Consider the following 56231-nt stretch of genomic DNA (forward strand, 5'->3'; position numbering starts at 1 on the left):
AAGGCCGAGATCCTGAAGGAATACGGCCTCCACGAGACCGACACCGGCTCCCCGGAAGCCCAGGTTGCACTGCTGACCTACCGCATCAGCAACCTGACCGAGCACCTGAAGGACCACAAGCAGGATCACCACTCCCGCCGTGGCCTGCTGCTGCTGGTCGGCCGTCGCCGCGGCCTGTTGAAGTACCTGGCTTCCACCAACATCGACCGCTACCGTGACCTGATTTCCCGCCTGGGTCTGCGTCGCTAATTACCAGCGTCGATTGTCGCATTAGGCGTTGAGCACCGGCCGTGCTCAGCGCCTTTTTGCGATCTCTTTAGCCTCTTCTGCCTCCCCGCCGGCAGCCTCTGCGGCGGTGCCGTGCGCTTTCGGGCGCGACTTTAACGGGCGCGGTTGTATCGGTCCGGCGTTTGTGCTGGTAGTATTAAGCACCGTTGTGTGAATTCAACGTTGTACGACTACCGGCGACATCGACGATTGCCGGATGATGAGGAGAATTAACTTTAATGAGCGCTAACAACGCTGTTGAGTATGTGAACGACGATGACTTCGGTATCACCGAAGCTATCGCCACGCTGGATAACGGGGACTTCGGTACCCGCACCATCCGCTTCGAGACCGGGCAGCTGGCCCGCCAGGCCGACGGCTCGGTGACCACCTACCTGGACGACGACACCATGCTGCTGGCCACCACCACGGCCTCCAACCAGCCGCGGGAGGGATTCGACTTCTTCCCTCTGACCGTGGACGTGGAAGAGCGCATGTACGCCGCGGGCAAGATCCCCGGCTCGTTCTTCCGCCGCGAGGGCCGCCCGTCCACCGAGGCCATCCTGGCCTGCCGCCTGATTGACCGCCCGTTGCGCCCGACCTTTGTCAAGGGACTGCGCAACGAGGTTCAGGTCGTTATCACTGTGATGTCCCAGGCGCCGGATGAGTACTACGACGTCGTGGCCATCAACGGTGCTTCCGCCGCCACCCAGCTATCCGGCCTGCCGGTCTCGGGCGCCGTTGGCGGCGTCCGCATGGCGTTCATCGCCGATCAGAAGCACCCGGAGGGCCAGTGGGTGGCCTTCCCGAACTCCGAGCAGCACGACCGCGCGCTGTTCGAGATGGTCGTGGCCGGACGCATTGTCCAGCGCAAGAAGGGCCGCAAGACCGTCGAAGACGTGGCCATCATGATGGTCGAGGCCGGCGCCGGCGTCAACGTCGCCGAGCGCGTGGCCGAAGGTGCCCCGGCGCCGCAAGAGTCCGCCGTGGCCGAGGGCCTGGAGGCGGCTAAACCGTTCATCAAGACCCTGTGCGAGGCCCAGGCCGGACTGGCCGAGCGCGTGGCCAAGGAAACTCAGGAGTTCCCGCTCTTCCCGGCCTACTCCGACGAGGTCTTCGAAGCCGTGGAGAAGAAGGCCAGCAAGAAGCTGGAGAAGCTGCTGACCATCGCCGGTAAGCAGGAGCGCGACGAGGCTACCAACGAGCACATGGAGCAGGTCGAGGCCGAGTTTATCGAGCGCTTCGAGGACGAGGAGGATGCCTCCAAGCAGATCCGCAGCGCTTACAACGCGGTGATGAAGGAGATCGTCCGCCACAAGATCCTGACCGAGGGCTTCCGCATCGACGGCCGCAGCGTGACCGACATCCGCGACCTAGGCGTCGAGGTCGAGCTAGTCCCGCGCGCCCACGGTTCCTCCCTGTTCGAGCGCGGCGAGACCCAGATCATGGGCGTGACCACCCTGGACATGCTGAAGATGGAGCAGCACATCGACTCCCTGACTCCGGTCGAGTCGAAGCGCTACATGCACCACTACAACTTCCCGCCGTACTCCACCGGCGAGACCGGCCGCGTCGGTTCCCCGAAACGCCGCGAGATCGGCCACGGCGCGCTGGCCGAGCGCGCCCTGCTGCCGGTCATCCCGTCCCGCGAGGACTTCCCGTACGCCATCCGCCAGGTCTCTGAGGCGCTGGGCTCGAACGGCTCGACCTCGATGGGGTCGGTCTGCGCCTCGACGCTGTCGCTGTACAACGCCGGCGTCCCGCTGAAGGCCCCGGTGGCCGGCATCGCCATGGGCCTGGTCTCCGGCGAGGTCGACGGCAAGGAGAAGTTCGTCGCCCTGACCGACATCCTGGGCGCGGAAGACGCCTTCGGCGACATGGACTTCAAAGTCGCCGGTACCTCCGAGTACATCACCGCCCTGCAGCTGGATACCAAGCTGGACGGCATCCCGTCCGCCGTGCTGGTGGACGCCCTGGAGCAAGCTCGCGATGCCCGCTCCGCCATCCTGGCCACCATGGCCGAGGTCATCGAAGGCCCGGACGAGATGTCCCCGCTGGCGCCGAAGATCACCTCCGTGCAGGTGCCGGTCAACAAGATCGGTGAGCTCATCGGCCCGAAGGGCAAGACCATCAACTCCATCACGGAGGAGACTGGCGCCGACATCACCATCGAGGACGACGGCACCGTCTACGTCTCCGCCGAGTTCGGCGAGGCTGCCGACGCCGCCCTGGACAAGGTCAACTCGATTGCCAACCCGCAGCTGCCGAAGGTCGGGGAGCGCTTCCTGGGCACGGTCGTCAAGACCGTCGCTTTCGGCGCCTTCGTTTCCCTGACCCCGGGCCGCGACGGGCTCATCCACATCTCCAAGCTGGGTGGCGACGAGCGCATCGAAAAGGTCGAGGACGTGGTCAACGTGGGCGACAAGATCCAGGTCGAAATCGCCGACATCGACAACCGGGGCAAGATCTCCCTGGTCCCGGTCGACGAGGACTAATACTCCAGCGACGTAGCGATCGATAGTTAAGGGGCCGGAAGGCCCCTTTTCTTGTATCGTTAGGTGTATGGACACACCACGACGGCGCGCTGGCGATAAGCAGCGCCACGCAGCCGCTGAGCTGGTCAGCCAAGCCTTCAGCGAAGGCAAGATCAGCTTAGCTGAATTCGACGATCGCTCCCAGCGCGTCTGGGAGGCTACCTACCTCGACCAGCTCACCGAGCTGGTCGGCGATTTGGGGCTAAGCCACGACCTGGACAAGGTTGATTCGCCCGCGCCGGTGCGCAACGCCAACTATCCCGTGGTGGTTCCCAACCGCGAGGGCTCGAAGTTCTCGATCGGCATCATGGGTGGGGCGGAGCGCTTCGGCGGCTGGCACTGCGAGCCCAGTCACTTCGCCTTGAGCATCATGGGCGGCAGCGAGCTGGACTTCTCCGAGGCCACCCTCGGCGCGAACCGCGTGGTCATCAACGCCTGGGACCTCATGGGCGGCTCGGAAATCCGCGTCCCGGAAAACTACAACATCCGCCTGGAGGGCTTCGGGATCATGGGTGGGGCGACCGTGAAGAACGGCCCGGGCGTGACCGTCCCGCTCTCGGAGGTCCCAGATGACGCGCCGACCATCGTGCTGGTCAACTACGCGCTCATGGGAGGCAGCGACATCATCCGCGTGCCGGCGGTGCGCCGCCGCAAGGACTAATCCCGGAAGTTGCCCGCCTACTTATAAGACGTCCGCCTACTTAGCCGGCGAAGTCGATGACCACGCGCGGCGGGCCATCCATGTACGTCACAGAGTAGGGGACTTTTTCTTTCAGGCCCACCACGAACTGGGACTGGGCCTCGAAAGCGCTGGTGAACTGGACCTCTTCGATGACGCCGGCGCCCGGGAAGCTGCCGGTGTCTAAGTATTGTTCCTCCAGCTCCGGCGTGGACGGCCACGGGGTGGGCTCGATCCCTAGGCCCAAGAAGGCGTTGCCGGCTACCTCGACGGGATGGCCGGAGGCCTGCTGGGTGGGCGCGTCGGTGTAGCTGGCGAACCAGCTGGCGGGGCCCTCACCTCTAAATTCGATGACCATACGGGTAAAACCGTCGTGTTCTGCGGTGCGCACGCGCACCGGGACCAGCTCGCCGGCGCCCTGGGCCATGTGTTGCTCATCGTCCAGGGACGGGGTGCCCAGCATCTTCACCCCGTCGGAAGCATCGGCGGCAGGGGCGGTCGCGCCCTTGCGGACCGTGGAGGATTCGGCCGCCGCGGTGTCGTTATTGGGGGCGCTCGAGGTAGAGGTCACGGTGCTGGGGGAGGAGGCCCCGTCAGCGTTGTCGGAGCTATCGGAATTCGCGCAGCCGGTGAGGACGAGGCCGGCCACCGTGAGGGGAGCGAGGGTAGAGATCCACTGGCGCATAGGGAGTCATCTCCTTGGGTAGGTAAGGGTTATCCCCAGTTTAGCTGAAACGCGTGTGGCGGTTGTTAATTGTGAAAAGCGGTGCTTAGTTCTTGAGCTCCACGATCTGGATCAGGTTGCCGCAGGTGTCGTCGAAGACCGCGATCCGGGACGGGTCCACGTCGGTCGGCTCCATTGTGAACTCGACGCCGCGGTCTTTAAGCTCCGCGTAGTCCCGGTCCAGGGAGTCGGTGAGGAACTGCGTCAGCGGAATCCCTGCCGACCGCAGTGCCTCGGTGAACTCGCCGGCGGCGGGGCGCCCCTTGGGCTCGAGCATGATCTCCATGCCGGCGCCGGGCAGCACCGAGCCGTCCTCGGCCAGCTGCGGCGGGTTGGTGATGGTCAGCCAGCGGAAATCGCCGTGCGTGACGTCGTCCTTGACCTGGAAGCCGAGCGTGCCAACGTAGAAATCGTGGGCGTGGGCCACATCATTGACCAGAATGGAACCGATATACATGCGGATGGGCGCCAGTTTAGTGCCCCAAAGCCGTGCGGCCGGGCGGTAGAATGGCCGGGGTAACAGAACGCGGGCTTTTGGCCCGCAGCCGTGTTTCAGCCGTTTCCACCGCTAAAGCCTTAAAAGGTTGGCGGTGGGCCCGCGCCGTCCCGCCCCGCGCGGGGCGGGGGGCGGCGGCTGGCGCGGGAAGAAAAGACCGCAAGGGAAAGAAGGTAGCGCGATGAATATTCAAGTCGGTGTGCTGGGTGCAAAGGGACGCGTGGGTGAGGCCGTCGTGGAGGCGGTGCAGGCTGCCGAGGACCTGGACCTAGCGGCGACCATCGACCACGGGGACTCCCTGGAGCTGCTCAAGACCAACGGCGTCCAGGTCGTCGTGGACTTCACCACGCCGGATTCCGTCATGGGCAACCTGGAGTACTGCGTGTCCAACGGTATCCACTGCGTGGTGGGCACCACGGGCTTTGACAAGGACCGCCTGGCTCAGGTCAAGCAGTGGACGCAGGCCTCCGGCGCGGGGCACGTGCTGATCGCGCCGAACTTCGCTATTTCCGCCGTGCTGACCATGGTGCTCTCCCGCCAGGTCGCCCAGTACTTCGAGACCGCCGAGGTCGTGGAGTACCACCACCCGACGAAGCTGGACGCGCCGTCCGGAACCGCCGTGCACACCGCGGAGGGCATTGCCGCCGCCCGCCAGGAGGCCGGCATGAGGCCCATGCCCGACGCCACGGAAAAGGCCTTGGACGGCGCCCGCGGCGCCAACGTGGACGGCGTTCCGGTCCACGCGGTGCGCACCCGCGGCATGGTGGCCCACGAGGAGGTGATCTTTGGCGCCCAGGGCCAGAGCCTGACCATCCGCCAGGACTCCTACGACCGCACCTCCTTTGTGCCGGGCGTGCTGGTCGGCGTCCGCAACATTGCCGACCGCCCGGGCCTGGTTGTCGGGCTGGAATCCTACCTGGGACTCTAGATCATGGCTGAGGTCAGTAACCTGCAGGTTGAGCTGATTGCGGCGACGGCGTTTCACACCCCCACCGGGGTAGAGTGGGAACCGGATGACACGGCTACCGACACCGAGGCGCTGGTCGAGTTCGCCGGCCGGGCCTGCTACGAGTCCTTCGACAAGCCGAACCCGCGCACCGCCACCAACGCCGCCTACCTGCGGCACATCCTGGAGGTCGGCCACGCCGGCCTGTTCGAGCATGCCACGGCGACGCTCTACATCCGCGGCATCTCCCGCTCGGCCACCCACGAACTGGTGCGGCACCGGCACTTCTCCTTCTCCCAGCTCTCGCAGCGCTTCGTGCACCCCGAGCGGGCCTCCGTCGTGCTGCCGGAGCCCATCGCCCGGGACGAGCAACTGACCCGGCTGCTGCTGTCCGCGGTGGATGAGAGCCGTTTCGTCTACGAGGAGCTGCTCCACGCGTTGGAGGAGAAGCTGGAGGACGAGCCCAATGCGCTGTTGCGCAAGAAGCAGGCCCGCCAGGCCGCGCGGGCCATCCTGCCGAACGCGACCGAATCCCGAATCGTGGTCACGGGCAACTACCGCACCTGGCGGCAGTTCATCGCCGCGCGGGCGACGGAGCACGCGGACACGGAGCTGCGTGCGGTGGCCGTGGCCTGCCTGCGGCTTTTGTCTCAGCAGGCGCCCGTGCTTTTTGATGACTTTCACATCACCACGTTGTCCGACGGCACGGAGATGGCCGCCAGTCCCTACGCCGGCTAGAACACCGCCATGCCGGGGGCGGATGCCCGCAGCTCATCAATAAGCGGGTATCCTTGACGCCTATGAGCACAGGTATGACTGCACAGACCGGCATCGAGACCTTCGGCCGCGTCGGGGTCGCCATGGTCACACCATTTGACCAGGACGGCGCCTTGGACTTGGGCCGAGCTCGAGAGCTTGCTGCGCACCTCGTGGACAACGGCATTGATTCCCTCATCATCGGGGGCACTACGGGTGAGTCTCCCACCACCTCCGTGGCGGAGAAGACTGAAATAGTAAAGGCCGTCAAGGACGAGGTGGGCGACAGGGCACGAATTTGCGCTGGTGCGGGAACCAATAATACGGTGTCTTCCGTAGAGCTTGCCCGCACCATGGCGAATGCGGGGGCGGACAGCCTCTTGGTCGTGACCCCGTATTACTCGAAGCCTTCGCAGGCGGGAGTCCTGGCGCACTTTACCGAAGTAGCTGGCGCCACCGATCTGCCGATCTGCGTCTACGACATTCCTGGTCGCTCCGGTATCCCGATTCACGCGGATACGTTACGCCGGTTGGCTGAACTGCCCACCGTCGCGGCCGTGAAGGACGCGAAGGGTGACCTGCCACTCGGCGCCCAACTAATGCAAGAGACTGGACTGGCGTGGTACTCCGGCGATGATCCGCTCAACCTCCCGTGGCTTGCCATGGGGGCCAGCGGTTTCATCTCGGTCATCGGCCACGCTGCCCCGCGGGCTCTTGCGGAGCTTTATACTTCTTTCTCAGAAGGAAACCTTGCACGTGCAAGGGAGATAAACGTAAATATTTTGGCCCCGCTCGTTCACGCCCAAGCGCGTCTGGGCGGCGCCACCTTAGCCAAGGCGGCCCTGCGACTGCAGGGTATCGACGTCGGCGATCCACGGCTGCCTATTCTGGCACCCACCGAGGATGAGCTGACCGAACTCCGCCGCGATATGCAACAAGCTGGAGTCCTATAAGTATGACTGAATCTCGAAACCGCGCCCGGAAAGTGACCCGCAAGGCGGGCCCGCCGACGGGCCAAGAAGCGGCCTCCAACGAGGCGGCATCGCCGGTATTCCAGGCCCCGCAGAACACTGGAAACGACACTTCCGGCAACAATGGCAATTTTGATAACAAGAACGATCAGAACAACGGCGGCGACCAGGGCAACGACAACCACGGTGGGAACGGAAACAACAACGGCGGCAACCGCCGTTCTAACCGCTCCCGTGGTTCCCGCGGCGGCCGCGGCCGTGGCCGGGGCGGCAACAACGGCGGCAATGGCAAAAACAACGGCAACGGTAAGGGCGGCAAGAACAACCGCAACAACAACCGGGGTCGCCGTAACGTGCCCAAGTCTATGCAGGGCGCGGATCTGACCAAGCGCCTGCCCGAGCCGCCGAAGCAGGCCAAGGGCTCGCTGCGCATCTACGCGCTGGGCGGCATCTCCGAGATCGGCCGCAACATGACCGTCTTCGAGTACGACGGCCGCCTGCTGATCATTGACTGCGGCGTGCTCTTCCCGTCCTCGGGCGAGCCGGGCGTGGACCTCATCCTGCCGGACTTCGGCCCGATCGAAAACCGCCTGGACAAGGTGGAGGCCCTCGTGGTCACTCACGCGCACGAGGACCACATCGGCGCTATCCCGTGGCTGCTGAAGCTGCGCCCGGATATCCCGATCGTCGCCTCCCGCTTCACCATCGCGCTGATCGCGGCCAAGTGCAAGGAGCACCGCCAGAAGCCGAAGTTCGTTGAGGTCAACGAGAAGTCGGACGTTTCCTACGGCCCGTTCCGCGCGCGTTTCTGGGCTGTCAACCACTCCGTGCCGGATGCCCTGGGCATCATGTTGGGCACCCCGGCCGGCAACATCATCCACACCGGCGACATCAAGATGGACCAGACCCCGCTGGATGGCCGCCCGACCGATCTGCCGGCCCTGTCCCGCTACGGTGACGAGGGCGTGGACCTGATGCTGTGTGACTCGACCAACGCGAACATCCCGGGTGTTTCCGCCTCGGAGGGCGACATCCCGGCCACCTTCAAGCGCCTAGTTTCCAACGCTCGCCAGCGCGTCATCATCGCTTCGTTCGCGTCCAACGTCTACCGCGTGCAGGCGGCTATCGATGCCGCCGTGGCCGCCGGCCGCAAGGTCGCCTTCAACGGCCGCTCCATGATGCGCAACATGGAGATCGCGGAGAAGATGGGCTTCCTAAAGGTCCCGCGCGGCACCATCGTGCCGATTGACGAGGCCGCCAAGATGGCCCCGCACAAGACGGTCCTGATTACCACCGGTACCCAGGGCGAGCCGATGGCCGCGCTGTCGCGCATGGCCCGCCGGGAGCACCGCCAGATCACCGTCCGCGACGGCGATCTCATCGTCTTTTCCTCCTCGCTCATCCCGGGCAACGAGGAAGCCGTCTTCGGCATCATCAACATGCTGTCGCAGATTGGCGCCGAGGTCGTGACCAACAAGGAGGCCAAGGTGCACGCCTCTGGCCACGGTTACGGCGGCGAGCTGCTCTTCCTCTACAACGCCGCGCGCCCGAAGAACGCCATGCCGGTCCACGGCGAGTGGCGCCACCTGCGCGCCAACAAGGAGCTGGCCATTTCGACCGGCGTCGACCGCGACCGGGTCGTGCTGGCGCAGAACGGCGTCGTCGTCGACCTGCACAACGGCCGCGCCCAGGTCGTGGGCCAGATCCAGGTTGGCAACCTCTACGTCGACGGCGTGAACATGGGCGAGGTCGACGCGGACACGCTGGCAGATCGCACCAACCTCGGCTCCGGCGGCGTGGTCTCGATTACCTGTGTTATCGACAACCGCACTTCCCGCCTGATGGAGCACCCGACGGTCGCGACCACCGGCTTCAGCGACGACGATCGCTCCGTGGTCCCGGAGGTGGCCGAGTTGGTCGAGAACACAATGAACGACCTGGCCGCCGAGGGCGAAAACGACACCTACCGCATGGTTCAAAAGGTTCGCCGCAAGGTCTCCAAGCTCATGGATTCCAAGTACAAGCGTGAGCCGGTCATCCTGCCGACCATCGTGCCCACCTCGGGCGACGGTTCGCTGATTGATGACGACGAGGTCCACAGCGCCCGCGAATCCCTGTAGCGCCTAAACCGCTACGTATGCTCCCCAGCTCCCTTCTCAGACGTGAAGGGATATGCTGGGGAGCATGTCTTTTTCCGGTACTGAAAGAAACCGACTAGCCGATCTTCTCATTGACCTAGGCCCGGACGCCGCCACGCTGTGCGAGGGCTGGACTACCCACGACATGGCCGCGCACCTCTGGCTGCGCGAGCACCGCCCGGACGCGGCCGCCGGTATGTTCATCCCGGCGCTCAGCGGCCACCTGGACAAGGTGACCAAGCAGGTCAAGGAGCGCGACTACGTGGAGCTGGTCAACGCCTGGCTCGCGGGCCCGCCGAAGTGGAGCCCGTTCTTCCCCCTCGACTCGCAGGCGAACTTCGCGGAGCACTTCATCCACCACGAGGACGTGCGCCGTGCCAACGGCCAGACCGAGCCGCGAGACTTCTCTGCCGCGGTGGATGACCAGTTCACTGCTACGCTTCGCCGCTTCGCCCCGCTCATGCTGAAGAAGTCGCGCCTGCCCGTCATCCTGCACCCGGCTGGCGGCCAACGGATTGTGGCCGCGGACCAGCGGGGGGTGGCCGAGCGCGGCGACGCCGTGGTGGCTATCTCCGGGCAGCCGGCCGAGCTGCTGCTGTGGGTCTACGGCCGCGACGCCGCCCAGGTGGAAATTTCGGGTGCCGAGTCCGCGATTGTAAAATCTAGCCTGTAGGCTTGACCGCAACTTTTGTTCGTGAAATGTGTGTTGCGCCTGTGATTAGTGGGGTATAGGCGGCTAGAGTTACAAGCATGTCTGTCAAGAATGCCTCGTCTCGCCGTAGTAGCTCCCCTGGCCGCAACAAACCTTCGCCGGCCAAGCGGGCGCGTCCGGCGGGCCGTGGCAAGGCCCCCGAGACTTTAGCGGTATCCAGCGCTGCCGAGAGCGAGCACCCTCGCACCGGCAGCGCTTTCCGTGCGGTCGGGCACGGGGTGGGGGCGATGTTTTCGGCCACCGCCCGCGGCGTGGGCCGGGGACTGGCAAGCCTGAAGCCCAGCGACGAAGACTTGCTGGACGAGGGCAACGCCGGTAACGATCATAGCGACGGCGCTGCGGCGCCGGTGGAGCAGAACTCTAAGCGGCCGCGCCGCGCCAAGAGAAAGAGGTCAGAAATTACGCCTGAGGACACCCCGTCGAAAAGGTCGAAATTGGAAGAAGAGATTGACGAACACGACGCGCTGGATAACGAAGAGTCCACCGCGGAGGCCGGCATATCCATCGGCAACCCGGACGCTGTTGGCCTGATCCTGCTGGGCCTGGCCGCGGTGATCGGCGCCTCCGTGTGGCTGGACATCGCCGGCCCCATCGGTGCCGGCATTGCCACCGTGGTCCACCTCGTCATCGGCGCGGGCGCGCTCGTGCTGCCCGTCGCCCTGGTCGCCCTGGCTCTGGTGCTCATGCTGCGCATCGGCGGGCCCTCGGGCGGCATCCCGCCCCGGATCATCCTCGGCACTACCCTCATCGTGGTCTCCATGCTGGGGCTAATCCACATCTTCGCCGGCGACCCCACCGAGTGGGGCGACCGTATGAGCGCCGGCGGCGCCGTGGGCGCCTGGACCGGCGGGCTGCTGGCCCTGGGCTTTTCGGGCTACGTGGCCGTGCCCCTGCTCTTTTTGGTCATCGTCTACGGCGCGCTGAAGGTCACCGGCATTACCGTGCGCGAGGCGTGGGATCTGCTAGTTGACACGATCTCCGGCCGGCGCGGCAAGGACGCCGCGGAGGAGGATGCTGACGACGACGCCTACGGCCAGGTCAGCGATCACATCGACGACATCGCCGCTGGCCGTAACACCGGGCGCCGTTCCACCGCCCGCCGGGCGACCGGGCGCCTGTTGCCCAACAAGCCGAAGCGGGCTCCGCAGACGGGCCCGGGCGCAGGTTCCGTCGCTGCCGCGGGCGCCGATGGTGCTGCGGGCGCGGCAGGTGCCCCCGCGTCCCCGGCTTCTGCCTGGAGCGCCGCGCAGGCGGAGACTACTGCTTTGAACAATCCGGGCCGCGCGGCCGGGGCCAATTCCGATCAGCGCGACGAGCTGGCGGATACCAGCGAGATCCCGGTCGTGCGCGACGCCACCCCGGAACCGGAAGACTTGTTTACAGCCTCCCAGGATGCCGGGGCAGCGGAGCCCACGCGAACCGTGGACGCGGGCGCGCCGTCGACGCTGGGCGCGGCTGGCGCTCAGTCGAAGCCCAGTGACGCGGTCTCGGCTTCGCGGGAGGCCATGCGCCAGGCGATTATCGCCCGCTCCGGTCAGGATCCGGCCAGCGGGAAGGCCGCCGACGAGGAAGAGCCGACGGCAGCACCCGCCGCGGCGTCCGCTCCCGCGACCCCGGCGCCGACCGAGGACGGCGACTACGACCTGCCGACGACGGATCTGCTGACCGCGGGCACTCCGGCGAAGGAGCGCACCGAGGTCAACGATCACATCATCGCGGCCATCACGGACGTCTTCGAGGAGTTCAAGGTTAACGCCCAGGTGACCGGCTTTAGCCGCGGGCCGACAGTGACCCGCTACGAGATCGAGTTGGGCCCGGGCGTGAAGGTCTCGAAGGTAACCAACCTGCAATCCAACCTGGCCTACGCCGTGGCCACCGACAACCTGCGCCTGCTGACCCCGATCCCCGGCAAGTCCGCCGTGGGCATCGAGGTGCCGAACCCGGACCGCGAGATGGTGCGCCTGCGGGAGGTGCTCGACGCCCCGGCGACCCGCGCGCAGACCGACCCGATGCTCATCGGCCTGGGCAAGGACATTGAGGGCGACTTCGTCTCGGCCTCGGTCAAGAAGATGCCCCACCTGCTGGTGGCCGGTGCTACCGGTTCCGGTAAGTCGGCGTTCGTGAACTCTATGCTGGTCTCCCTGCTCACGCGTGCGACGCCGGAGCAGGTGCGCCTCATCCTGGTCGACCCGAAGATGGTCGAGCTGACGCCGTACGAGGGCATCCCGCACCTCATCACCCCGATCATCACGCAACCGAAGAAGGCTGCGGCGGCCCTGCAGTGGCTAGTCGAGGAGATGGAGCAGCGCTACCTGGACATGAAGTCCGCGCGCGTGCGCAAGATCGAGGATTTCAACGCCAAGGTGCGCTCCGGCGAGTACCAGGCCCTGGCCGGCTCTCAGCGCGACGTTCGTCCGTACCCGTACATCGTCTGCGTGGTCGACGAGCTGGCGGACCTGATGATGACTGCGCCGAAGGAGATCGAGGACTCCATCGTCCGCATCACCCAGAAGGCCCGCGCGGCCGGCATCCACCTGGTCCTGGCCACCCAGCGCCCGTCCGTCGACGTGGTCACGGGGCTCATCAAGACCAACGTGCCGTCCCGCCTGGCGTTCGCTACCTCCTCGCTGACCGACTCCCGCGTCATCCTGGACCAGGGCGGGGCGGAAAAGCTCATCGGCATGGGCGACGCCCTGTTCATCCCGCAGGGCGCCGGCAAGCCGCAGCGCCTGCAGGGCGCGTTCGTCACGGACGAGGAAGTCCAGTCCGTGGTCGATGCCGCCAAGCAACAGGCCCAGCCGAACTACACCGAGGGCGTTACCGAGGAGAAGCAGGATAGCAAGAAGAAGGAAATCGACGACGATATCGGAAAGGATATGGACGACCTCCTGGAGGCCGTCGAACTCGTCGTTACTTCCCAGCTGGGCTCCACCTCCATGCTGCAACGCAAGCTGCGCATCGGCTTCGCCAAGGCCGGCCGCCTGATGGATCTTATGGAATCCCGCGGCGTCGTGGGCCCCTCGGAGGGCTCGAAGGCCCGCGAGGTGCTCACCAAGCCGGAGGAGCTCGAGACCATGCTGTGGTACATCAAGGGCGCTGACCCGGCTGACGCTCCCAAGGAGGTGCAGGAGGAGATGGCACAACAGGAAGCTGCCGGTGCCGCCGGTGAGGCGGAAACCAACCCGGATGGGGCACCTGCCGGTGGGGAAGATACCCGCACCGTACAGGCAACCTATAACCCGTCGTCGGGGGCGTTTTAGGCCCCGGCGGGCCGACTCGTGTAGGATTAAGCGAGTCTTGGAGGGGAGTACCCCATCCTTCGGCGCTGATCGTCAACACGGCAGCGGCAGCACACACTGCCCGCTCCCGGTCGCGCCGGCCCGGGTGCCCGGGCGGGGGAGACCTCCGGTCAATTTTTGCTGCAACGACCGGAGGGATAAGTGCCATGAGTGTACCCGTATGGATTTGGCTGCTAACTGGCGCAGTCATTCTCGGATTTTTCGTCTTTGATTTCTATTCGCACGTGCGTACCCCGCACGAGCCCACACTGAAAGAATCCGGTCTGTGGACCGGCTTCTACGTCGCTTTGGCGCTGCTGTTCGGCGTGGTCATCTGGGTCCTGTGGGACCACGAGCACGCCGTGCAGTACTACACCGGTTACGTGACGGAGAAGGCCCTGTCAGTCGACAACCTCTTCGTCTTCGCCCTGATCATGGGCGCGTTCAAGATCCCGCGGAAGTACCAGCAGAAGGTGCTGCTCATCGGCATCGTGCTGGCACTCCTCTTCCGCCTGGTCTTCATTCTGCTGGGCGCCGCGGTCATCGCCGCGTGGTCGGACGTGTTTTACCTGTTCGCGATCTTCCTGCTCTACACCGCCATCAAGCTGATTGTGGACGAGGTTCGCGACGCCCCGGAGACCGATCCGAACGACATGGCGGTCATCAAGATGATCCGCAAGGCCATCCACGTCACCCCGCGCTACCACGGCGACAAGCTCATCCACCGCGAGGAATCCGGCCCCAAGAAGGGCAAGCTGGCGCTGACCCCGCTGTTCGTGGCGCTGGTGGCCATCGGCCTGATTGACATCATGTTCGCCTTCGACTCCATCCCGGCCATCTACGGCATCACCTCGGAAGCGTTTTTGGTTTTTACAACCAACGCCTTCTCCCTGATGGGCCTGCGCCAGATGTATTTCCTGCTCGACGGCCTGTTGGATCGCCTGGTATACCTGCCGTACGGCCTGGGCATCATCCTGGGCTTCATCGGCGTCAAGCTGCTGCTGCACGCCCTGCACGAGAACAACCTGCCGTTCATCAACGGCGGCGACGACGTCCCGGTGCCGGAGGTCTCCACCATCTGGTCGCTGATCATCATCGTGGGCGTGCTCGTCATCACGGTGTTGGCATCCATCTGGAAGAACAAACGCGACGAAGCCCAAGGCGGCATCAAAGTCTCACACAATCACTACGACTGGGACGAGGAAGGCAACAAGATCGTCCGCGACAGGCGCGGCGACCTCATCGGCAAGGCCGACGAGGTCGCCAGCTCCGAATTGCCTTAAACCCGACCATCGTGGGCGGTGCGCTAGCGCACCGCCCCATCCGATCGTCCCGAGCACGATCTTTCGAAAGCCTGTATCTACGCTGCTCATGGGAATCTGGTTGCGCACGTGTAGCTGCGGCGCCGGGATAAGAGAACACGCAGTCTAGAAAATCTTGGTGACGGGGTTCCACTCGCGGAAGCTGCGGCGGGTGACCACGCCCGAGGTGTGGAACGGGTCGTCGTCCATGATCTTGATGGCGTCGGCGACCTGTGCGTCGTCGTCTAGCTGCAGGATGATGAGCGCCCCGCCGGCTGAATCCGGGTGGGGGCCGGAGCCCACAATGAGGCCCCTCTCGTGCAGGCTGTTGATGAATTCGCGGTGGGCAGGGCGCTGCTCCGACACGAGCGGGTTGGTGGGGGCGTAGTCGTAAAAGGTGGCGAAATACTTCATGCTGTCATCTTAGTTTTTTAGCGTCCGCCCCGGCGGTTTTCCTGCGGGCTAGATCGGTCCCCGATCTAGCCCTGGGTGAGACTTGCTCCCTGAACTCGCGGAGTTTTGGCTTTGTCCGCCCCGCTGATTGCCCGGTGGGGCCCCGTTTGGGCCGTGGCAGAAAAGCAAACTATCTAAAGCAGGTAAGATTGTAGGCGTGAGTCAACCAGGATCTAGGTCATCCAACCCCGGCCCAGCGCACAACGGTGGCGGGGGCTTGAAGCGCGGCGGGGAGAAGCCCTCCAATTGGAACCTGCCCAACATCCTGACTAGCCTGCGAATCCTTTTCATTCCGGTCTTTGCCTGGCTCGTGTTGGCTGAGCATCAGTGGTGGGCGTTTGCTGTCTTCGCCCTGCTGATGATTACGGACAAGCTCGACGGCGACATCGCCCGGGCTAAGGGACTCATTACGGACTTTGGCAAGATTGCCGATCCGATTGCGGACAAGGCGCTGATGACCACGGCGCTGGTCTGTCTGAATATCATCGGGGTGCTGCCGTGGTGGATCACCGTGGTCATCCTAGTGCGCGAATTCGGCATCACTATCTGGCGCATGGTCATGCTGCGACGCGGGTTGGTGGTCCCGGCCTCCAAGGGCGGTAAGCTCAAGACCGTCCTGCAGTCGCTGGCTGTAGCCATGTATCTGTGCCCGCTGCCTGACTGGATGAATATCCCGACGCTGACCGTCATGCTCCTTGCCATGGCCGTCACGGTTGTCACGGGCGTGCAGTATCTGGCGGATGCCCGGAAGCACAATGCTTAGTCCTGCTGGCCCAAACCCCGCCGCCGGTGAGATGGTGACCGCGCTGAAGGAGCGCGGCGAGACCGTCGCTTGGTGCGAGTCCCTGACCGCGGGGCTGGGCGCGGCCACACTCGCCACGGTCGCCGGGGCATCGGCGGTGCTGCGCGGGGGACTGGTCACCTACGCCACTGAACTCAAGACCACGCTGGCCGGCGTGGACCCCGCGCTGATCGCGGAGCACACTGTTATCTCCGCGTCAGTGGCGGAGGCGATGGCTGCGGGGGCGCGGGCGCGGTGTGGCGCCGACTGGGGCCTGGCCTTGACCGGCGTGGCCGGGCCCGACCCGCAGGACGGGCACGCGGTCGGCGAGGTCTGGGCGGGGCTTGCCGCCCCGGATGGCTCCCAGCGCTCCTGGCAAGTGGGCGGTCCTGCTGGCCTTTCGGGTACCCGAGACGAGATTCGGACCAGGACAGTGGCCGAGACGCTTGCCGTGGCTGTGGAAAAGATTCGAATTTTTCCCCGCCGATAGGGAACAAAGTATGTTACTGAGTCGTTGGAACTAGTGATGAACACTACTACCGCACTGCTGGATACCCCCACCCGTTCCCATGCCGCGCCGTTAAACGAGCCGTTGCTGCGGGAGGCCCTGGGCTTGAGCCTGCGTGCTTTCCGCGCGGACAAGTCCGTGACTCTGCGCGAGCTCGCCGCGGTCGCCCACGTCTCGCCGGGCTACCTCTCCGAGCTCGAGCGCGGCCGCAAGGAGGTTTCCTCCGAGATGCTCGCGGCGGTCTGCGGCGCCCTCGACGTGTCGGTGGCCGATGTACTCATCGAGGCCGCCGGCTACATGGCGCTGCCGTCGGTGGATGAAGAACTGGCGCAGACCGCCCCGGCTGCCTCCGAGCTTTAGCTCCCCTTGACGCCGCCTATTGGCAGCGTGTGCCCGCTATTTTCGCTACGATGGTGGGTCGAAGCACTACTGAGCAATCGATATGTTTAAAGAAAAGAGGCCCTTGGCTCATGGCTAACCCATTTTCCAAACTCTGGAAGTACCTGATGGCTTTGTTTGACTCCAAGATTGAGGAAAACGCCGATCCGAAGGTCCAGATCGAGCAGGCCATCGAGGACGCTCAGCGCCAGCACCAGGAACTGTCCCAGCAGGCTGCGGCCGTCATCGGTAACCAGCGCCAGCTGGAAATGCAGCTGAACCGCCGCCTGGGCGAGATCGAGAAGCTGCAGGGCAACACCAAGCAGGCCCTGCAACTGGCCGACAAGGCCCGCGCCGACGGCGACGAAACCAAGGCGGTCGAGTACGAAAATGCCGCTGAGGCCTTCGCCGCGCAGCTGGTGACCGCGGAGCAGTCCGTCGAGGACACCAAGAAGCTGCACGACCAGGCCCTGCAGCAGGCAGACCAGGCCAAGAAGGCCGTCGAGCGCAACGCTATGGCGCTGCGCGAGAAGGTGGCGGAGCGCTCCAAGCTGCTGAGCCAGCTGGAGCAGGCTAAGATGCAGGAGAAGGTCTCCGAGTCGCTGAGCAGCATGAACGAGCTGTCCAACGGCTCGACCCCGTCGCTGGACGCCGTCCGCGACAAGATCGAGCGCCGCTACTCCAAGGCTCTGGGGCAGGCCGAGCTGGCTGAGAACTCCGTCGAGTCCCGCATGCAGGAGGTCCAGCAGGCCGGCGTGCAGTTGGCCGGCCACTCCCGTCTGGAGCAGATCCGCGCCGAGATGAACGACTCCAAGCCGGTCGAGTCGGGCCAGAAGAAGCAGCAGATTGAGTCCGGCCAGAGCACCAGCGGCAACGCCCAGTCGGAGGCCGGCAAGGCAGCACAACCGGAGGTCAGCAACGACGCCGTGGAGGCCCGCCTGCGCGAGCTGCGCGGTGAGTAATCCGCACTAGCTACTGTTCTTAGCATCAGCGCCCGCTGACAGACACAAGCCCCCAGCCATCCCGAACAGGGCGGCTGGGGGGGGGGCTTGCTGCGTTGCGGGCGCTAATCGCCGACGCCGCGGGCGGCCAGCGCCTCGCCCATAGCCTGGGCGCGGCGGATGGAGCGAATGACCACCGGGGTGGCAAAGGTCATCACGGACATGTTCGCCCCGCGGGCCTTGCGGGCGTCCAAGACCTCGCCGACGGTTTCGAACATCAGCGGGATGAGTCGGATAGTCAGGGACATCGCCAAGCTGATGGTCTCCACGGGAAGGCCGAAACGCGCCAGGGGAGCGAGGGTCCGCTCCATCGACTCCATGATCTCGTCCACCGTCGAGGTGAGAGTGAGCAGGAAGGCGACTTCCATCGCCGCGAAGATGGTCAAGAACATCACTGCCGCGTACTCGAAGTCGCGCGACCACCATTGGAAGGCCGCCAGCGGCACGAGGATAAACAAGGGCGGGGTGAGCTGGCTGGCGATGATGGACGGCGGGACCTGGGCCAGGGCGTAGGGGATAGCGCCTACGATAACCGCGGCTAGGGCCCAGGGGATGGTCTTGATGAAGATGCTGGTGACCAAGATAAAGACGATGATGATAGCCAGCTTCACCGAGGGAGAGAGCCGGTGGACGATGGTGTCTTTATCGACGTAGACATTCAGCGGTATGTTTTTGCGCCGCACGAGCGTTGACTCCTTTGCCTTAGAGCGGGCGGGCCGCCATGAGGTCGCGGTAGAAACCTAAGACCTCCGCCGGCGGGCCGTCGGCGGCGACCTGGTGGTCGTCGACGCAGATGACCCGGTCGAAGTCGTTGAGGAAATCCAGGTCGTGCGTGACGACGATGAGCTGTTGCTCCAGGCTGGCGAACTCGCGCCGGATGCGGTCGCGGTTGCGCAGGTCCAGCAGGGTAGTGGGTTCGTCGGCGAGGATCAGCGTGGGGTCGATGACGAGTACGGCCGCGAGTGCCAGCATCTGCTTCTGCCCGCCCGACAGGGTGTGCGGGGATTGCTCCGCTAGGTCCGTCAGCCCGAAACGCTCGAGGGCGGCGTCGACACGGCGGTTGCGCTCCTCCTTCGACAGCTTGAAGCGGCGCAGGGAAAAGGCGACGTCGTCGCGCACCTGCGGCATGACGATCTGGTTTTCGGCGTCGGAGAATACGAAACCGATCTTTTTGCGCAGCTCCTTGCCGTTTTCTTCGACGTCGAGTCCGTCGACGGTCACCGTACCGCTGGTCGGCTCACCCAGTCCGTTGATAAGACGGGTCAGGGTGGACTTGCCGCCGCCGTTTGCGCCGATGATGCCGATCCGGTGCTCGTTAAGCTCGAGGCAGATATCGCGCAGGACCTCGGTCTCGTCGTAGGTGACGCCGACGTGGTCGAATTTAATTGTTGGCACGGCGGTCTGCTCGTCGCTTGGTAGCGCCCATGAGATCCGGGAAGGCGGCATGCACGCCGTACGCAATGACGATGGCGACGACGAGCTTCGCGGAGTCCACCGGGACGAAGGCGAACTGGGCCACGGTGGCCTCGGTCAGCGAGAGGCCGGAGCGGACCATCAGGCCGATAGCGCCGCAGACGTACTGGATGAGCAGGGCCACGAAGCCGGCCAGGATGAAGATGCCGATGCGGGCGCCCTTGGCGCGCGGGGCGCGGTAGGCGATGGAGCCGGCGACCCACGGGGAGATCACGTAGCCGATGATGTAGCCCACGGTCGGGCCGGCCAGGGCGCGCAGCGTCGTGCCGCCGCCGGCCAGTACCGGCAGGGCTAGCCCGAGGAAGAGGAAGAGCAGGCCGACGGCCAGGCCGCGCTTGCCGCCCAGGACGAGCCCGGCCAGGATGATGGCGGCGTTCTGCAAAACGATCGGGACGCCGGCGGTGCCGACGGGGACGGAGACAAAGGCGAGGACAATGACGAGGGCGGTAAAGACCGCCACGTAGGCCAGATCGGAGGCCAGAGTATTCTTCTTCATGCCCGAAAACCCTAGCAGCGAATTGGCATTCTGCAGGAAACCGGCGCTTTTGAACAGTGTTCATGCAGGACAGGGGTACCCCCGTTAGGGCCCCTTATAGTGAGAAGGGCAAACGTCTTTCTGTACGCCCGCCGGGTTGGTTGACCGCGGATATAACGCGGTAGAATGGCGGGCATGCGTTTGACGGAGTACACCCAGCTTATTACGGACGAATTCGGGGCCGAAAAGGCCGCCTGGATTTCCCATTCGCATGTCCTGGCCGGGCTCGGGGATACCGCGGACGCGCTTATCGAACGCGGCGTCGATCCGGGCAAAGTCTGGGACAGGTTGTGTGACGATTTCAGCGTCCCGGAAGAGCGCCGACTGGGCGTGGACTATCCGACCAAATGATCCGCAGGCGGCGTGCCGCATTCGAAATTCGAACAGGCGTGCGTGTACTATGGGGGCGGTGTCCGTCGGCGGTATTAGGTTCTACGGTGTATACGCCAGCGCGCGGGAACCTACCGGCTAGCCGGCGGAGTCTAAAAGTTAAGGCCGCGGGTTTATCCGTGCGCTGAGTTATAAACGCGAAGTGCTCTAAGTACTCAAGCCCAAAAGACTTGTTAAAGAAAAGGTGAGTTAGAACCATGGCTGCTAAGAAGAAGTCCGCTAAAGCCACCGGAAATAGCGCGGATGACCGCAAGAAGGCGCTAGACGCCGCGATGGCCATGATCGAAAAGGATTATGGCAAGGGCGCGGTCATGCGCCTGGGCGATGACAACCGCCCGCCCATCCAGGCGATTTCCTCCGGCAACACCGCCATTGATATCGCGCTGGGCATCGGCGGCTTCCCGCGCGGCCGCGTGGTAGAGATCTACGGCCCGGAGTCTTCCGGTAAGACCACGGTGGCCCTGCACGCCATCGCGGAGGCCCAGAAGGGCGGGGGCATTGCCGCCTTTATCGACGCCGAGCACGCCCTTGACCCGGAATACGCTCGTCTGCTGGGCGTGGACACGGACAACCTGCTGGTCTCTCAGCCGGATACCGGTGAGCAGGCGCTGGAGATCGCGGACATGCTGGTGCGCTCCGGTGCCATCGACATCATCGTGGTGGACTCCGTGGCTGCGCTGACGCCGAAGGCGGAAATCGAAGGCGAAATGGGCGACAGCCACGTCGGCCTGCAGGCCCGCCTGATGTCGCAGGCACTGCGTAAGATGACCGGCGCGTTGTACAACTCCGGCACGACCGCCATCTTCATTAACCAGCTGCGTGAAAAGATCGGCGTCATGTTCGGCTCCCCGGAGACGACCACCGGCGGTAAGGCCCTGAAGTTCTACGCCTCGGTGCGCTGCGACATCCGCCGCATCCAGACCCTGAAGGACGGCCAGGACGCCATCGGTAACCGCACCAAGATGAAGATCGTCAAGAACAAGGTCTCCCCGCCGTTCAAGATCGCGGAGTTCGACATCATGTACGGCGAGGGCATCTCCCGTGAGTCCTCCATCATCGACCTGGGCGTCGAGCACGGCTTCATCAAGAAGTCCGGCTCCTGGTTCACCTACGAGGGCGACCAGCTGGGGCAGGGCAAGGAGAAGGCCCGCAACTTCCTGAAGGAAAACCAGGACCTGGCCAACGAGATCGAGAAGAAGATCTTCAACAAGCTGGGCGTGGGCGCCGACGCCGCCAACGCGGGCGAGGAAGTCGCCATGGACGTGCCGGGTGCCGATGATGACCTTACGGATGAGTCGGTCGGCCTGGTGCCGAACGTCGACTTTGACGACGACGACCAGGACTAGGTAGATGCCGCAGCCATCACCGGACAAGATCGCGCGGCTGCAGCGCGCCTTGGACGATTACGTGCGCGGCAGCGGCGAGACCGATCTCTTCGATAAAGAAGCCGAGGAATCCAAGTCCAAGGTCCGCGAGCGCGCTTTGCGGCTGCTGGACCAGCGCTCCCGCTCGCGGCAAGAGCTCGCCCAGCGTCTGGAGAAACTCGAATTCGACCCCGCGGTCGTCGCGGACGTTTTGGATGACTTGTCCCGGGTGGGGCTTGTCGATGACGCCACCTTCGCCCGCGAGTGGGTGCGCCAGCGCCACCAAGCCCGCGGGAAATCCGCCCGCGTGCTGGACCAGGAGCTGCAGCGCAAGGGCGTGGGTGCCGAGGAGCGTCAGGTGGCGTTGGAACAGATTGACGCCGCCGACGAGCGTGCGATGGCCTGGTCGCTGGCGCAAAAGAAGGCGCGCGGCGTGAAGGCCGTGCCGGCAGATAGGCACGAGCGGGACAAGGCGCTACGCCGCATCGTCGGCGTGCTGGCCCGCCGCGGTTTCCGGGAATCTGACTCGCTGGATCTGGCGAAGAAGGCGCTGGCCGAGCGCGAGGCCGAGCTGGAAGCCTAGGCCCCGGGCAGTTATGAAATGGCCTGGTTGATCATTAAAATGAACCGGCGTGACTAACCCCATGACTGAAAACCCGCGCACCTACGAGGTGCGCACGTTCGGCTGTCAGATGAACGTGCACGACTCGGAGCGTATCTCCGGCCTCCTGGAGGACGCCGGTTACGTGGCCGCCCCGCAGGAGGTGGAGCCGGATCTGATCGTCTTCAACACCTGCGCGGTGCGCGAGAACGCCGACAAGCGTCTCTACGGTACTCTGGGTTCGCTGAAGAAGACGAAGGAGAACCACCCCGGCATGCAGATCGCCGTGGGCGGGTGTCTGGCGCAGAAGGACAAGGACACCGTCTTGACCAACGCGCCTTGGGTGGACGCTGTTTTCGGTACCCACAACATGTCCGCGCTGCCGACGCTGTTGGAGCGCGCCCGCCACAACGACAAGGCGCAGATCGAAATCGTCGACGCGCTGGAGGCGTTCCCCTCGGTGCTGCCCGCCAAGCGCGAGTCCGCCTACTCCGGTTGGGTGTCCATCTCCGTCGGCTGCAACAACACGTGCACCTTCTGCATCGTGCCCTCGCTGCGCGGCAAGGAAGAGGACCGCCGGCCCGGCGACATCCTCGCCGAGGTTCAGGCGCTGGTCGACCAGGGCGTGTCCGAGGTGACCCTGCTGGGCCAGAACGTCAACGCCTACGGCGTCCACTTCGCCGACCCGGAACTGCCGCGCGACAAGTACGCGTTTTCCAAGCTCTTGCGCCAGGTGGGCCGGATCGAGGGCCTGGAGCGCCTGCGCTTTACCTCCCCGCACCCGGCGGAATTTACCTCCGACGTCATCGACGCCATGGCGGAGACCCCGGCGGTCTGCCCGCAGCTGCACATGCCGCTCCAGTCGGGCTCGGACAAGGTGCTCAAAGACATGCGCCGGTCCTACCGCACGAAGAAGTTTCTCCGCATCCTGGATGAAGTCCGCGAGAAGATCCCGCACGCGGCGATCACCACCGACATCATCGTCGGCTTCCCGGGCGAGACCGAGGAGGACTTCCAGGAGACCATGGAGCTGGTGCGCAAGGCGCGGTTTAGCTCCGCGTTCACGTTCCAGTACTCCCCGCGGCCGGGCACCCCGGCGGCGGAGATGGAACAGCAAATCCCTAAGGACGTCGTCCAGGACCGCTTCGAGCGCTTGGTGGCCCTGCAGGACTCCATCCAGGCCGAGGAAAACGCCCAGCTGGTCGGCACCGACGTGAACCTGCTCGTGCAGGCCACCGGCGGGCGCAAGAACGACCAGACCCACCGCCTGTCCGGGCGCGCCCGCGACGGCCGCCTGGTCCACTTCGCCGCTGTGGACGGCGATGGGAACGACATCCGGGATGAAATCCGCCCCGGCGACGTCGTGCACACCACGGTGACGGATTCCGGCTCCTTCTTCCTGGTGGCCGACGCCGGGGTGAGCTCCCACCGCCGCACCAAGGCCGGCGACATGTCGGCCGCCGGCCAGACCCCGACCACGGCGCCTGTTGGCGTCGGCCTGGGGCTGCCGTCGGTGGGGCGGCCGGCCGAAACCCCGGCATCCGCTAATGGCGGGTGCTGCTAAACAAACCGAGTAAGGTCGAAGACTGTGACTGATTCAAATCGCCCGGAAACGCCATCCTCCAGCTCGGAAGTAGAGCAGCCGGAACCGCTGCTCTATATTGAAAACAGCAAAGAGAAGCAGGCCGCTGCCGCGGCGGAAAAGCGCGCGGCGCGCACGATGGACCTACGCGGCCATATCGTCACCCTCTGGGTGGCCGTGGCCCTGTTCGTGGCCTACCTGCTGCTTCCGCACGCGGGCCCGGTCCGCGGTTTCCAAGTGCTGACCGGGCAGTCCGGTGAGGTGGAGATCTCCATCGTGGAATACGTCTTCGCCGTGCTGATGACCCTGGGTGTGGGCGTGCTGACCACCCTGACGCTGATTACCCGCCGGGCCGCATTCGGCCTGGCCGGCTGGATGATGGCGACGGTGGCCTTCGCGGTCTCGTTGTTCATGTTCTGGGTGCGCGGCTCCCAGGACTACGGGGTCGGCATCGGCGCCGTCTGCGGGGTCGTCGCCTGCGGCCTAACCTTTATCGCCTACTGCCTGGTGGCCCTGCGCCGCAGCCCGGAGCAACAGGAGGCCCAGGAGCGCGCTCGCGCGGCGGCCGGGACTATGGACGAGGTCGGACAGGTCCAAAACCGCATCCGCGCCACCGTGGACCCAGACAGCAACCCGCTGCTGGTCGATGACCGCCGCCAGCAGGCCGCGGCCCGCTACCGCCGCACCCACGGCGAGACCAACGGGACCGGCCAGCCGCGGAACTAACGAAACTACAGGTCGCGCTGCCAGGCCGTGGTCACGGCGATGGGCTGGCTGCCCAGGCGCGCGTGCAGCGCCCGCGAGGGCACGTCGCTGAGCGCGGCGGAGCCGTAGACCCGGTTAAGTTCCGGCCAGAAATCTCGCGCCATAAGTAGCGCGGCCCGCGCGGTGGCCGTGGCCAGCCCCTGGCGGCGCCAATCCCGGTCGGTGACCATGAGCGTCCATTCAGCTATCTCCGCGTGCCCGCCGTGGTGGCGGCCGCACTCGGCGAGGCTGAGCACGCGGCGGCTGGCCCCGGTGGCATCGATAGCCGCCACGAGGACGGTCTCGGACCGGCGCTCGTGCACACGACGGCGGGCCTCGTCGAGCCTGTCGGCAGTCCAGGCTACCGGCTTGACGGTCATCTCCCCGTAGTCGGCGTCCTGCGAGGCTACCGTGAGAAGCTCGACGACCTGGGGCTCGATATCGGCGGGCAGGTCGTAGTTGTGGAAGGCAGCGAACTGCCAACCCTCGGGCAGGCCGGGGAGACCTGGGAGATTCGCGAGATCCGGGAGAACCGGGGAGTCCGGGGTGGCCTGGCCGCCCGCCGCCGTTATGCGGGTGACCAGCTGGGTCTCGGCGTGCCGGCGGCTAAACCGGCTGCGCGTGAAGACCTCCGCGAGGGAGGTGGGCAGGACCTCGTCGTCCGGCGTGTGCATCATCCCGGTGAGCACGCGGGCACGGCCCAGGCGCTGAGCGAGCTCGCAGCCGGTATCCAGCATCCAGGCCAACAAATCCGCGGCCTCCGGCTCCAGCGGGTTGCCCGGCAGAGGGAGGTAGCCCGCGTCCAACACGCAGTCGAGCTCGACGTTGTCCAAATCCTCGAGCTGCGGGCGGCTGAGCTGGATGAAGCCCACGTAGTCGAGTTTCGGGACTTCACCGGTGCTGGCCAGCAGCGGGTAGCCCAGAGGGGAGAGCTCACCCACGGGAACGGGGCCGGAGACAACCGCGAAAAGGTCAGTGAGCATCTCCGGGGTGCCGCACAGCGCGTGCAGCGCCAGCTCCGCGGACATGGAGGCCGCCGGATCCCCGGTGGCTTCCTGGGCGGCCAGGTTCGACAGGAAGCTCAGCGTCCGGATGGCATCGCTGGGTTCGGTGAATACCGCAGGCTGGCCCGGGGTAACCGGACGGCCGTCGCTGGTGCGGGGAGCGGCAAGGTGGGCCAGGTGCAGGTGGGGGAAATCAGGCACGGGTACTACTGCTCATCCAGTACCGCGGCGGCGGTCTGGGCCCACTGCTCCCACTGCTCGGCCTGGTCGCGCAGTTTCTTTTCTTTCTGCGTGTTGCCCGTGGCGGCGGCCGCATCCGCCTGCTGGTTAAAGTCCTGCGCACGGGAGCGGAACTGATCCACGCGCGCCTGGGCCTCCGGGTCGGTGCGGCGCCACTGGGACTCCTCGGCGTCGGAGACGCGCTTTTCGACTTCGGCGATCTTGTCCTCGTACTCGCGGATCTGGTTGCGCGGGACGAAGCCAATCTCCTCCCACTTTTCCTGCAGCTCGCGCAGCTTGGCCTTGGCGGTGTTCAGGTTGGCTGCCGGGTCGATCTGCGGAGAGTACTCCGCCAGCAGCGTGTCCTTGGCTTGGGCGTTGGCGGCGAATTCCTTGTCGCGCTCCGCGTTGACCTGGTTGCGGGCGTTGAAGAAGTGGTCCTGGGCGGCGCGAAACTGCGCCCAGAGGCGATCATCCACGTCGCGCGGGGCGCGGCCGGCGGCCTTCCACTCTTGCATCAGGTCGCGGTAGGCGCGGGCGGTCGGGCCCCAGTCGGCGGAGTTCTGGAGTGCCTCGGCGCGCTCGACCAGCTCTTCCTTCTTCTTCCGGGCGGCAGCGCGGGAGCGGTCCAGCTCCGCGAAGTGGGAGCCGCGGCGCCGGTTGAAGGCGTCGCGGGCGCGGGAGTAGCGCTTCCACAGCTGGTCATCGGTCTTGCGGTCGATGCCTTTGATGGTCTTCCACTCGGCCAGGATGGCGCGGATGCGGTCGCCGGCGGCCTTCCACTCGGTGGAGTTTTCCGCGATCTCCTCGGCCTCAGCCGCGAGCTTTTCCTTCTCCGCGATGGCCGCGGCGCGGCGCTCGGCCTTGTCGGCCTGGGCCTTCTCCCGCGCGGCGGCGGAGTGGTCCATGATGGCGGCCAGGCGCTTGTCCAGCGCGTCCAGGTCGCCCACCACGGCGGCGGTGGCCAGGTCCGCGCGCAGGGTGGCGGCGGTGTCCTTGATGGAATCCGCCTCCTGCGGGTTGGCCTTGAGGCGGGCCTCGAGCAGCTCGACCTCGGTGGCCAGATCGTCGTAGCGCTTGCCGAAGTGGGCCAGGCCCTCGGCGGCCGTACCTGCCTGCCAGGAGCCCACGGCGCGCTCGCCGTCACCGGTGGTGACGTAGACGGTGCCGTCTGCAGCCACCCGGCCCCACTTGGTCGGGTCGGACTTCGGCGTCTGGGACAGTGCTACCGGCGCTGCCGGCTGAGCCCCGGGCTGCGGGGTTTGACCCGGCTTCGGGGCCTGCGGCCGAGGGCCGGGCTTCGGCATGTTGCCGGGGTGCGGTACCTGTGATTGAGGGGCCATGAGTCAAACACCATCCTTGTGCAAAAATCGCCGCCGCGCGACACGGCTGCCTTCTACGGGAGTATGCGATTTCGCGCCCTTAAAAAGCGCGAAGTGCCGATTCATTACTTTACCCGGTATTCACCCGCCACGTGCGGACTCCCAGGCGGCCGGGTGAACTGTGGGGCAGCCCCCGCCAGCGGCTAAGATTATCCGCGTATGTCTACCTTCGTGATAATCCCCGGTTCCCCCGCCTTGGTGCGCGAACTCGCGCCTAGCGATGCCGCCGGGTCCCAGTTGCTAGACCACGCCCGCGCGGCGCTGGGGCAGGCGGTAGCCACGCTTCGCGCGCACGCCCTAGCCGAGCACGCCCGCGTGCCGGTCGACGTGGTCTGCTCGCAGGCGCCGCGCTGGTGTACCGAACACGCCGGCTCCTTCGCGGCCTGGGGCGCGCCGCAGGTCCGGGTGTCGGGCGGGCATTACCTGGCGGAGCTGGTGGCCCGCTACGTCGCAGAGTCCGTCGACGGGGTAGAGGTGCGGGCCGTGCGCGAGCACCTCGGCACGCCCGACCCGCAGGCCATCACCGTGGTGGTCGTCGACGGCAGCGCCGGGCTAGACAGCCGCGCCCCGCTGGCCGAGCTGCCCGCAGCAGCCGCGGCGCACCAGTGGTGCTGCGAGCTGCTTGGAGGAGGCAGCACCACCCCGCACGCGTGGGACGCGGGGCACCTGTTCGAGGCCGGCATCGTCGAGCCGGCGCTCTGGCTGGAGCTGGCCGAGTCCGCCTCCCGCTGGGGCCTGCGGGTGGCGGAGCTCATCGCCGCGGACGACTCCCTGGGTGTGGGGCGCTACCTCGCGCGCTGGGAGGTGGACTGATGCTGCCAACCCCCATTGCCGTGGTGGGGCCGACGGCTTCCGGCAAATCCGCGCTCGGCGTGGCCCTGGCGCACGCACTCGACGGGGAAGTGGTCAACGTCGACTCCATGCAGCTGTACCGCGGCATGGATATCGGCACGGCTAAGCTTTCTGTCGAAGAGCGCGAAGGCATCCCGCACCACCAGCTGGACGTCTGGAACGTCACGGAGACCGCCTCCGTGGCCCGCTACCAGGCCGCGGCGATAGCCGACGTGGAAGACATCCAGTCCCGAGGCAAGACCCCCATCCTGGTCGGCGGGTCGATGCTCTACGTCCAGTCTCTGGTCGATGATTGGCAGTTCCCGCCAACGGACCCGGACGTCCGCCAGAAATACGAAGACCTCCGGCTAGACATCGGCACGGCGGCCCTACACGACCTGCTGGCCGAGCGGGACCCGCAGGCCGCCGAGACCATCGAGGACCAAGACCCGCGGCGCACCGTGCGCGCCCTGGAAGTCATCGAGCTGACCGGCCGGCCCTTCCAGGCCATCCAGCCGCCCAAGAACGCCCCGCCCCGCTGGGGGACGCGGCTGCTGGGGCTGCACGCCCCGGCCGAATGGCTCAACCCGCGCATTGAGCTGCGCACCCGGCAGATGTTCGCCCAGGGGCTGGTAGGCGAGGTCGAAGGCCTCAAAGAGATGGGCCTGCGGGCGGACTCCACGGCGGGCCGGGCCATCGGCTACGCGCAGGTCCTGCAGTACCTCGACGGACAGCTCTCCCTAGATGAGGCGGAAGAAAAGACCGTCTACGGCACGCGCCGCTACGTGCGGCACCAACGCTCCTGGTTCCGCCGGGACAAGCGCATCTACTGGTTGGATGCGGCCGGCGACACCTTCGCCGCGGCCCAGCAGGCCTTAGGCCTGGGCTAGTAGCCTCACCGCCCCGCGCACCCCAGCCCCGCTGGCTGGGGCCTGGTCGGGAAAACAGTAGACAAAACAGTAGACTCGGTGCCATGCGAGTTAGCAAAGGCCACGGAACCGAGAACGATTTCCTCATCATCCCGAGCTTCGAGGAGCTCGTGGACCTGCCCGAAAAGCGCGTGCAGCGGCTGTGCGACAGGCACGCCGGGCTCGGCGCTGACGGAGTGTTGCGCGTGGTGCGCGCCGGGCAGCTGCTGGAGGCCGCCGAGATCGAGGAGGTGCCCGCTGGCTTGGACCGCGAGGATTGGTTCATGGACTACCGCAATGCGGATGGCTCCGTGGCGGAGATGTGCGGCAACGGCACCCGGGTCTTCGCCCACTGGCTCAGCGCCCACGGCCTGGTCGATGGCTCCACCTTCAACGTCGGCACCCGCGCCGGCACCAAGGAGGTGACGGTGCACGCTGCCGATGCCACGGACGCCACCGTCAGCGTCCAGATGGGCGAGGCGAAGGTGCTAGGGGTCTCGACCGCGCAGGTGGGCACCCACCGGGTAGCGGGCCTTGGCGTGGACGTGGGAAACCCCCACTTGGCCGCGGTCGTGCCGGGCCTGGAACCGGTGGAGCTTGCCGAGTGGGAGCTGGGAACCCCGACCTGGGACACGGAGTTTTTCCCGGCGGGGGTCAACGTGGAGATCGTCACACCGGCCGCAGACGGCGAGGTGCACATGCGCGTGGTCGAGCGCGGCGTAGGGGAGACGCGCTCGTGCGGTACGGGAACCGTGGCCGCCGCGCGCGCCGCGCTGGCCGATGCCGGCCGCGGGGAGGGCACCGTGCGCGTCCACGTGCCGGGCGGGACCGTGGAGGTCACCATCACCGACGGCGGCTCGGTACTGACCGGCCCGTCGCGGATCGTCGCGGACGGGGAGACCAGCCTCTAGCTGGCCTCGCCGCCCAGGCGGTTGTCGGGGCCCTCGCTGTTATAGCGCGCGCCCAGCCGCTGGGCGGACCGGCGGGCGTTGATCCAGGACTCCTTGATATCGAGCGCGCGCTGGTCGGTGACCCGCAGCAGCGACTCCAGGTCCTGGGTTTCTAGCTCCGTGCTGGCCAAGCGGGCATTCAGCCGGTTGAGGAAGCGGCGCGCAGAGGCGTACTGGTAGTGGAAGTTTTCTACCGCCTCGTCGCCGCAGTCGTAATCCAGCAGCGCCGGGCGGTGCAGGGTGCGGTCCGCGATGGTGTCGGCGTCCTGGGCGTTGCTGAAGTGGTCGAATTCGTTCATGACGTCCGTGATGTCTTCCGCCGACAGCTGGATGGAAGAGCGCAGCACTCGGTGTTCGTGGGCGTCCGGGCGCATGGAGAGCATGACCCACACCGCCCCGGCCAGCAGGAGCGCGACCACTAAGCCGACTACCTTGAGCAGCCCGATGAGGAAGGCGGCGGCGATGATCGTCGAAACGATCGCCAGGGCGCGGCGCTGGCCAGCGGATCGGGGGAAAGGCAGCGGCATGGTGGGGTCACCTCCTTGAAGGGCTGGTTAAATATCGGAAGCTACGAATAAACGGACTGGACTTTGAGGGTCATCTTACCGTGTGGGACGGCCGTCGACTAGGAACAACCGCAACCGCCGGAGCCGCACCCGCAGCCCCCGCCGGAGCCACAGCCGCCGGTCGGGGCGGCCACGCTAGCGGTCAGCAGGGCCGAGCCGGCCAGGACCGTGTTCTTTTCCGGCAGCTCGCCGGCGTCGTCGGGCAAGCAAACATCCAGCGGGAAGGCGCCGTCGAGCACCACGTGGGCAAAGCGCTGGCCGGTCAGCTCGTTGGTCAGCCACTGGCTTTCCATCACGCGACCGGCGAACTCGAAGGCCGGGGTCGGGGCCTGGGCACCGGAGCCGGAGGCGATGATCTCCGCGCCGCTGGACTTGGCCACCGCCGGGAACTGGCCGGTTTCGGTCTCAAAGGCCTCGGCGGAGGCGTAGCGGCTGGTCTCCAATGCCAAGGCGGTCAGGTTGACCTGCTGCCACTGCTGGGTTTCTTCCTCCGCCAGCAGCGGGCCTTGGGCGAGGTTCGCGGTCACCGTGGCCAGCACCGTGCCGAAGGGGTCGATGACCTCCAGGTGGGCGAGCACGTCGTTGACCATGTCGACGTGGGCGAAGGACTGCGTTACGGCGTTGAAGCCGACGAAGGTGGCAAATGGCTCCACGGCGAGTATGTTGAGCTGCGCGCCGCTCGGGTCGGTGAACTGGATGAGCTGCCCGCCGCGGACCTCGCCGGTGACCTGCAGGTGATCCGTGGCGATCGCCGCCTCGACGGCTTGTTGCCAGCGGTCGAAGTTAAAGCCCAACGCCGCCATTTCCGGCAGCTTGTGCACCGTCCCGGCCGGTTGTTCTGCGCGGGCGGCGGGCGCGTCCTGGGTCGGCTGCTGGGGAGAGGCTGGGGTATCGGCCGCGGTCGTCGGGCCGGACTGGCTGGCATGCGTGGTCATGTCGATATTCTATCCCTTACGCGTGCCGGCACTTAAATTCGCGGCGGCCGTCCGTGGGCCCCGCCCGCTGTCCCCAGACGGCACCCGCGGAAGCGGCGGTCTTCAGTTAGCCGGTGTCACTTGGGGTTTAGCGCAGTGACGTGGAAGAATAAGTACCAATATGACTGAATCTTCACAATTTAGTAACGAGCACGAAAAGCTGCTCGCCCACGCCTTCCGCGATAACGCGCCGCAACGGCCCGCGCACGCGGACGAGGAACTAAGCACCGGTGAGATGGATCTGGCAGAGCGTAACGCTTTGCGCAGCGTGACCCGGGAGACCACCATCCGCGCCGAGGACACCACGGATGGCTACGAAGTTGAGTACCGAAAGCTGCGCCTGGAGCAGGTCATCCTGGTCGGTGTGTGGACCGAGGGCACCATCGCCGAGGTCGAGGCCACCCTGGACGAGCTGGCCGCCTTGGCCGAGACCGCCGGCGCCGAGGTCGTCGAGCTCATCTACCAGAAGCGCGACAAGCCAGACTCCGGCACGTTCATCGGCTCCGGCAAGGTCAAGGAGCTCAAAGAGATCGTGGAGGCCACCGGCGCGGACACGGTCATCTGCGACGGTGAGCTCAACCCCGGCCAGCTGACCGCGCTGGAGCGCGCCCTCAACACCAAGGTCATCGACCGCACGATGCTGATTCTGGATATCTTCGCCCAGCACGCGAAGTCTAAGGAAGGTAAGGCGCAGGTCTCGCTCGCCCAGCTGGAGTACCTCTACACACACACCCGTGGTTGGGGCGGCAACCTGTCGCGCCAGGCGGGCGGTCGCGCCGGCTCCAACGGCGGCGTGGGCCTGCGTGGCCCGGGTGAGACAAAGATTGAGACCGACCGCCGCCGCATCCGCACGGAGATGGCCCGCCTGCGCAAGGCGCTGCGGAACATGAAGACCGCGCGTGAGGTCAAGCGCTCCCGCCGCGCCGCGTCCACGGTGGCGCAGATCGCCATTGCCGGCTACACGAACGCGGGCAAGTCCTCGCTCATCAACGCGATGACCGGGGCCGGCGTGCTGGTGGAAGACGCCCTGTTCGCCACGCTGGATCCCACCACCCGCCGCGCGCAGCTGGGCGACGGCCGCCAGGTGGTCTTCACCGACACCGTCGGCTTCGTCCGCCACCTGCCCACGCAGCTGGTCGAGGCCTTCAAGTCCACGCTGGAGGAGGTACTGGGTGCGGATCTCATGCTGCACGTGGTCGACGGCTCGGATCCCTTCCCGCTCAAGCAGATCTCCGCGGTCAACAAGGTCATCTACGACATCGTCAAGGAGACGGGGGAGAACCCGCCGCCGGAAATCATCGTGATCAACAAGATCGACCAGGCCGATCCCCTGGTGCTGGCGGAGGTCCGCCACACCCTGGACCGAGACAACGTGGTCTTCGTCTCGGCGAAAACCGGCGAGGGCGTCGACGAGCTGACCACCCGGGTCGAGCTCTTCCTCAACACCCTGGACGCGGACGTCGAGCTGCTCGTGCCGTACACCCGCGGCGACGTGGTGGCCCGCCTCCACGAGGAGGGCACGGTGCGCAGTGAGGACTACTTGGGAGACGGCACTCGGATAAGCGCCCGCGTGCCGCAGCAGGTCGCGGCGGAGCTTACCGAGTTTCGCGTGGATTAACCCTGCCTGGCGCAGGTGATCCATAATGAAGACTCGTGAGTAATATTTTCGGATGGACCGTCCACGGTGACGGAAAGAAGATCGCCCCGGGGGTCGTGGTCGCCCCAGAAGAACGGTTGAACTGGCCGCGCACCATCGGCATTGGCATGCAGCACGTCGTGGCCATGTTCGGTGCCACGCTGCTGGTGCCCACCCTGACAGGTTTTCCGGTCAATACCACGCTGTTGTTCTCCGGCATCGGCACCATCCTGTTCTTGGCGATTACTCGCAACCGCCTGCCGTCCTACCTGGGCTCCTCGTTCGCCTTCATCGCGCCGCTGTCCGCCTCGCAGGCCCAGGGCATTGGCGTGCAGGCCGGCGCCGTGCTGTGCACGGGCGTGGCGCTGATTATCATCGGCCTCATCGTCAAGGCAGCGGGCAAGCGCGTTATCGACGCCGTCATGCCTCCGGCCGTTACCGGCGCCATCGTCTCACTCATAGGCCTGAACCTGGCCCCGAACGCGGCCGCGAACTTCTCCAGCCAGCCGCTGGTGGCCGCCGTGACCCTGGTGGTCATCCTGCTGGCCACGGTGGCCGGCCGCGGCATGGTCTCGCGCCTGTCCATCCTCATCGGCGTCGTAGTCGGCTGGGCCTTTGCCGCGCTGACCGGCAACTTGGAACCGTCCGCCGGCGAATCCATTAGGGAGGCAGCCTGGGTGGGCCTGCCGCAGTTCCACGCCCCGGAGTTCAACCTCTCGGCCATCGCGGTGGCCCTGCCGGTGCTGGTCGTCCTCATCGCCGAAAACGTCGGCCACGTCAAGGCCGTCTCGGAGATGACCAACCGGGACCTCGACGACTTGGCGGGCGATGCCCTCTTCGCCGACGGCCTGGCCACCTCTTTGGCCGGCGGCTTCGGCGGCTCCGGCACCACCACCTACGCGGAAAACATTGGTGTCATGGCCGCCACCCGGGTCTATTCCACCGCCGCCTATTTCGTCGCGGCCCTGACCGCCATCGCCCTGGCATTCGTCCCGAAGTTCGGCGCGCTCATCTTCACCATCCCCACCGGCGTGCTGGGTGGGGCCACCCTGGTTCTCTACGGGCTCATCGGCATGCTCGGCGTGCGCATTTGGATGGACAACAAGGTCAACTTCAACAACCCGGTCAACCTGACTGCGGCCGCCGTGGCGCTCATCGCCGGAATCGGCAACCTCACTCTCGACGTCTTCGGCGTCACTCTCGAGGGCATAGCCTGGGGCTCCGTCGGCATCATCATCGGTTACCCCATCATGAAGCGCCTCTACGGCTACGTCGGGGAAGGGCAGAACGCGAAGTATTAGGCTCCCGCTCAATAAACACGTGACTATGAAGTGAACTTCGCGTTAAATCTGTTTAATATCGGTGGAATAAGGGGGGGCAATGGGGACTTTCCGGTACGAATGGAGTCTGCCAAAAGAGTATGACTAAGTTCTTATATTTTCATGATGACAACCACCGTGAGGCTTACTGAGCGCTACCGCCTGTGCAAGCAGAACTGACTGCCGCCGTTAGCGGAGGGAGTGTTTCGCCGCGGGCCGGAACCTGGTTCAGGAGATGCCGCGTGTTTGTCGGAAGGGAGAAAACCCGGTGTCGCACATCGACTGGGACAGTGTTTCTTTTCGATACTCGAAATATGGGCCATATATTCTGCGGAATGCCTCGCTGTCGTTGTCACGGCCTGGCATTTACGAAGTCCGGGGCCCATCGGGAAGCGGTAAATCCACGGTTCTGGACCTGTTAGCCGGTCTGCGCTCACCCAGTGAAGGCAGGGTAGGCATCGACGGTAAACGGTTCGGAAAGAGCGCGGCCAAGAAGCTAACCTCGTGGCGCGCCGCGCACGTCGGGTACGCACCACAGGCACCGACCCTCCTGCCTAGCCTCAGCTGCCGGGAGAACCTCGAGCTGGCAGTTCACGTCGCCGGACGGGGTCTCGACGCCCAGGGCAGGGATGAGCTGCTTGGCACGTTGGGCATGCAGCCTTTCGCAGAAGCCCTGCCGGTAGAGTTATCCGGGGGCAGCACCAGCGCGTTGCGGTGGCCCAGGCACTAGCTTCCCAACCGGACCTAGTGCTCATGGATGAGCCTGTCAGTGCGCTTGATGGCGCGAATGTCAACGTGGTCGAGGACTTGCTGCGCCAGTCGGCGAAGCGGGGAGCCATAGTGGTCTATTGCTCCCACCGCGAGCTTTTCAACGGGCAGGCAGAAACGCTGCTGCAGATGGGGGCATAGCTCATGAAGACCATGACTCCTACCGCCGCCTACCGGAGAGAGTTGTCGGTGACGGCCCGCCCCTTCATCGGGGGAATCGTACTGGCTGCGGTAGTAATAGGCACGCTCGTCGGCACCATCCTTTACGTCGCATTCTCGACTGGCGGAAGCAGCGACTTCAAGGCCGGCGTGACGAATATGAGCCTGATCGCGATCATCCCGGCATTCGCCGGGGTCCGGTTGGCGCATCAGAATTTTATCGCTGACCACCGAAATACCGTGCACGCGCTGCGGATTCTCGGCATAGGTAGGGCGTTTTTCACTCGGCACCTGCTGCTGCTAGGGGCGTGCCTGGCGCTTCTGGCAAGCGTTTCGGCGGTCGTGTTGGGACGGGTGTTGGCGACGCCGTTTTTCAAGGTGATTCTGCTAGGGCTCAACAAGCAGCTGCCAGGTCACTGGGGCTCGCCCATTGAGGTTGCCTGGTCGTCACTGCTGGTCTTAGTCCCCCTGTACCTCCTCGGCGTGGGGATTCTCAACGTCGACAAGGTCCTGGCCAAAACCGGGGATCGGGAAGCGGCGACAGTAGGTAAGTCCAAGTCCTTGGTGGGGCTGGTTGGCCTAGTACTCGCAGTGGTCAATATTGCCGCGGGTATCTGGTGCATGGTGACGACTCCGCCGGGGCCTGTCGTGTTGATATTCGTCTTCACCTTGCCGTTCCTTGCTGTCGCACTTGCCGGCCCCTTCGCCCGGGCGCTAGCTCGCTGGGCAGCCGCGGCGATCAAACAGGTGAGCGGATGGTCGGCACTCGCGCTAGGCATCCGCTCCTCCGAAACCGTCGGGACGACCTCGAGGGTGGGGCTTGCTACCGCGCTCGTGGCCATTCCGCTGGCAGGCTTCACAGGTGCACAGATCTCGTTATGGGCGGCAAATTACGTAGGCTCCCAGAATTTCCAAGCGGTCCCAGTCGTCGTTGGCCAAGATTTTCGCCTGCTGGAAGCGCAGGAAGCAGACGGTGTATGCGCCGAGATCGGCGACGACTGCCGTGGGGTGGTCTATTGGCAGCCTTCGGACTTCAAAGCCGCGGGGGAGACCTCCGTACCGATGGAGAAGGCGTCTGACTATTCTCTGGCCGGATCGAATGACCACGTGATAGGGCAGCTACTCTCGCCCGCGGCGCCGGTGAAAGCCCACAGCCCCTTCTACCCAGACTTCATGGTGCCGTTCTCCGGTATCTCTAGCGAGTCTCCGGTCAAACCGGAATGGGGGCTTCCCGTGGTCGCAGAATCGGCTAGCGCACCGGATCATCTCCGGGTGGAGTCCGCGCAGGATTGGGTACGGCACGTGGATATGGATAGCCAGATTATGTACGGGCCCCACGGCGACGGAACCGCCGGCTTCGTCCCCACCGCGGCCTACACTCTGCTAGCGATCTGTCTGGTCCTTGCGGTCTCTGTGATGGGCAAGCGGGCCAATCTGCATGCGTTCTTCTCACCACTTCGTCTTCTGGGCCGTCCCCAAGGCGCGATTCAGCGAGCAGAGTTCTGGGCAATCCTCTTTCCGTACTGTGTTGCCATGCTGACAGCGCTCCTAGTGGGCATCTGGTACACGGTCGCCGTCCATGTCGCGGTCTCGGGGTACCCGGGGGCGCTGCTGCCTTACCTTCCCCCAGGGCTATGGGTGCTCTTTGTCCTCGTCTTCTTAGGCACGAGTGCGACTGCCTTCTTGCCAACCCCAGACAGGGACGAGCGTGGCGCAGCAGCGCCGTAGACACTGGTGTTCCGGCGCCTAAAGATGCGAAAATCCCGCCGCGTGGGCGGGATTTCCTTGCTAATTACTGCAGATTACGGGCCGCAGCTTTAAGACCTTTTACTCGGCGTCCAAATCCTGCTCGATGAGGGAAGCGATCTTCTCGACGGCTTCGGCGTTCTCGGAGGTGACGGTGACCTCGTCGCCCTGCTCGGCGCCCAAGGCCATGATCATCAGAGACGAGGCGGCATCGGTCTCGTCGTCATCGTCTTCGCCCACGAGGTTGAGGAAGATGTCCTCGTCGAACTCGCCAGCGGCGTCAGCAATGATGGAAGCCGGGCGGGCGTGCAGGCCCACGGAGGAACCTACCTTGACGGTCTTGGAAGCCATGATTAATCAATCCTTTCATCGGTTGTTTTCTGCCCCAGTCTACGGCGCCCTAGTTCCGCGTGCCACGCCCCGCGCCGGTGTGCGCGCGACGGCGACGGAAGCGGTAGCGCCGCGGGGTGTGCTTTCAGCCGCGGCAGGCTCGGCCTGGGCGGCGGCGTCCTTCGCGGCGGCCTCACGCACGGCCTTGTTCGGCCAGAACTGCTTGAGCGCCAGTACGCAGATGGTGGAGACCACCACGCCGGCGATGATCGCCAGGAAGTAGCTGCCCACCGGGGAGATGGCGAACGGCACGAAGATGCCGCCGTGCGGGGCGCGGGAGGTAACCCCCATGCCCATGGAGATAGCGCCGGTCACTGCGCCGCCGGCCATCATCGCCGGGATGACGCGGAACGGGTCGGCCGCGGCGAACGGGATGGCTCCCTCCGAGACGAAGGACAGGCCCAGCAGCCAGGCGGACTTGCCGTTTTCCTGCTCCGCCGGGGTGAACAGGTTCTTGCGGATGAACGTGGCCAGCGACAGGGCGATGGGTGGAACCATACCAGCTGCCATGACCGCGGCCATGATCTCCATAGAGGCCTGGTCGCCGGTGGACAGGCCGGCGGTGGCAAAGAGGTAGGCCGCCTTGTTGACCGGGCCGCCCAGGTCGAAGCACATCATCAGGCCGAGGGAAAGCCCCAGCAGGACCGCTGAGGAACCGGTCATGGAGCGCAGCCAGTTCTGCAGGCCCTCCATGATGCCGGCCAGCGGCGCACCCAGGAGCATGTACATCAGCACGCCGACGACCAGGGTGGAAAACAGCGGGATGATGACCACCGGCATCAGGGAGCCCAGCCAGCGCGGGACCTTCCAGCTGCCGATCCACATGGCCACCAGGCCGGCGATGAGACCAGTGACTAGGCCGCCGATGAAGCCGGCACCCAGCAGCACGGCGATGGCGCCGCCGGCAAAGCCGGGGGCGATGCCGGGGCGGCCGGCCAGCGCGAAAGCGATATAGCCGGACAGCGCGGCCACGATGAAGCTCATGGCGGCCTGGCCGGTGGCGAACAGGACCGCGCCCAGGTAGAGCATCATCCCGGAGCGCTGGAATTCCATCATCGCCCCGTCGACCTCAATGGTATTGCCCGGCAGGTTGGTCGGGGAGTAGTTGGTAGTAATGGCCTGCCAGCCGTTGGCGACGTCCGCGCCGCCGAAGAGGAAGCCGAGCGCCAGCAGGAGGCCGCCGGCGGCCACGAACGGGACCATGTAGGACACACCGGTCATGATCGCCTGCTGGATGCGCTTGCCCCAGCCCAACTTGGCGCCTTCGTCGGCCTCGTTGGACTGGGCCGCGGCGGTACCGCTGACCTTGCGGGCGTTTGGGTTCTGCGCGGCCGCCACGGCCTCGTCCAGCATAGTGCCGGGCTCGTTGATGGCGCGCTTGACGCCGGACTCGATCACTGGTTTGCCGGCGAAGCGCTCCCGGTCGCGGACCCCGACGTCGGTGGCGAAGATGACGGCATCAGCAGCCTCGATGACGCTGCCGGGAAGCGGCTCCTGGTTGGCGGAGCCCTGGGTCTCCACGTTGAGCTCAATATCGGAGCGGCTATCCGCGTTTTGCGCCAGCGCGTCGGCTGCCATGTAGGTGTGGGCAATACCGGTCGGGCAGGCGGTCACCGCCACGATACGCGTGACCGCGGCACCGGACGCCGACTCCTGTGCACCGGTGGCATCAGTGCGAGGAGATGCAGCGGCACCGGTGACCGCGGTGGCCCCGGCCTGTGCCCCGGTGCTATCGGCAGACTCAGCGGCCTGCTTCTTCGGCTTCTTTTCGGCGTTGACCACGCCGAGCACGGCATCGACGACCTCTTCCGGGCGCTGGGCGGTGCGCAGGAGCTCGAGGAAGTCGGGGCGGACCAGCGCGCGGGCCAGCTTGGACAGGATCTTCAGGTGGGCCTTGCCGCCGCCTTCGGGGGCGGCGATGAGGAAGACCAGGTTCGCGTCGCCATCCGGGCCGGAGAAGTCGACGCCGTCGGCCAGCCGGGCAAAGGCCAGGGTCGGCTCGGTGACCGCGGTGGAGCGGCAGTGCGGGATGGCGACCTGCCCGGCCACGCCGGTGCGTCCCTTCGACTCGCGTTCGATGGCTGGTTGGGCTAGGCCTTCGACCTCCGTGGCGCGGCCGGTGGTGTGCACCAGCGTGGCCAGCTCGGTGATGACCGAGTTGACGGAATTACCGAAGTGGGCATCAAGGGCCACCAGGTCGGCGGTGATGATCTCAGAAGCCATGAGACAGCTCCATTTCTTTAGGATTTCGGGAAAGGACGTTTAGCTATCAAGTTCGTCGAGCGTGGTGCCCGCCAGGTCGATCTGGTCCGGCCGGGGCAGGGTGGTACCGGCCAGGCCCGCGGCGGCCGTGCCGTAGGCGACGGCCTGGCGTAGCGACTCCGGGCGGCTGGTCCCATTGGTACGCGCCAGCAGGTAACCGGCGAGCGCCGAGTCGCCGGCGCCGACCGTGGAGACGACCTCGGCGGTCGGGGGTGTGGCCACCCAGGCCCCATTCGCGGTCACAAGTACCGCGCCGGCACCGCCCAGGGTCACCAGGATTTCGGTCACTCCGCGCTGCACCACGGAGCGGGCAGCAGCCACGACTCCAGAATAATCGCCGCCCGCGGCCTGCTTCTCGAGGGCAAGCCCGTCTTCGCCGGCGAGCTGGCCGAGCTCGAAGCCGTTGGGCTTGAGCAGGTCCGGTGCGGCCGCCTCCAGGTTACGGGCGATTTCCAGCATCGGCTGGTCAGACGTGTCTACCGCTATCTGGGTCTGCGGGGAGGCGCTGCGCAGGGCCTTGATGAGCGAGGAATACCAGCCGGTCGGGCAGCCCGGCGGCAGGGAGCCGGCCAGGACCACCCAGTCCGCGTTGGCCGAGAGGGCACCCAGGCGCTGGATGAGCTCTTGCTGGACCTCCGGGCCTACCAAGGGGCCGGGGCCGTTGATCTTGGTGGTGTCACCGGCCGGGTCGGTGATCGTCGTGTTCACGCGGATGGTCTGGTCGAGGGGTACCGCCTCGTAGGGCAGGGAGGCCTCCTCGACCAGGGAGAGGAAAAGGTCCGAGGGGCCGGCCGGAAACAGCGCAACGGTGGGGTGCTCCGCCAGGTAGGCGGCGTGGGTGACGTTGATCCCTTTGCCGCCGGCGACTTGGGAGACGGACCGGGCGCGGTGGACCAGCCCGGTGGTCAGCGGTTCATCGAGGGATAGGGTCGCGTCGATGCTGGGGTTAGGGGTCAGGGTCAAAATCATGGTGGGTGGGCTTCCTCCGGCGGGCGCTTCGACCATGCGTTCCGCGTTTCACGGTAGTTGTCCTTAACCGCCGGCGCAGGGCCCAGGGCGGGGTGGGACTAGGCGGCGGGTCGCGGCCGAGTGGTCGAGGGGTCAATGTCAACGAGCTGTAACGCGTGACAACGTTTGCAGACGTTTACTTCGTATTGTTGCCCGACTATGCCCGTATGTCAATGAGTATATGTGGTTTTCCGTGGGTCTCGGTAGACTAGGCGGAAAGTTGTTCTCTTGCGGAGGCTTCTAGGGCCACCCCGAGTCTTGTTCTGCGGGGCCGAGGCGTCCCCGGGTCGGCTCCGGAAGAGCTGCAGTATTTGTTTCTAGTGAGTACTGGCGAGCCTGAGTAGGATTGCCTTCACAACGCGTGTATCGATCTTGTCTACTTAGTCTTTAGCCGTAGGGAGAAGTTTTAGATGACCAAAACCGACAACACTGGCAGCTTGGCGGACACCACGTCGGCGAGCGCTGCGGCCAACGAAGCTGGACAGTGGGGCACCATCGCGGGCACCGGTGTGGTGGCCGGCGCCGCCTACGCTCCCGCGGTGTGGGTACGTCCCCGCCCGCAGCTGCCGCAGTCCGGCGAGGCCATCGTCGCGGAAGACCAGCGCGAGGCCGAGTTTGCGCGCTTCCAACAGGCCGCGGAAACCGTCGCGCAGCGTCTCGACGGCCGGGCGGCAAGCGCTGAGGGCCACGCGGCGGAGGTCCTGAAGGCCACTGCCTCGATGGCGCGGGACAAGGGCTGGCACAAGACGGTGCGCAAGAACGTGCGCGGCGGCAATGGCGCGGAATACGCGGTCGTCGTCGCCACGGACAAGTTTGTCTCGATGTTCGAATCCGCCGGCGGCGTCATGGCCGAGCGCACCACGGACCTGAAGGACGTGCGCGATCGCGTCATCGCCGAGCTGCGCGGCGAGGACGAGCCGGGCCTGCCCTACGTCGAGGGCGAGGCCGTGCTGCTGGCCGACGACCTGGCGCCGGCGGATACCGCGACGCTGGACATCGACCGGATCAAGGCCCTAGTGACCGAGCTGGGCGGGCCCACCAGCCACACCGCCATCATCGCGCGCCAGCTGGACATCCCGTGCATAGTGGCCACGGGCGCGAAGTTGCGCGAGCTTGCCGCAGGTCAGTGGCTGTTCGTGGACGGTTCCCGCGGGCTGGTCGAGACCGGCGCGGACTCTGAAAGCTCGCGGGCCGCCGTGGCCGAGTACCAGGCCAAGGCCGCCAAGATCGCCCAGTGGGAAGGCCCGGCGCAAACCAACGACGGCTACCGCGTGCAGCTGCTGGCCAACGTTGCCGACGGCAACGCCGCGCGGCTGGCGGCCGGCACCCAGGCCGAGGGTGTGGGCCTGTACCGCACCGAGCTGTCATTCCTCAACGCTTCGGAGGAGCCGAGTGTCGACGAGCAGGCCCAAATTTACGCCAAGGTCTTCAACGCCTTCGGCGACCGCAAGGTCGTCGTGCGCACCCTGGACGCCGGCTCGGACAAGCCGATTAGCTACGCCACCCTCGATGACGAGGAGAACCCCGCGCTCGGCGTGCGCGGCCTGCGTATCGCCCGCGACAACGAGTCGCTGCTGACCCGGCAGCTGGATGCCATCGCCCAGGCTGCCGAGCAGCGCCCGGAAGGCGCGCAGACCTGGGTCATGGCGCCGATGGTGGCTACCGCGAACGAGGCCCGTTGGTTCGCCGGCCTGTGCCGGGAGCGCAACCTGATCCCAGGCGCGATGGTTGAGGTCCCCGCCGCTGCCCTGATGGCAGACACCATCATGCCGCACCTCGACTTCGTGTCCATCGGCACGAACGATCTGACCCAGTACACCATGGCCGCGGACCGCCTGTCGCCGCAGCTGGCGTACCTGACCGACCCGTGGCAGCCGGCCGTGCTGCGGCTCATCCAGCACACCTGCGTGGTCGGCGGCGACAACAACGTCCCCGTCGGCGTCTGCGGCGAGGCCGCCGCGGATCCGATGCTCGCTGCGGTGCTCACCGGCCTGGGCGTTAACTCCCTGTCGGCCTCCTCGACCGCCGTTGCCGGCGTGGGCGCGCAGCTAGCCGAGCTGAGCCTTGAGGACTGCCAGAAGATCGCAGCAGCGGCCGTGTCCTGCGAAGGCCCCTCTGAGGCCCGCGAGAAGGTCCGCGAGCTCATCGAGGAATTGTCCCGCCCCGCGGCGGACAACTAAACGTCGCCGAAAACCACCATAACCGGCGCAGGCCCCGCTTTTAAGTTGCGGGCCTGCGCCGGTTGTTTGGTTTGTGGGGAAGGGAGGGGAAGGGCCTTCTTTAAGCGTCGGCGGTCACGACCGTGATTTCGCGCTCTCGCAGCGCGTCGACGAAGCTTTGCGGTGCCGCCGAGTCCGTGATGACGACGTCGATATCGGACAGCTTGGCAAAGCTGACCAAATAGTCGTTGCCCAGCTTGGAGGAGTCGCACAGGACAACGACCTTGCGGGCGTTGGTGACGAACGCGGCCTTGATGGCCGCCTCCTGCGCGTCCGCTGTGGACAGGCCGTGGTCCAGGGTCAGGGCGTTGGTGCCGATGAAGGCGACGTCGGCGCGCAGCAGCGCCATGGTGCGCAGGGCTGTGTCACCGACTACCGCCTGGGTAATGCCGCGCACCGTACCGCCCAGCAGCTGGACGTCCTTGATGCCGTTATTAGCCAGGGACAGGGCAATGGGCAGGCTGTTGGACACGATGGACAGCTGGTTAGCCAGCGTGCTGGCGGCGATCAGGTCGCTTAAGGCATTCGTGGTGGTGCCGGCGTCCAAGAAGATGCTGCCCGGGGCCTCGGGGAGGAACTCGAGGGCGGCCTCGGCGATCGCGGACTTCGCCCCCGTGGCCGAGCGCGAGCGCGTGTCGAGGGTGAACTCGGCCGTCTGGAAGGTCTGCGAGGCCACTGCGCCGCCGTGGACGCGGTGCACCACGCCTTCCCGGTCCAAAACGGCCAAGTCGCGGCGAATGGTTTCTGCGGTGACGTCGAATTTGTGGGAGAGTTCCGTCACATTGACGCGTCCCTCGACGGCGGTGAGGGACGCAATCTGCCGACGGCGTTCTTCTGCATACATGGGGGTAGTTCTCCTCGGTCCGTGGGTACGCACGCTGATGGGCTAGCGCACACGGTGAAATGGGTCTACTCAAATTGTCCCAGAAAAACCGCGTGGGCAAACACAAACAGAAAAACCCAAGCGTCCGATTCTTGGGTTGCTTGGGTATTTCTTGAGGTAGATCGGACAAACCGGACCCGGGATCACACGCACGGCGTGAGAGTTTGCATGCCTGATTACCTCAGAAAGGGGGAATAACGCGGGATGTTCCAGGGAATTAAAGCTTGCGCATCACGGAGACGACCTTGCCCATGATTTCTGATTCGTCCCCGTTGATGGGGGAGTAAGCGTCATTGTGCGGCAGCAGCCAGACGCCGGTGGAGTCGCGGTGGAATTCCTTGACGGTTGCCTCCTCGCCGTCTAGGAGGGCCGCGACGAAGTCGCCTTCCTCGGCCGTGGACTGCGAGCGGACGATGACCCAATCCCCGTCGAGGATGCCGGCGTCCCGCATGGAGTCTCCTACGACCTGCAGCATGTAGAGGTCCCCGCCGCCGACGACCTCGTCCGGCATAGGGTAATAGGTGTCGATGTTTTCTTCGGCCGTGATGGGGGTCCCGGCGGCAATGCGCCCGACGACGGGGATATAGCTGACCTGGCCCGCGTCCGGCGGGGTCTGGGGGAGCTCGGCGGACTTGCTGGCCTTCTCGGTCTTCGCGTCTTCCCTCTCAGTGTTGAGGTGGCGAACGTCGACCGCGCGCGGCTTGTTGGGATCGCGCCGCAGGAAGCCCTTTTCCTCCAGCTGCTTGAGCTGATAGGCCACCGAGGATGTGGACTGGAGGCCGGCCGCGTCACCGATCTCACGGATGCTCGGCGGGTAGCCGCGCAGGAGCACGGCGTCGTGAATGACCTCGAGGATGCGCCGCTGGCGGACACTCAAGGAGTCCAGGGTGGGCTTCTGTGAGGATTTGCTGGGTCGGGCCATGGTCTTTAACTCTCCAAGTTGGTTGGCAGGTCGGATAGTCGGTCACAGGCGCTGCGGGCCCGCGTAAATTCCTACCTTCATTTCTAGCACGAAAAGTACAAATGTTCGAGATCTTTGACCGCGCGCTAGACAAATTCTGGGAAGCTTGCTATAAATCGAACACAGAACCTAATTCGAACATTCGAACGAAGGAAAGTCGGAGCCATGTCGGGGTCTAGATTTAGACTCGGTGGCACCAAAGAAAGGAAAGATTACTTTGACTCTCGCATTTGATGACCGCCGTATTGCTAACACCGAATATGCAGCTTACCGCTCCGGTGCTCTCGCGCCTTCCGTGGTCCCCGCGGCCGCGGTGTGGGAGCCTTCCGCCCGCTTTCCCGGAAGCCGTAACCCCAACGCCGGCTGGCCGGGAGGCGGCCCGGCCGGCACGAGTGAGCGTTATTCTCGAACCCTCACGCTAGATAATCGAACAGACCGTCGTTCGCAGCACGCGCTTAGCGCCGAGGATTTCGCAGGGCAGCTGCGCGGCGCTGCCTCTGAGCAGGCGTGCCAGAAGGGGAACTACGCGCTCGGTGCTGTGTTCGGATTTGCCGTCTTCCTAGGCACGTTGGCGGCGGGCATGGGCCTAGTCGACGGCACGGATACGGCCGGTTCCTTGGGCACGGCGTATAGCGCCGTGACCCAGCAAGCCACCCTGAACTAGTAAGCGGGCTCGCCCGCCCGGTTGAGGCGCGCTCCGGCGCAGTAGACTGGTAGCGCATCCGCTTTATCTGCTGTAGCGGATTGAGCGGGAAAGCTAGAAAGATATGGGGAGCGAGCCACATTGTATTGCCCATTTTGTCACCACGAGCAGTCACGCGTTATTGATTCCCGCGTCGTTGACGCGGGTGCGTCCATCCGCCGCCGGCGCGAGTGTTCTTCGTGCCGGGGCCGTTTCACCACGGTCGAAAAGGCCGTGCTGTCCGTGGTCAAGCGCAACGGGCTGTCCGAGCCTTTCAGCCGCGACAAGCTGATCCGCGGCGTGCGCCGAGCCTGCCAGGGCCGCGACGTCTCGGACGACGCGCTCAAGCGCCTGGCCCAGGAGGTGGAGGAGACCGTGCGCAGCCACGGCAGCTCCCAGATCAACGCCAACGATATTGGCCTTGCCATCCTCGATCCGCTACGCGACCTCGATGAGGTGGCGTACCTGCGCTTTGCCTCCGTGTATAAATCCTTCGACAGTGCGGACGATTTCGAGTCGGAGATCCGCCTGATCAAGCGCCGCGACCGCAGCAGTTTTTAGGCTCCCGCTGCGGCGCTAGGCCAGCTTATCGACCGCCTTTTGGATGCGCCGCAGGGACACCGCGTGCGCGGTGCCGAGGCGCTGGGCGAACAGGGAGACTCGGAGTTCCTCTATCATCCAGTAGATTTCGCGTACCGCCTTGGTCTTGGAGCGGCCGGCCGGCAGGGAACGCAGGCGATTGTTGAGGTAGGCCTTGGCCTCTTCGACCTCGTCCTGGCGGTCCGCGTCCTTGTCCGGATCCAGGTTCATCTCCTCCAGCCGGATGCGCACGGCCTGCAGGTAGCGTGGCAGGTGCCGCAGGTGCTCGATGCCGTTTTTCGTGATCGCCTGCGGGGGAAGCAGGAAATCCAGCTGGGCGCGAAGGTCGTCAATGGCCGGGCCGGTCCACTTGTTGAGCTCGTCGGTGACGCGGCCGTATTCGACCAGGCCCGGGGCGATGGCGACGACCATCTGCCGCACGCGCCCGGGAACCGCCGGGGCAACCTTTTTGCGCAGCTGGTCGAACTTCTCCGGGGAACGCACCGGCCCGCCGGCCTCCAGCATGAGGTCGCGGATGGCGGCCACGCGGGCGTCGGAGACCAAGCCCTCGGCGCCGCCGTGCGGGTAGTTGTCGATGGCCACGCGTTGCTGCAAGGGCAGGCCCTTGACCATGGGGCGCGGGTTGACGGTGATTTCCCGCATGAGCAAGGTCAGCGTCGTGGTCAGCATGGCGGCATCGGCCGCAGCCTTGGTGGGGTGGACCTTGACCTCGACTCCGTCTTTCGTGGCGACCAGCGCCGGGTAGGCGGTGACCTCGTGGCCGTCCACCGTGGTGTGAATCTCGTCGTCGATATCGCCCAGGTTATCGGCGTGCCATTCCTTCACCGCGGGTGAGGAGGAGGTGCGGCTGGCCTTGGCCACGGAGGAGCGGATGGAGCCGGCTTGGCGGTGCACCAGCGCGGAGAGATCGCGGTCGGAGTCGATGACCTTGCCCCGCTTATCGATGGCCGCGTAGTTCATGCAGAGGTGGTCGGGCAGCGACTGCGGGCGGAAATCCACGGCGTTGATGCCTTGTCCGCCGAGCTCGCGCAGGACATCGGCGAGCTCCTCCGTGATCGGGCCCGCGTAGGGGACCAGCTTGTCCAAGGCGCGCGCCGCGAACTCCGGGGCGGGCACCACCGTGCGGCGCAGGGCCTTCGGCAGGCTGCGGATGAGCTCGGTGACCAGCTCTAAGCGCAGGCCCGGCACCAGCCAATCGAAGCCGGTCGTGTCCAGGCCGGCTAGCATGGGCACCGGCACCTGGATGGTCACGCCGTCCATGGGATCGCCAGGGCTGAAGTGGTACGACAGGTCTAGCTGCACGTCGCCTGCGCGCCAGGTATCGGGGAAGTCCTCCTCGGTCACGCGGTTATCGTCGTCATTGACTAGCGCTTCCGGATCGAAGTCCAGCAGCGCGGGGTGGGCGCGGTGCTCCTTCTTCCACCAAGAGTCGAAGTACTTGCCGCTGGTGATATTGGCGGGCAGACGCTCGTCGTAGAAGGCAAAGAGGGCGTCCTCGTCCGCTACCAGGCCGCGGCGGCGGGCTTTGTCCTCGTACTCGGCCGCCTTGTCGAGCTTTGCTACGTTGTCGTGGAAGAAGGAATGGTGGGTATTCCACTCGCCGCCGATGAGCGCGTGCCGGATGAACAGGTCCCGGGCCGCGGCCTGGTCGACGCGGTGGTAAGGCACCGAGCGGTCGTGGACCACCGGCACGCCATAGAGCGTCGACTTCTGCTTGACCATCGCCGTGGCCCGCTTGGTGGACCAGACCGGGTCGGAATAGCTGTGCTTGAGCAAGTCGGAGGCCAAGCGCTCGACCCAGGCGGGATCGATCTGGGCGACATCGCGCGCCCACAGCCGGGAGGTCTCCACGAGCTCGGCGGCCATGACGAACTCCGGCGGCTTCTTCGCCAGCGCGGAGCCGGGGAAGACCATAAAGCGCGTGTTACGAGCTCCGTGGAACTCCTTGGAGTTTCCGTCGCGGGCGCCGACATTGGACAGCAAGCCGGACAGCAGCGCCTGGTGGATGGCGTTATCGGCCCGCTTGCCGGATTCCTGTGCGGTCCACTTGAGCTGCTTGGCTACCTCGCGCAGCTGGCGCACCAGGTCGAACCACTCGCGGATGCGTATGTAGTGCAGGTATTCCGCCTTCATCTGCTTGCGGAAGGCGTTGCCGGACTTTTCGTTGCGGGAGTCTTTGATGTAGTCCCATAGCTTGAGCTGGCTTAAGAAATCCGAGGTCTTGTCCTTGAACCGCGCGTGCGCCTGGTCGGCCTGGGCCTGCTTTTCTAAGGGGCGCTCGCGGACGTCCTGGATGGTCATGGCCGCCACGATGACGATGACATCGTGCAGGCAGCCCAGCTTGTGGGCCTCCACTAGCATCCGGCCCATGCGCGGATCCACCGGGATGCGCGCCAGCGTAGCGCCGGTCTTGGTCAGCGTGGGCAGTCCGTTCTTGTCGGCCGTGCCCAAGGCGCCGAGCTCGTTGAGCAGGGCGATGCCGTCGCGCACCGCCTTGTCCGCCGGCGGCTGAACGAAGGGGAAGCGGGAGATATCGCCCAGCCGCAGGGAGACCATCTGCAGGATAACGCTGGCCAGGTTGGTGCGCAGGATTTCCGGGTCCGTGAACTCCGGCCGCGAGAGGAAATCCTGCTCCGAGTACAAGCGGATGGCGATACCGTCGGCCACACGCCCGCAGCGTCCGGAGCGTTGGTTTGCGCTGGCCTGCGAGATGGGCTCGATGGGCAGGCGCTGGACCTTGGTGCGCGTGGAGTAGCGTGAGATACGCGCGGTGCCGGTGTCCACGACGTAGCGGATGCCGGGCACCGTCAGGGAGGTCTCCGCGATGTTGGTGGACAGCACGATGCGCCGGCCCGAGTGCGGGCTAAAGACCCGGTGCTGCTCCTGGTTGGACAGGCGGCCGAAGAGGGGAATGACCTCCACGCCTTTCCACTTCTTGGCCTCGATGACCTCCATGGCGTCGCGGATGTCGCGCTCGCCGGGGAAGAAGCACAAAATATCGCCGTCGCCTTCGGCCATGAGCTCGTTCAGGGCCTCGATGAGTCTGTCCAGCGGATCCTGGTCGACTACCTTGCCGCCGGCCTCGAATTCCAGGGGCCGGTAGCGGATCTCGACGGGGTAGGTGCGGCCGGAGACCTCGATGATGGGCGCGGGGCCCTCCGAGCTGGCGAAGTGTTGGGCGAAACGCTCCGGATCGATGGTCGCCGAGGTAATAATCACCTTCAGGTCCGGGCGCTTGGGCAGCAGCCGCTTGAGGTAGCCCAGAAGGAAGTCGATATTCAGCGAGCGCTCGTGGGCCTCGTCGATGATGATGGTGTCGTAGGCGTTGAGGAAGCGATCGCGCTGCATCTCTGCTAGCAGGATGCCGTCCGTCATTAGCTTGACGGCGGTGGACTTGGAGACCTGGTCGTCGAAGCGGATGGCGTAGCCAACGGTCTGCCCTATCTTCTGGCCCAGCTCATCGGCAATCCGCTCGGCCACCGTGCGGGCCGCCAGGCGCCGCGGCTGCGTGTGGCCGATGAGCCCGCGGCGGCCGCGGCCCAGCTCGAGGCAGATCTTCGGGATCTGGGTGGTCTTGCCGGAGCCGGTCTCGCCGGCGATGATGACCACCTGGTTGTTGTCGATCGCCTGCGCGATGTCGTCCTTGCGGGCGCTAACCGGCAGGCTATCCGGGTAGACGATTTCCGGCACCAGGCGGTCGATGCCGCGCACGCGTTCTTCGGCGGCGTCGATGTCGGCGGAGATCGCCGACAACGCGTGCGGGGAGCGCGCCTTTTTCAGACGGCGCCGGAACGAACGCTCGTCGGCGCTGCGCACGTTTGCCAACCGGGCGTAAAGATCGTCGTGGCTGGGCGCAGCGGGAGAGTTGTCGCGCGCGGAGCGGGGGTCTTGCGGGTCCTTGTGTGTATTAGCCATTGTCGCAGCTAATTCTACTCATGGCGCCGGGCTAGGGCTCAAACCGGTAACTATTGGGACACTCTTTCGGAACAGATGGAACGCGCAGGCCGGATGGATGATACCGTCACTGGGTAGCCAGTTCCCGCCGCATTCAGTTGATGATTGTCAGAAAGGACCCACCATGACCACCCCGAACGATCCGCGCGACGGGCAGTCGCCGAACGAATCCTTCGGCGACCTTCCGCGCTACGAGCCGACCAACCACCCGGAGGACAACCCGAATTTCGGCTCCGCTTTCCCCGGCGAGCATGAGGCCCCGGGCTACGGTTACGCGGGCGGGCAGGGCTACGCGGGTGGCTACGCCGACTACCTGCATGGGCCGCAGCGCCCACAGGCGGTCCGGTCCATCGGGTGGGGCTTTTCCGCCTTCGGCCGCAACTGGAAGACGCTGGTGCCGCTGGCGCTGGTCCTGGGCATGGCCGGGGCGATCCTCTCGATGGGTATTTCCTTGCTCACCGGCGGGAATTTCGAGACCGCGTACTCGGGCAACTCCATGGTCACCAGCCTGCTTAGTCTGGTGATCTCGCTGGTCGTTACTCCGGTGCTGTACCGGTTTGCCACCTGGCACGTCGACGAGCCGCGGCCGGGATTCGGCGCCCTCGGCAAGGACGTGCACTGGGTTGCCGCCGGCGTCTACCTGGTGGTCCAGGGGATTATCACCATCATCATGGTGGGCGGAATGCAGCTGAGCGGCTTCACCGAGATGAGCGAAACCACCGACCCGGCCGAGGTGGATCCGAGCGTCTTCGCGGGTGTCTTCGCCTTCTTCTCGACCTTTGCCCTGCTCACCTTCTTCCTGTCCCCGCTGTTTACGCTGATGGCGTGGTTCGCGGCGGACGGCAAGACCGGGTTCGGCGCCTCCTTCTCGACGGGCTTTGCCGCCGGTAAGAAGAACTACCTGCAGCTGTTGCTGTTCAGCCTGCTGGTGGGCCTGATTTCCTTCGGCATCATGCTGGGTGTGGCGCTGTTGAGCCTGCTCTTTATCAGCTTTGGCGTCGTGGGCGTCATCATCATGTCCATCGTCGTCATGCTGGGCGCCAGCATCGTGGCGGCCATCGTGCTGCTGGCCCAGGCGCACATGTACCGCTCGTGTGCGGCCAGCGTTGGCCTCTAGGAGGCGTTTAGTAAAGACTTCACCCTGCCCGGGAGCACCTAGTTGTGCCCCGCGGCGGGGTGAAGTCTTTGTGGCGTTTTAGGTTGTTTTGGGTTACTGGATGGACTCGCGGGAGCGGGTCAGGGCCTTATCAAAGGCGTCCTTGACGGTCTCGCCGAACTCGCGGAACTCATCGGCGCGGGCGGCGGAGTTGCGGAAGACTATGCCGATCTGGCGCTGGGCGGTCACGGAGTTATCAAAGCGAGCGATGCCCAGCTGCGGGTGGTTGGCCTCCGCGGCCAGGGCTGACTCCGGCACCAGGGTGGCGCCGAGGCCCGCGATGACCAGCTGCACGATGGTGGTTAGCGACGATGCCCGGGTCACCGAGTTGGTGGCCTCCGACGGGTTGATCTTCGCCTGGCGGCACAGGTCCACGATCTGATCGCGCAGGCAGTGGCCGTCGTCGAGCAGCAGCAGATCCAGCGAGTCCAGGTCGTCGAGCTTCAGGTCCTCGCGGCCGGCCAGCGGGTGCTCGTTGGGCACTACCACGGCGAAGTCCTCGGTGTAGAGGGGGACTTCCACCAGCCCGGAGGCCTCCGACGGCAGGGCGATGATGGCAAGGTCCAGCTGGCCGTCGCGCAGGCGTTGGAGCAGGTGCTCGGTCTGTTCTTCGACGATCCGCGGCTCCATGTCGGCGAACTTGCTGTGCAGGTTCTTCAGCAGGTCCGGGAGGATGTACGGGGCCACGGTCGGGATAGCGCCGATAGTCAGGGGGCCGGAGAGCTCCCCGTGGGCGCCGCGCGCGTGGGCGAAGAAGGCGTTGGCGGCCTCCAGGGTGGCCTTGGCGTAGGGCAGGAGCTTCTCGCCGGCGGCGGTGACGATGACCCGACGGGTGGAGCGTTCAATTAATTGGATGTCGAGGCCTTGCTCCAGGGCGACCAGCGCCTGGGACAAAGAAGGCTGGGAAATCTGGAGCTTTTGGGCAGCCGTGCCGAAGTGTTTATTTTCGGCGATAGTGACGAATGTGCGCAGCTGAGCGAGGGTAGGACGGTATTCTTTATTATGCATACTTATCATTATATCATTAATAAATAGGACGGTCTATTGACGTTCCGGAAACTGATAGGCATAATGGAGGCTGTTGGCTGCTAAGGCGGCCGCAGACCACAAATCTGGACTAAGCAACCTCATTAAAGGAGATGTTGTCAACAATGCCTATCTTGACCGTTGGGGAAAAGTTCCCGGAGTTCAACCTGACCGCGCTCACCGGTGGCGACCTGCACGACGTGAACGCCCAGCAGCCGGAGGACTACTTCGAGCAGGTTTCGCTGGATAAGTACGAAGGCAAGTGGAAGATCGTCTTCTTCTATCCGAAGGACTTCACCTTCGTCTGTCCGACCGAAATTGCGGCATTCGGCAAGCTGGACGAAGAGTTCCAGGACCGCGACACCCAGGTCCTGGGTGGCTCCACCGACAACGAGTTCGCTCACTTCAACTGGCGCGCCACCCACCCGGACCTGAAGTCCGTTCCGTTCCCGATGTTCTCCGACGTCCGCCACGACCTTATCCGTGCGCTGGGTGTCGAGAACGCTGACGGTGTCGCTGATCGCGCCACTTTCATTATCGACCCGGACGGCATCATTCAGTTCGTGTCCGTGACCCCGGACGCTGTGGGCCGCAATGTGGACGAAATTCTCCGCGTGCTCGACGCCCTGCAGTCCGAAGAGGTCTGCGCTTGCAACTGGGAGGCTAACGACCCGACCAAGAACATCAACAAGATGGACGTCGTTCAGGAATCCCTGAAGTAAGACTCAAGCCATGGACCCCGTCGAAGTCCGCTCCGGCGGGGTCTTTGCGTCAACCCCGTTGAAAAATACTTATTAAAAACCAGAAGGAGAATAGTCTTGTCTATTGATAACCTGAAGAGCTCCATGCCCGAGTACGCCAAGGACCAGAAGCTGAACCTGGGTACCCTGACTCGCAGCACCGAGCTCAACGAGGAGCAGCTCTGGGGCTCCCTGCTGGCCGCTGCCGCCGCCACCCGCAACGACACCGTCCTCTCCGAGATCATGGAAGAGGCCAAGGAGCACCTGTCCGACGAGGCCGTCGAGGCTGCCCTGGGCGCTGCTACCGTCATGGCGATGAACAACGTTGCCTACCGCGCCAAGGGCTGGCTCGGCGACGACTACGCCCAGGTCAAGTTCGGCCTGCGCATGAACATCATCTCGAAGCCGGGCGTGGAGAAGGCCAACTTCGAGCTGTGGAACACCGTGGTCTCCGCCATCAACGGCTGCGAGCACTGCCTGGCCGCTCACGCGCACGAGCTGCAGGAAGCCGGCCTGACCAAGGAGCAGATCTGGGAGGCCGTCAAGGTCGGCGCCGTCGTCCAGGCCGTTGCCCAGACCGTCCAGATTGAAGCAGCCCGCTAAATTTAGCGCCGCGCTCTAAAGCACGCACCCGCCCGGAGGCTCTACGAAGAGCCCGGGCGGGTGTTTTCGGGCCTTGTGGGGAGCAGGCGCTTTAGTAGTCCACGCTTAGGCTGGACAGGCGGACCTCGCCGGCCTCGTCGGAGGCGTCCAGGTCGACGGTGCCGACCAGCGCGTAGGCGTTGTCGCCGTCCGGGTCCTTGATAATCTGGCGCACGTTCCACGTGCGCGGGAGGGTTTCTGCCAGGCGGAAGTACTCCGGGCCGCGGGCGGCGGGGCCGGAGTCGATGTCGGCGTATTCGTCGAAGTAATCGTCCAGCGCCGCGCCGAAATCGGGGACCTCGTCCAGATAGTCGAGGAGCTCGGCTAGGCGGTCCTCCTTCTCGAAGGCGAAGAGCTGGACTAGGCGGAAGAAGTAGTTGCGCACCATGATGGTAAACGCGCGTTTGTTGGACGTCAGCGCGGTCGGGTCCTCCACGCCGAAGGCCAGCTCCCGGTCGACCGTGGCTTGGTCGACTGGGGAGTCCTCGCCGGCCATCTGCGCCCACTCGTCGACCAGGGAGCTGTCGACCTGGCGGATGAGCTCGCCCAACCATTCCAGGATGTCGGCGAGCTGCTCGGTCATGTACTCCTGCGGCACGGACTGTTTGAGCGTGCGCCAGCAGTCTGTCAGGTAGCGCAAGATTACGCCCTCGGAGCGGGCCAGCCCGTAGGTGGCGACCAGGTCGGAGAACGTCATGGCCTTCTCGATCATCTCGCGCAAAACCGACTTGGGTGCGATGTCGAATTCCAGGGCCCACGGGTTGCCCTCGCAGAAAGACTCGAAGGCATGGTCCAGCAGCTCCTCGAGGGGCTTGGGCCAGGTGATCTCCTCGACGATGGCCATGCGCTCGGTATAGTCCACGCCCTCGGCCTTCAGCGCCGCGATCTCCTCGCCCCGGCGGGCCTTCTGTTGGGCCTGGAGCACCTGCCGGGGATCGTCCAGGATGGTCTCGAAACAGGAGATGATGTCCAGGGTGAAGGTCTCGGACTCGGGATCCAGCAGCGTCAGCGCCGCCAGCGCGAAGGGGGAGAGCGGCTGGTTCAGCGCGAAGTCCCGGGGCAGCTCGCGCACCAGGTGGTAGGGCCGGCCGTAGATGTCCAGGCCTTTGGTGGACTTTTGGACCACGCCGGCGTTGAGCAAGCCCTTGAACAGGTCCAGCGTGGTTAGGATGTGCTGGTTCTGCTGGGCGCGGGTGTCGTGATTGGTCCGCAGGAGGTGCTTGAGGTGCTCGTAGCCGTTGCCGTGGCGGGCCAGGACGTTGAGCAGCATGGAGTTCGACATGCGGAACTGCGAGGTCAGTTGCTCCGGCTCGGCGTGGGTCAGCCGCTCGAAGGTTTTTTCAGACCAGGAGACCTCGCCGTCGCGCGGGGCCTTTTTGCGAAGCTTCTTCAGCCGCTTCGGATCGTCGCCCACGCGGCGGCGGGCCTTGGCGTTTTCGATCTCGTGCTCGGGTGCTTCGACCACCACGGTTCCCTCGGTGTCGTAACCGGCGCGGCCGGCGCGCCCGGCGATCTGGTGGAACTCGCGGGATTTCAAGATGCGCTGGCGCGTGCCGTCGAATTTCGCCAGGCCCGTCATCAACACCGTGCGGATGGGCACGTTGATGCCCACGCCCAGGGTGTCGGTGCCGCAGATAACCTTCAGCAGGCCGCGCTGGGCGAGACGTTCCACCAGGCGGCGGTACTTGGGCAGCATGCCGGCGTGGTGGATGCCAATCCCCTTGCGCAGCAGCCGCGACAAGTCCTTGCCGAAGGTGGTGGTGAACCTAAAACTACCAATCTCGCCGGCGATGGCCTCCTTTTCCTCCGGTGTAATCATCGCCTTGAGGGAGGTCAGAGCCTGCGCGCGCTCGGCGGCCTCACGCTGGGAGAAGTGCACCACGTAGATGGGCGCCTTGCCGACGCTTAGCAGCTCCTCGATGGTGTCGTGGGCGGCCAGGAAGGTGTAGCTGAAATCCAGCGGGACCGGGCGCTCCGAGCCCGCCACGAGGTTCGTGGTGCGGCCAGTGCGCTCGGTGAGATCCTTTTCCAACCAGGTGGTGTCACCCAGGGTGGCGGACATCAGGAGGAACTGGGCTCGGTCCAGCTCCAGGAGCGGGACCTGCCAGGCCCAGCCGCGCTGCGGGTCCGAGTAGTAGTGGAACTCGTCCATGACCACCTGGTCGATTTTCGCGTCGTGGCCGTCGCGTAGTGCGATATTAGCCACGATTTCCGCGGTGGCGGCGATGATGGGGGCGTTGCCGTTAACGGTCGCGTCGCCGGTCATCATGCCGACGTTTTCCGCGCCGAAGATTTCGCACAGCGCGAAGAATTTTTCGCTGACCAGGGCCTTGATCGGCGCGGTGTAGAAGCTGCGCTGCCCGCGGGCCAGGGCGATGAAGTGCGCGGCGTTGGCCACCATGGACTTGCCGGAGCCCGTCGGCGTCGCCAGGATGACGTTGTCCCCGGCGAGGATGCCTAACGATGCCTCCTCCTGGGCCGGGTAGAGCGAAATCCCGCGCGCGGTGGTCCACGCGGTAAACGTGTCCCAGATGGCGGTGTCGACGAGCGACTCCGGTACTTCGGCGAGGTCGGGCAGCATTTGCGTTAAAGTCACGCCTACCACTCTAGGTCATCGCCGCAACCGCCGTCACC

Annotated in this window: 50 protein-coding genes and 1 pseudogene (1 of these 51 running past the window's edge); 33 read left to right on the forward strand and 18 right to left on the reverse strand. The window is 65.4% G+C overall.

Translation table 11 applies throughout. The annotated features are described in order from the left end of the window. The 3 genes from rpsO to QQS52_RS07255 form a co-directional block, all read left to right on the forward strand. On the forward strand, positions 1–249 hold the 3' portion of the coding sequence (gene rpsO / locus QQS52_RS07245; RefSeq protein WP_070768484.1) for a 30S ribosomal protein S15. It extends 21 nt beyond the left edge of the window; 249 of the gene's 270 nt are visible here — the last part of the coding sequence; its start codon lies off the left edge, out of view; the stop codon is at positions 247–249. Positions 250–506: 257 nt separating this feature from the next. After that, complete coding sequence (locus tag QQS52_RS07250) at positions 507–2762, forward strand: polyribonucleotide nucleotidyltransferase (RefSeq protein ID WP_472773232.1); 2256 nt, start codon at positions 507–509, stop codon at positions 2760–2762. Positions 2763–2829: 67 nt separating this feature from the next. Beyond that, complete coding sequence (locus tag QQS52_RS07255; protein WP_472773233.1) at positions 2830–3462, forward strand: DUF1707 SHOCT-like domain-containing protein; 633 nt, start codon at positions 2830–2832, stop codon at positions 3460–3462. Positions 3463–3502: 40 nt separating this feature from the next. Here the strand turns inward: QQS52_RS07255 and QQS52_RS07260 are convergent, their stop codons facing one another. After that, positions 3503–4165 (reverse strand): AMIN-like domain-containing (lipo)protein, encoded by a 663-nt coding sequence (locus QQS52_RS07260; RefSeq protein ID WP_472773234.1) that lies wholly within the window; start codon positions 4163–4165, stop codon positions 3503–3505. Between the two features lie 85 nt (positions 4166–4250). Continuing rightward, complete coding sequence (locus tag QQS52_RS07265; protein ID WP_472773284.1) at positions 4251–4667, reverse strand: VOC family protein; 417 nt, start codon at positions 4665–4667, stop codon at positions 4251–4253. A 214-nt stretch (positions 4668–4881) separates the two neighbouring features. On the opposite strand from QQS52_RS07265, the gene dapB reads away from it, so the two are divergent. The 7 genes from dapB to QQS52_RS07300 all read left to right on the forward strand — a co-directional run bounded on the left by dapB (position 4882) and on the right by QQS52_RS07300 (position 14784). Next, the gene (gene dapB, locus QQS52_RS07270; protein ID WP_296204554.1) at positions 4882–5628 is read left to right on the forward strand and encodes a 4-hydroxy-tetrahydrodipicolinate reductase; all 747 of its coding nucleotides are present in this window, start codon (positions 4882–4884) and stop codon (positions 5626–5628) included. A 3-nt stretch (positions 5629–5631) separates the two neighbouring features. Next, positions 5632–6384 carry an FAD-dependent thymidylate synthase gene (thyX, locus tag QQS52_RS07275; protein WP_472773235.1) on the forward strand — a complete coding sequence of 251 codons (753 nt, stop codon included), beginning with the start codon at positions 5632–5634 and terminating at the stop codon, positions 6382–6384. Positions 6385–6446: 62 nt separating this feature from the next. Then, positions 6447–7355, forward strand: coding sequence for a 4-hydroxy-tetrahydrodipicolinate synthase (dapA, locus tag QQS52_RS07280; protein ID WP_472773236.1), 909 nt, complete (start codon positions 6447–6449; stop codon positions 7353–7355). 2 nt (positions 7356–7357) lie between these two features. Further along, positions 7358–9493 carry a ribonuclease J gene (locus QQS52_RS07285; RefSeq protein WP_472773237.1) on the forward strand — a complete coding sequence of 712 codons (2136 nt, stop codon included), beginning with the start codon at positions 7358–7360 and terminating at the stop codon, positions 9491–9493. A 64-nt stretch (positions 9494–9557) separates the two neighbouring features. After that, a complete protein-coding gene (locus QQS52_RS07290; RefSeq protein ID WP_472773238.1) occupies positions 9558–10184 on the forward strand; it encodes a TIGR03085 family metal-binding protein in 627 nt (208 codons plus the stop codon). Positions 10185–10261: 77 nt separating this feature from the next. Next, positions 10262–13483: a DNA translocase FtsK gene (locus QQS52_RS07295; protein ID WP_472773239.1), complete on the forward strand. Its 3222-nt coding sequence runs from the start codon at positions 10262–10264 to the stop codon at positions 13481–13483. Positions 13484–13668: 185 nt separating this feature from the next. Further along, the gene (locus QQS52_RS07300; RefSeq protein WP_472773240.1) at positions 13669–14784 is read left to right on the forward strand and encodes a TerC family protein; all 1116 of its coding nucleotides are present in this window, start codon (positions 13669–13671) and stop codon (positions 14782–14784) included. A 144-nt stretch (positions 14785–14928) separates the two neighbouring features. Here QQS52_RS07300 and QQS52_RS07305 read toward each other — a convergent pair whose 3' ends face one another. Next, positions 14929–15216: a YciI family protein gene (locus QQS52_RS07305; protein WP_472773241.1), complete on the reverse strand. Its 288-nt coding sequence runs from the start codon at positions 15214–15216 to the stop codon at positions 14929–14931. A 256-nt stretch (positions 15217–15472) separates the two neighbouring features. Between QQS52_RS07305 and pgsA the strand changes: the two genes are divergently transcribed. From pgsA to QQS52_RS07325, 4 genes are all read left to right on the forward strand, one after another. Beyond that, positions 15473–16018, forward strand: a complete 546-nt coding sequence (pgsA, locus tag QQS52_RS07310; RefSeq protein WP_472773285.1) for a CDP-diacylglycerol--glycerol-3-phosphate 3-phosphatidyltransferase — start codon at positions 15473–15475, stop codon at positions 16016–16018. Beyond that, positions 16011–16526, forward strand: a complete 516-nt coding sequence (locus QQS52_RS07315; protein ID WP_472773242.1) for a CinA family protein — start codon at positions 16011–16013, stop codon at positions 16524–16526. The genes pgsA and QQS52_RS07315 overlap by 8 nt, the downstream gene beginning before the upstream one ends. Positions 16527–16562: 36 nt before the next feature. Next, complete coding sequence (locus QQS52_RS07320) at positions 16563–16904, forward strand: helix-turn-helix domain-containing protein (RefSeq protein WP_070768471.1); 342 nt, start codon at positions 16563–16565, stop codon at positions 16902–16904. Positions 16905–17014: 110 nt separating this feature from the next. After that, complete coding sequence (locus tag QQS52_RS07325; RefSeq protein ID WP_472773243.1) at positions 17015–17884, forward strand: PspA/IM30 family protein; 870 nt, start codon at positions 17015–17017, stop codon at positions 17882–17884. Positions 17885–17988: 104 nt separating this feature from the next. Here QQS52_RS07325 and QQS52_RS07330 read toward each other — a convergent pair whose 3' ends face one another. The 3 genes from QQS52_RS07330 to QQS52_RS07340 are packed head-to-tail and all read right to left on the reverse strand — an operon-like array spanning position 17989 to position 19892. Then, complete coding sequence (locus tag QQS52_RS07330) at positions 17989–18606, reverse strand: energy-coupling factor transporter transmembrane component T family protein (protein ID WP_472773244.1); 618 nt, start codon at positions 18604–18606, stop codon at positions 17989–17991. Positions 18607–18625: 19 nt separating this feature from the next. Continuing rightward, the gene (locus tag QQS52_RS07335) at positions 18626–19318 is read right to left on the reverse strand and encodes an energy-coupling factor ABC transporter ATP-binding protein (protein WP_472773245.1); all 693 of its coding nucleotides are present in this window, start codon (positions 19316–19318) and stop codon (positions 18626–18628) included. After that, entirely contained in the window at positions 19305–19892 is a 588-nt protein-coding gene (locus tag QQS52_RS07340) for a biotin transporter BioY (RefSeq protein ID WP_472773246.1), read from the reverse strand. The genes QQS52_RS07335 and QQS52_RS07340 overlap by 14 nt, the downstream gene beginning before the upstream one ends. A 174-nt stretch (positions 19893–20066) precedes the next feature. On the opposite strand from QQS52_RS07340, the gene QQS52_RS07345 reads away from it, so the two are divergent. From QQS52_RS07345 to QQS52_RS07365, 5 genes are all read left to right on the forward strand, one after another. Then, on the forward strand, positions 20067–20282 hold the full coding sequence (locus QQS52_RS07345; RefSeq protein WP_472773247.1) for a DUF3046 domain-containing protein: 216 nt from the start codon (positions 20067–20069) through the stop codon (positions 20280–20282). Positions 20283–20518: 236 nt separating this feature from the next. Then, positions 20519–21667, forward strand: coding sequence for a recombinase RecA (recA, locus tag QQS52_RS07350; protein WP_296204593.1), 1149 nt, complete (start codon positions 20519–20521; stop codon positions 21665–21667). 4 nt (positions 21668–21671) lie between these two features. Beyond that, positions 21672–22268, forward strand: coding sequence for a regulatory protein RecX (locus QQS52_RS07355; protein WP_472773248.1), 597 nt, complete (start codon positions 21672–21674; stop codon positions 22266–22268). 61 nt (positions 22269–22329) lie between these two features. Continuing rightward, entirely contained in the window at positions 22330–23850 is a 1521-nt protein-coding gene (gene miaB, locus QQS52_RS07360; RefSeq protein ID WP_472773286.1) for a tRNA (N6-isopentenyl adenosine(37)-C2)-methylthiotransferase MiaB, read from the forward strand. A 24-nt stretch (positions 23851–23874) separates the two neighbouring features. Then, on the forward strand, positions 23875–24594 hold the full coding sequence (locus QQS52_RS07365; protein ID WP_472773249.1) for an Rv2732c family membrane protein: 720 nt from the start codon (positions 23875–23877) through the stop codon (positions 24592–24594). 5 nt (positions 24595–24599) lie between these two features. Here QQS52_RS07365 and QQS52_RS07370 read toward each other — a convergent pair whose 3' ends face one another. Together QQS52_RS07370 and QQS52_RS07375 are read right to left on the reverse strand one after the other, a co-directional pair. After that, positions 24600–25817 carry a GNAT family N-acetyltransferase gene (locus tag QQS52_RS07370; protein ID WP_472773250.1) on the reverse strand — a complete coding sequence of 406 codons (1218 nt, stop codon included), beginning with the start codon at positions 25815–25817 and terminating at the stop codon, positions 24600–24602. Between the two features lie 5 nt (positions 25818–25822). Further along, complete coding sequence (locus QQS52_RS07375; RefSeq protein ID WP_472773251.1) at positions 25823–27178, reverse strand: DUF349 domain-containing protein; 1356 nt, start codon at positions 27176–27178, stop codon at positions 25823–25825. A 198-nt stretch (positions 27179–27376) separates the two neighbouring features. Here QQS52_RS07375 and QQS52_RS07380 point away from each other — a divergent pair, with 198 nt between their 5' ends. The 3 genes from QQS52_RS07380 to dapF all read left to right on the forward strand — a co-directional run bounded on the left by QQS52_RS07380 (position 27377) and on the right by dapF (position 29867). Further along, on the forward strand, positions 27377–28030 hold the full coding sequence (locus tag QQS52_RS07380) for a hypothetical protein (protein ID WP_472773252.1): 654 nt from the start codon (positions 27377–27379) through the stop codon (positions 28028–28030). A gap of 2 nt (positions 28031–28032) precedes the next feature. Next, positions 28033–28938, forward strand: coding sequence for a tRNA (adenosine(37)-N6)-dimethylallyltransferase MiaA (miaA, locus tag QQS52_RS07385; RefSeq protein ID WP_472773287.1), 906 nt, complete (start codon positions 28033–28035; stop codon positions 28936–28938). Between the two features lie 83 nt (positions 28939–29021). Then, entirely contained in the window at positions 29022–29867 is an 846-nt protein-coding gene (dapF, locus tag QQS52_RS07390; RefSeq protein WP_472773253.1) for a diaminopimelate epimerase, read from the forward strand. On the opposite strand, the gene QQS52_RS07395 is transcribed toward dapF, so the two are convergent. Both QQS52_RS07395 and QQS52_RS07400 read right to left on the reverse strand, forming a co-directional pair. Then, a complete protein-coding gene (locus tag QQS52_RS07395; protein ID WP_472773254.1) occupies positions 29864–30433 on the reverse strand; it encodes a hypothetical protein in 570 nt (189 codons plus the stop codon). The two genes, dapF and QQS52_RS07395, sit on opposite strands and share 4 nt — an antisense overlap. 98 nt (positions 30434–30531) lie before the next feature. Next, on the reverse strand, positions 30532–31275 hold the full coding sequence (locus tag QQS52_RS07400) for a hypothetical protein (protein WP_472773288.1): 744 nt from the start codon (positions 31273–31275) through the stop codon (positions 30532–30534). A 292-nt stretch (positions 31276–31567) separates the two neighbouring features. Here QQS52_RS07400 and hflX point away from each other — a divergent pair, with 292 nt between their 5' ends. From hflX to QQS52_RS07425, 5 genes and pseudogenes are all read left to right on the forward strand, one after another. Beyond that, the gene (gene hflX / locus QQS52_RS07405; protein ID WP_472773255.1) at positions 31568–33064 is read left to right on the forward strand and encodes a GTPase HflX; all 1497 of its coding nucleotides are present in this window, start codon (positions 31568–31570) and stop codon (positions 33062–33064) included. Between the two features lie 35 nt (positions 33065–33099). Beyond that, positions 33100–34383 (forward strand): uracil-xanthine permease family protein, encoded by a 1284-nt coding sequence (locus QQS52_RS07410; protein WP_472773256.1) that lies wholly within the window; start codon positions 33100–33102, stop codon positions 34381–34383. A 253-nt stretch (positions 34384–34636) separates the two neighbouring features. Further along, a pseudogene (locus tag QQS52_RS07415) lies at positions 34637–35109 on the forward strand (ATP-binding cassette domain-containing protein); the annotation flags it as partial. A 45-nt stretch (positions 35110–35154) separates the two neighbouring features. Further along, entirely contained in the window at positions 35155–35310 is a 156-nt protein-coding gene (locus tag QQS52_RS07420; protein WP_472773290.1) for a hypothetical protein, read from the forward strand. 3 nt (positions 35311–35313) lie between these two features. After that, positions 35314–37056: a hypothetical protein gene (locus tag QQS52_RS07425; RefSeq protein WP_472773257.1), complete on the forward strand. Its 1743-nt coding sequence runs from the start codon at positions 35314–35316 to the stop codon at positions 37054–37056. Positions 37057–37155: 99 nt separating this feature from the next. Here QQS52_RS07425 and QQS52_RS07430 read toward each other — a convergent pair whose 3' ends face one another. Genes QQS52_RS07430 through QQS52_RS07440 form a run of 3 tightly spaced genes read right to left on the reverse strand, consistent with a single transcriptional unit; the run spans position 37156 to position 40695 of the window. After that, complete coding sequence (locus tag QQS52_RS07430; RefSeq protein WP_472773258.1) at positions 37156–37425, reverse strand: HPr family phosphocarrier protein; 270 nt, start codon at positions 37423–37425, stop codon at positions 37156–37158. Between the two features lie 39 nt (positions 37426–37464). Further along, positions 37465–39687, reverse strand: coding sequence for a PTS fructose transporter subunit IIABC (locus QQS52_RS07435; protein ID WP_472773259.1), 2223 nt, complete (start codon positions 39685–39687; stop codon positions 37465–37467). Between the two features lie 39 nt (positions 39688–39726). Further along, entirely contained in the window at positions 39727–40695 is a 969-nt protein-coding gene (locus tag QQS52_RS07440) for a 1-phosphofructokinase family hexose kinase (RefSeq protein WP_472773260.1), read from the reverse strand. A gap of 449 nt (positions 40696–41144) precedes the next feature. On the opposite strand from QQS52_RS07440, the gene ptsP reads away from it, so the two are divergent. Then, on the forward strand, positions 41145–42914 hold the full coding sequence (gene ptsP, locus QQS52_RS07445) for a phosphoenolpyruvate--protein phosphotransferase (RefSeq protein ID WP_472773261.1): 1770 nt from the start codon (positions 41145–41147) through the stop codon (positions 42912–42914). A gap of 100 nt (positions 42915–43014) precedes the next feature. Here ptsP and QQS52_RS07450 read toward each other — a convergent pair whose 3' ends face one another. Both QQS52_RS07450 and lexA read right to left on the reverse strand, forming a co-directional pair. Next, complete coding sequence (locus tag QQS52_RS07450; RefSeq protein WP_472773262.1) at positions 43015–43797, reverse strand: DeoR/GlpR family DNA-binding transcription regulator; 783 nt, start codon at positions 43795–43797, stop codon at positions 43015–43017. A 256-nt stretch (positions 43798–44053) separates the two neighbouring features. Then, positions 44054–44758 carry a transcriptional repressor LexA gene (lexA, locus tag QQS52_RS07455; protein WP_472773263.1) on the reverse strand — a complete coding sequence of 235 codons (705 nt, stop codon included), beginning with the start codon at positions 44756–44758 and terminating at the stop codon, positions 44054–44056. 256 nt (positions 44759–45014) lie between these two features. Between lexA and QQS52_RS07460 the strand changes: the two genes are divergently transcribed. Together QQS52_RS07460 and nrdR are read left to right on the forward strand one after the other, a co-directional pair. Further along, positions 45015–45461, forward strand: a complete 447-nt coding sequence (locus QQS52_RS07460) for a hypothetical protein (RefSeq protein WP_472773264.1) — start codon at positions 45015–45017, stop codon at positions 45459–45461. A 120-nt stretch (positions 45462–45581) separates the two neighbouring features. Next, complete coding sequence (gene nrdR, locus QQS52_RS07465) at positions 45582–46040, forward strand: transcriptional regulator NrdR (RefSeq protein ID WP_472773265.1); 459 nt, start codon at positions 45582–45584, stop codon at positions 46038–46040. A gap of 15 nt (positions 46041–46055) precedes the next feature. On the opposite strand, the gene hrpA is transcribed toward nrdR, so the two are convergent. Next, on the reverse strand, positions 46056–49994 hold the full coding sequence (gene hrpA / locus QQS52_RS07470; protein ID WP_472773266.1) for an ATP-dependent RNA helicase HrpA: 3939 nt from the start codon (positions 49992–49994) through the stop codon (positions 46056–46058). Positions 49995–50157: 163 nt separating this feature from the next. Here hrpA and QQS52_RS07475 point away from each other — a divergent pair, with 163 nt between their 5' ends. Then, the gene (locus tag QQS52_RS07475; protein ID WP_472773267.1) at positions 50158–51150 is read left to right on the forward strand and encodes a hypothetical protein; all 993 of its coding nucleotides are present in this window, start codon (positions 50158–50160) and stop codon (positions 51148–51150) included. Positions 51151–51243: 93 nt separating this feature from the next. Here the strand turns inward: QQS52_RS07475 and QQS52_RS07480 are convergent, their stop codons facing one another. Then, positions 51244–52197, reverse strand: coding sequence for a LysR substrate-binding domain-containing protein (locus tag QQS52_RS07480; RefSeq protein WP_472773268.1), 954 nt, complete (start codon positions 52195–52197; stop codon positions 51244–51246). 143 nt (positions 52198–52340) lie between these two features. Between QQS52_RS07480 and QQS52_RS07485 the strand changes: the two genes are divergently transcribed. Then, positions 52341–52937, forward strand: coding sequence for a peroxiredoxin (locus tag QQS52_RS07485; protein ID WP_472773269.1), 597 nt, complete (start codon positions 52341–52343; stop codon positions 52935–52937). 96 nt (positions 52938–53033) lie between these two features. Then, the gene (ahpD, locus tag QQS52_RS07490) at positions 53034–53558 is read left to right on the forward strand and encodes an alkylhydroperoxidase, AhpD family (protein WP_448232743.1); all 525 of its coding nucleotides are present in this window, start codon (positions 53034–53036) and stop codon (positions 53556–53558) included. A gap of 91 nt (positions 53559–53649) precedes the next feature. Here ahpD and QQS52_RS07495 read toward each other — a convergent pair whose 3' ends face one another. Beyond that, positions 53650–56193, reverse strand: coding sequence for a DEAD/DEAH box helicase (locus tag QQS52_RS07495; RefSeq protein ID WP_472773270.1), 2544 nt, complete (start codon positions 56191–56193; stop codon positions 53650–53652). Between the last annotated feature and the right edge of the window lie 38 nt (positions 56194–56231).

The organism is Corynebacterium sp. 1103A, assembly GCF_055700955.1.

What these genes read in the sequence shown, in the direction of transcription:
- QQS52_RS07315 (WP_472773242.1), top strand. Translation starts at nt 16,011, where the DNA reads ATGCTTAGTCCTGCTGGCCCAAACCCCGCCGCCGGTGAGATGGTGACC.
- QQS52_RS07420 (WP_472773290.1), top strand. Translation starts at nt 35,155, where the DNA reads ATGGATGAGCCTGTCAGTGCGCTTGATGGCGCGAATGTCAACGTGGTC.
- QQS52_RS07425 (WP_472773257.1), top strand. Translation starts at nt 35,314, where the DNA reads ATGAAGACCATGACTCCTACCGCCGCCTACCGGAGAGAGTTGTCGGTG.
- thyX (WP_472773235.1), top strand. Translation starts at nt 5,632, where the DNA reads ATGGCTGAGGTCAGTAACCTGCAGGTTGAGCTGATTGCGGCGACGGCG.
- QQS52_RS07400 (WP_472773288.1), bottom strand. Translation starts at nt 31,275, where the DNA reads ATGGCGGCGTTGGGCTTTAACTTCGACCGCTGGCAACAAGCCGTCGAG.
- QQS52_RS07255 (WP_472773233.1), top strand. Translation starts at nt 2,830, where the DNA reads ATGGACACACCACGACGGCGCGCTGGCGATAAGCAGCGCCACGCAGCC.
- QQS52_RS07295 (WP_472773239.1), top strand. Translation starts at nt 10,262, where the DNA reads ATGTCTGTCAAGAATGCCTCGTCTCGCCGTAGTAGCTCCCCTGGCCGC.
- QQS52_RS07435 (WP_472773259.1), bottom strand. Translation starts at nt 39,687, where the DNA reads ATGGCTTCTGAGATCATCACCGCCGACCTGGTGGCCCTTGATGCCCAC.
- QQS52_RS07375 (WP_472773251.1), bottom strand. Translation starts at nt 27,178, where the DNA reads ATGGCCCCTCAATCACAGGTACCGCACCCCGGCAACATGCCGAAGCCC.
- miaB (WP_472773286.1), top strand. Translation starts at nt 22,330, where the DNA reads ATGACTGAAAACCCGCGCACCTACGAGGTGCGCACGTTCGGCTGTCAG.
- hrpA (WP_472773266.1), bottom strand. Translation starts at nt 49,994, where the DNA reads ATGGCTAATACACACAAGGACCCGCAAGACCCCCGCTCCGCGCGCGAC.
- QQS52_RS07250 (WP_472773232.1), top strand. Translation starts at nt 507, where the DNA reads ATGAGCGCTAACAACGCTGTTGAGTATGTGAACGACGATGACTTCGGT.
- QQS52_RS07380 (WP_472773252.1), top strand. Translation starts at nt 27,377, where the DNA reads ATGTCTACCTTCGTGATAATCCCCGGTTCCCCCGCCTTGGTGCGCGAA.
- QQS52_RS07320 (WP_070768471.1), top strand. Translation starts at nt 16,563, where the DNA reads ATGAACACTACTACCGCACTGCTGGATACCCCCACCCGTTCCCATGCC.
- QQS52_RS07305 (WP_472773241.1), bottom strand. Translation starts at nt 15,216, where the DNA reads ATGAAGTATTTCGCCACCTTTTACGACTACGCCCCCACCAACCCGCTC.
- QQS52_RS07325 (WP_472773243.1), top strand. Translation starts at nt 17,015, where the DNA reads ATGGCTAACCCATTTTCCAAACTCTGGAAGTACCTGATGGCTTTGTTT.
- QQS52_RS07345 (WP_472773247.1), top strand. Translation starts at nt 20,067, where the DNA reads ATGCGTTTGACGGAGTACACCCAGCTTATTACGGACGAATTCGGGGCC.
- dapF (WP_472773253.1), top strand. Translation starts at nt 29,022, where the DNA reads ATGCGAGTTAGCAAAGGCCACGGAACCGAGAACGATTTCCTCATCATC.
- QQS52_RS07260 (WP_472773234.1), bottom strand. Translation starts at nt 4,165, where the DNA reads ATGCGCCAGTGGATCTCTACCCTCGCTCCCCTCACGGTGGCCGGCCTC.
- QQS52_RS07450 (WP_472773262.1), bottom strand. Translation starts at nt 43,797, where the DNA reads ATGTATGCAGAAGAACGCCGTCGGCAGATTGCGTCCCTCACCGCCGTC.
- QQS52_RS07430 (WP_472773258.1), bottom strand. Translation starts at nt 37,425, where the DNA reads ATGGCTTCCAAGACCGTCAAGGTAGGTTCCTCCGTGGGCCTGCACGCC.
- dapB (WP_296204554.1), top strand. Translation starts at nt 4,882, where the DNA reads ATGAATATTCAAGTCGGTGTGCTGGGTGCAAAGGGACGCGTGGGTGAG.
- QQS52_RS07440 (WP_472773260.1), bottom strand. Translation starts at nt 40,695, where the DNA reads ATGATTTTGACCCTGACCCCTAACCCCAGCATCGACGCGACCCTATCC.
- dapA (WP_472773236.1), top strand. Translation starts at nt 6,447, where the DNA reads ATGAGCACAGGTATGACTGCACAGACCGGCATCGAGACCTTCGGCCGC.
- recA (WP_296204593.1), top strand. Translation starts at nt 20,519, where the DNA reads ATGGCTGCTAAGAAGAAGTCCGCTAAAGCCACCGGAAATAGCGCGGAT.
- QQS52_RS07355 (WP_472773248.1), top strand. Translation starts at nt 21,672, where the DNA reads ATGCCGCAGCCATCACCGGACAAGATCGCGCGGCTGCAGCGCGCCTTG.
- QQS52_RS07480 (WP_472773268.1), bottom strand. Translation starts at nt 52,197, where the DNA reads ATGCATAATAAAGAATACCGTCCTACCCTCGCTCAGCTGCGCACATTC.
- ptsP (WP_472773261.1), top strand. Translation starts at nt 41,145, where the DNA reads ATGACCAAAACCGACAACACTGGCAGCTTGGCGGACACCACGTCGGCG.
- QQS52_RS07340 (WP_472773246.1), bottom strand. Translation starts at nt 19,892, where the DNA reads ATGAAGAAGAATACTCTGGCCTCCGATCTGGCCTACGTGGCGGTCTTT.
- QQS52_RS07300 (WP_472773240.1), top strand. Translation starts at nt 13,669, where the DNA reads ATGAGTGTACCCGTATGGATTTGGCTGCTAACTGGCGCAGTCATTCTC.
- QQS52_RS07285 (WP_472773237.1), top strand. Translation starts at nt 7,358, where the DNA reads ATGACTGAATCTCGAAACCGCGCCCGGAAAGTGACCCGCAAGGCGGGC.
- QQS52_RS07395 (WP_472773254.1), bottom strand. Translation starts at nt 30,433, where the DNA reads ATGCCGCTGCCTTTCCCCCGATCCGCTGGCCAGCGCCGCGCCCTGGCG.
- QQS52_RS07290 (WP_472773238.1), top strand. Translation starts at nt 9,558, where the DNA reads ATGTCTTTTTCCGGTACTGAAAGAAACCGACTAGCCGATCTTCTCATT.
- QQS52_RS07475 (WP_472773267.1), top strand. Translation starts at nt 50,158, where the DNA reads ATGACCACCCCGAACGATCCGCGCGACGGGCAGTCGCCGAACGAATCC.
- hflX (WP_472773255.1), top strand. Translation starts at nt 31,568, where the DNA reads ATGACTGAATCTTCACAATTTAGTAACGAGCACGAAAAGCTGCTCGCC.
- lexA (WP_472773263.1), bottom strand. Translation starts at nt 44,758, where the DNA reads ATGGCCCGACCCAGCAAATCCTCACAGAAGCCCACCCTGGACTCCTTG.
- QQS52_RS07485 (WP_472773269.1), top strand. Translation starts at nt 52,341, where the DNA reads ATGCCTATCTTGACCGTTGGGGAAAAGTTCCCGGAGTTCAACCTGACC.